The organism is Kitasatospora sp. NPDC038210, from assembly GCF_055600605.1.
The window spans coordinates 168,667-224,433 of record NZ_JBVJYK010000014.1 but is presented as its reverse complement, the minus strand read 5'-3'; the positions used below and the strand labels follow the sequence as shown (position 1 = coordinate 224,433).

At 73.1% G+C, this 55,767-nt stretch carries 54 protein-coding genes and 1 pseudogene (2 of these 55 cut by a window edge); 40 read left to right on the top strand and 15 right to left on the bottom strand.

What is annotated here, in order from left to right:
* Together ACZ7KX_RS27625 and ACZ7KX_RS27620 are read left to right on the top strand one after the other, a co-directional pair.
* Window positions 1-754: the 3' portion of a tRNA (adenine-N1)-methyltransferase gene (locus ACZ7KX_RS27625; RefSeq protein WP_470328809.1), read on the top strand. Its footprint begins 206 nt before the window's first position; 754 of the gene's 960 nt are visible here — the last part of the coding sequence; the start codon falls outside the window, past its left edge; its stop codon occupies window positions 752-754.
* Window positions 755-914: 160 nt separating this feature from the next.
* The gene (locus ACZ7KX_RS27620) at window positions 915-1,529 is read left to right on the top strand and encodes a hypothetical protein (protein WP_470328808.1); all 615 of its coding nucleotides are present in this window, start codon (window positions 915-917) and stop codon (window positions 1,527-1,529) included.
* A 13-nt stretch (window positions 1,530-1,542) separates the two neighbouring features.
* Here ACZ7KX_RS27620 and ACZ7KX_RS27615 read toward each other — a convergent pair whose 3' ends face one another.
* Window positions 1,543-1,848, bottom strand: coding sequence for a ferredoxin (locus ACZ7KX_RS27615; protein ID WP_350523849.1), 306 nt, complete (start codon window positions 1,846-1,848; stop codon window positions 1,543-1,545).
* Between the two features lie 285 nt (window positions 1,849-2,133).
* On the opposite strand from ACZ7KX_RS27615, the gene arc reads away from it, so the two are divergent.
* The 23 genes from arc (at window position 2,134) to ACZ7KX_RS27500 (ending at window position 25,410) form a co-directional block, all read left to right on the top strand.
* On the top strand, window positions 2,134-3,900 hold the full coding sequence (gene arc / locus ACZ7KX_RS27610) for a proteasome ATPase (protein WP_470328807.1): 1,767 nt from the start codon (window positions 2,134-2,136) through the stop codon (window positions 3,898-3,900).
* Window positions 3,901-4,132: 232 nt separating this feature from the next.
* Complete coding sequence (gene dop, locus ACZ7KX_RS27605) at window positions 4,133-5,644, top strand: depupylase/deamidase Dop (protein WP_470328806.1); 1,512 nt, start codon at window positions 4,133-4,135, stop codon at window positions 5,642-5,644.
* A 184-nt stretch (window positions 5,645-5,828) separates the two neighbouring features.
* Window positions 5,829-6,047: a ubiquitin-like protein Pup gene (locus ACZ7KX_RS27600; protein WP_031069167.1), complete on the top strand. Its 219-nt coding sequence runs from the start codon at window positions 5,829-5,831 to the stop codon at window positions 6,045-6,047.
* A gap of 161 nt (window positions 6,048-6,208) precedes the next feature.
* Window positions 6,209-7,051 (top strand): proteasome subunit beta, encoded by an 843-nt coding sequence (gene prcB / locus ACZ7KX_RS27595; RefSeq protein WP_350523846.1) that lies wholly within the window; start codon window positions 6,209-6,211, stop codon window positions 7,049-7,051.
* Between the two features lie 31 nt (window positions 7,052-7,082).
* The gene (prcA, locus tag ACZ7KX_RS27590) at window positions 7,083-7,838 is read left to right on the top strand and encodes a proteasome subunit alpha (RefSeq protein WP_470328805.1); all 756 of its coding nucleotides are present in this window, start codon (window positions 7,083-7,085) and stop codon (window positions 7,836-7,838) included.
* Between the two features lie 120 nt (window positions 7,839-7,958).
* Window positions 7,959-9,320: a Pup--protein ligase gene (gene pafA / locus ACZ7KX_RS27585; protein ID WP_380610481.1), complete on the top strand. Its 1,362-nt coding sequence runs from the start codon at window positions 7,959-7,961 to the stop codon at window positions 9,318-9,320.
* Window positions 9,321-9,456: 136 nt separating this feature from the next.
* Window positions 9,457-10,443, top strand: coding sequence for an FKBP-type peptidyl-prolyl cis-trans isomerase (locus ACZ7KX_RS27580; protein ID WP_350523843.1), 987 nt, complete (start codon window positions 9,457-9,459; stop codon window positions 10,441-10,443).
* Window positions 10,444-10,646: 203 nt separating this feature from the next.
* Window positions 10,647-11,960 carry an FKBP-type peptidyl-prolyl cis-trans isomerase gene (locus ACZ7KX_RS27575; RefSeq protein WP_470328804.1) on the top strand — a complete coding sequence of 438 codons (1,314 nt, stop codon included), beginning with the start codon at window positions 10,647-10,649 and terminating at the stop codon, window positions 11,958-11,960.
* Window positions 11,961-12,133: 173 nt separating this feature from the next.
* The gene (locus ACZ7KX_RS27570; protein ID WP_350523841.1) at window positions 12,134-12,517 is read left to right on the top strand and encodes an FKBP-type peptidyl-prolyl cis-trans isomerase; all 384 of its coding nucleotides are present in this window, start codon (window positions 12,134-12,136) and stop codon (window positions 12,515-12,517) included.
* A gap of 216 nt (window positions 12,518-12,733) precedes the next feature.
* The gene (locus tag ACZ7KX_RS27565) at window positions 12,734-13,714 is read left to right on the top strand and encodes a helix-turn-helix transcriptional regulator (protein ID WP_350523840.1); all 981 of its coding nucleotides are present in this window, start codon (window positions 12,734-12,736) and stop codon (window positions 13,712-13,714) included.
* Window positions 13,711-14,667 (top strand): helix-turn-helix transcriptional regulator, encoded by a 957-nt coding sequence (locus ACZ7KX_RS27560; protein WP_316520336.1) that lies wholly within the window; start codon window positions 13,711-13,713, stop codon window positions 14,665-14,667. The genes ACZ7KX_RS27565 and ACZ7KX_RS27560 overlap by 4 nt, the downstream gene beginning before the upstream one ends.
* Before the next feature lie 3 nt (window positions 14,668-14,670).
* Window positions 14,671-14,901, top strand: coding sequence for a hypothetical protein (locus ACZ7KX_RS27555; protein WP_196946782.1), 231 nt, complete (start codon window positions 14,671-14,673; stop codon window positions 14,899-14,901).
* 30 nt (window positions 14,902-14,931) lie between these two features.
* A complete protein-coding gene (locus ACZ7KX_RS27550; RefSeq protein ID WP_350523838.1) occupies window positions 14,932-15,108 on the top strand; it encodes a hypothetical protein in 177 nt (58 codons plus the stop codon).
* Window positions 15,109-15,300: 192 nt separating this feature from the next.
* Complete coding sequence (gene tatA, locus ACZ7KX_RS27545; RefSeq protein WP_470328803.1) at window positions 15,301-15,579, top strand: Sec-independent protein translocase subunit TatA; 279 nt, start codon at window positions 15,301-15,303, stop codon at window positions 15,577-15,579.
* A gap of 177 nt (window positions 15,580-15,756) precedes the next feature.
* Window positions 15,757-16,650, top strand: a complete 894-nt coding sequence (tatC, locus tag ACZ7KX_RS27540; protein ID WP_470328802.1) for a twin-arginine translocase subunit TatC — start codon at window positions 15,757-15,759, stop codon at window positions 16,648-16,650.
* A gap of 133 nt (window positions 16,651-16,783) precedes the next feature.
* Entirely contained in the window at window positions 16,784-17,944 is a 1,161-nt protein-coding gene (locus ACZ7KX_RS27535) for an NAD(P)/FAD-dependent oxidoreductase (RefSeq protein WP_470328801.1), read from the top strand.
* 112 nt (window positions 17,945-18,056) lie between these two features.
* Window positions 18,057-18,374, top strand: coding sequence for a (2Fe-2S)-binding protein (locus tag ACZ7KX_RS27530; protein WP_470328800.1), 318 nt, complete (start codon window positions 18,057-18,059; stop codon window positions 18,372-18,374).
* Entirely contained in the window at window positions 18,355-19,773 is a 1,419-nt protein-coding gene (locus ACZ7KX_RS27525; RefSeq protein ID WP_470328799.1) for an FAD/NAD(P)-dependent oxidoreductase, read from the top strand. The genes ACZ7KX_RS27530 and ACZ7KX_RS27525 overlap by 20 nt, the downstream gene beginning before the upstream one ends.
* Window positions 19,774-19,996: 223 nt before the next feature.
* On the top strand, window positions 19,997-20,860 hold the full coding sequence (locus ACZ7KX_RS27520; RefSeq protein WP_470328834.1) for a dihydrodipicolinate synthase family protein: 864 nt from the start codon (window positions 19,997-19,999) through the stop codon (window positions 20,858-20,860).
* A gap of 81 nt (window positions 20,861-20,941) precedes the next feature.
* Window positions 20,942-21,946: a proline racemase family protein gene (locus tag ACZ7KX_RS27515; protein ID WP_470328798.1), complete on the top strand. Its 1,005-nt coding sequence runs from the start codon at window positions 20,942-20,944 to the stop codon at window positions 21,944-21,946.
* A 130-nt stretch (window positions 21,947-22,076) separates the two neighbouring features.
* Entirely contained in the window at window positions 22,077-23,441 is a 1,365-nt protein-coding gene (locus tag ACZ7KX_RS27510) for an aldehyde dehydrogenase family protein (protein WP_470328797.1), read from the top strand.
* The gene (locus tag ACZ7KX_RS27505) at window positions 23,441-24,469 is read left to right on the top strand and encodes a proline racemase family protein (protein ID WP_470328796.1); all 1,029 of its coding nucleotides are present in this window, start codon (window positions 23,441-23,443) and stop codon (window positions 24,467-24,469) included. The genes ACZ7KX_RS27510 and ACZ7KX_RS27505 overlap by 1 nt, the downstream gene beginning before the upstream one ends.
* A 29-nt stretch (window positions 24,470-24,498) precedes the next feature.
* Window positions 24,499-25,410: an ornithine cyclodeaminase family protein gene (locus tag ACZ7KX_RS27500; RefSeq protein ID WP_470328795.1), complete on the top strand. Its 912-nt coding sequence runs from the start codon at window positions 24,499-24,501 to the stop codon at window positions 25,408-25,410.
* Window positions 25,411-25,414: 4 nt separating this feature from the next.
* Here the strand turns inward: ACZ7KX_RS27500 and ACZ7KX_RS27495 are convergent, their stop codons facing one another.
* On the bottom strand, window positions 25,415-25,741 hold the full coding sequence (locus ACZ7KX_RS27495) for a hypothetical protein (protein ID WP_470328794.1): 327 nt from the start codon (window positions 25,739-25,741) through the stop codon (window positions 25,415-25,417).
* A 101-nt stretch (window positions 25,742-25,842) separates the two neighbouring features.
* A complete protein-coding gene (locus ACZ7KX_RS27490) occupies window positions 25,843-26,466 on the bottom strand; it encodes a TetR/AcrR family transcriptional regulator (protein ID WP_470328793.1) in 624 nt (207 codons plus the stop codon).
* 108 nt (window positions 26,467-26,574) lie between these two features.
* Between ACZ7KX_RS27490 and ACZ7KX_RS27485 the strand changes: the two genes are divergently transcribed.
* The 3 genes from ACZ7KX_RS27485 to ACZ7KX_RS27475 all read left to right on the top strand — a co-directional run bounded on the left by ACZ7KX_RS27485 (window position 26,575) and on the right by ACZ7KX_RS27475 (window position 29,047).
* The gene (locus ACZ7KX_RS27485) at window positions 26,575-27,471 is read left to right on the top strand and encodes an NAD(P)-dependent oxidoreductase (protein WP_470328792.1); all 897 of its coding nucleotides are present in this window, start codon (window positions 26,575-26,577) and stop codon (window positions 27,469-27,471) included.
* A 168-nt stretch (window positions 27,472-27,639) separates the two neighbouring features.
* The gene (locus ACZ7KX_RS27480) at window positions 27,640-28,350 is read left to right on the top strand and encodes a GntR family transcriptional regulator (protein ID WP_396548312.1); all 711 of its coding nucleotides are present in this window, start codon (window positions 27,640-27,642) and stop codon (window positions 28,348-28,350) included.
* Between the two features lie 100 nt (window positions 28,351-28,450).
* Complete coding sequence (locus tag ACZ7KX_RS27475; protein ID WP_470328791.1) at window positions 28,451-29,047, top strand: Uma2 family endonuclease; 597 nt, start codon at window positions 28,451-28,453, stop codon at window positions 29,045-29,047.
* 93 nt (window positions 29,048-29,140) lie between these two features.
* Here the strand turns inward: ACZ7KX_RS27475 and ACZ7KX_RS27470 are convergent, their stop codons facing one another.
* Together ACZ7KX_RS27470 and ACZ7KX_RS27465 are read right to left on the bottom strand one after the other, a co-directional pair.
* On the bottom strand, window positions 29,141-29,824 hold the full coding sequence (locus tag ACZ7KX_RS27470; protein ID WP_470328790.1) for an ABC transporter ATP-binding protein: 684 nt from the start codon (window positions 29,822-29,824) through the stop codon (window positions 29,141-29,143).
* Window positions 29,821-30,897, bottom strand: coding sequence for an ABC transporter permease (locus ACZ7KX_RS27465; RefSeq protein WP_470328789.1), 1,077 nt, complete (start codon window positions 30,895-30,897; stop codon window positions 29,821-29,823). The genes ACZ7KX_RS27470 and ACZ7KX_RS27465 overlap by 4 nt, the downstream gene beginning before the upstream one ends.
* 165 nt (window positions 30,898-31,062) lie before the next feature.
* Here ACZ7KX_RS27465 and ACZ7KX_RS27460 point away from each other — a divergent pair, with 165 nt between their 5' ends.
* The 4 genes and pseudogenes from ACZ7KX_RS27460 to ACZ7KX_RS27445 all read left to right on the top strand — a co-directional run.
* Window positions 31,063-32,292, top strand: a complete 1,230-nt coding sequence (locus ACZ7KX_RS27460; RefSeq protein ID WP_470328788.1) for a sensor histidine kinase — start codon at window positions 31,063-31,065, stop codon at window positions 32,290-32,292.
* Window positions 32,289-32,915: a response regulator transcription factor gene (locus ACZ7KX_RS27455; protein WP_470328787.1), complete on the top strand. Its 627-nt coding sequence runs from the start codon at window positions 32,289-32,291 to the stop codon at window positions 32,913-32,915. The genes ACZ7KX_RS27460 and ACZ7KX_RS27455 overlap by 4 nt, the downstream gene beginning before the upstream one ends.
* A gap of 172 nt (window positions 32,916-33,087) precedes the next feature.
* Window positions 33,088-34,113 (top strand): nitronate monooxygenase, encoded by a 1,026-nt coding sequence (locus tag ACZ7KX_RS27450; protein WP_470328786.1) that lies wholly within the window; start codon window positions 33,088-33,090, stop codon window positions 34,111-34,113.
* 103 nt (window positions 34,114-34,216) lie between these two features.
* Window positions 34,217-34,462: pseudogene (locus ACZ7KX_RS27445) on the top strand (helix-turn-helix domain-containing protein); the annotation flags it as partial.
* 30 nt (window positions 34,463-34,492) lie between these two features.
* Here ACZ7KX_RS27445 and ACZ7KX_RS27440 read toward each other — a convergent pair.
* On the bottom strand, window positions 34,493-35,947 hold the full coding sequence (locus tag ACZ7KX_RS27440; protein WP_470328785.1) for an aminopeptidase P family protein: 1,455 nt from the start codon (window positions 35,945-35,947) through the stop codon (window positions 34,493-34,495).
* Between the two features lie 176 nt (window positions 35,948-36,123).
* On the opposite strand from ACZ7KX_RS27440, the gene ACZ7KX_RS27435 reads away from it, so the two are divergent.
* From ACZ7KX_RS27435 to ACZ7KX_RS27415, 5 genes are read left to right on the top strand one after another with little or no spacing between them, the layout of a single operon-like run.
* Window positions 36,124-37,875: an ABC transporter substrate-binding protein gene (locus tag ACZ7KX_RS27435; protein WP_470328784.1), complete on the top strand. Its 1,752-nt coding sequence runs from the start codon at window positions 36,124-36,126 to the stop codon at window positions 37,873-37,875.
* Window positions 37,876-37,888: 13 nt separating this feature from the next.
* Window positions 37,889-38,851 (top strand): ABC transporter permease, encoded by a 963-nt coding sequence (locus ACZ7KX_RS27430; protein ID WP_470328783.1) that lies wholly within the window; start codon window positions 37,889-37,891, stop codon window positions 38,849-38,851.
* Window positions 38,848-39,834, top strand: a complete 987-nt coding sequence (locus ACZ7KX_RS27425; protein ID WP_470328782.1) for an ABC transporter permease — start codon at window positions 38,848-38,850, stop codon at window positions 39,832-39,834. Before ACZ7KX_RS27430 ends, ACZ7KX_RS27425 begins: the two co-directional genes overlap by 4 nt.
* Window positions 39,834-40,832 (top strand): ABC transporter ATP-binding protein, encoded by a 999-nt coding sequence (locus ACZ7KX_RS27420; RefSeq protein WP_470328781.1) that lies wholly within the window; start codon window positions 39,834-39,836, stop codon window positions 40,830-40,832. Before ACZ7KX_RS27425 ends, ACZ7KX_RS27420 begins: the two co-directional genes overlap by 1 nt.
* 53 nt (window positions 40,833-40,885) lie before the next feature.
* Complete coding sequence (locus ACZ7KX_RS27415; protein ID WP_470328780.1) at window positions 40,886-41,881, top strand: ABC transporter ATP-binding protein; 996 nt, start codon at window positions 40,886-40,888, stop codon at window positions 41,879-41,881.
* A gap of 151 nt (window positions 41,882-42,032) precedes the next feature.
* Here ACZ7KX_RS27415 and soxR read toward each other — a convergent pair whose 3' ends face one another.
* A complete protein-coding gene (gene soxR, locus ACZ7KX_RS27410) occupies window positions 42,033-42,485 on the bottom strand; it encodes a redox-sensitive transcriptional activator SoxR (protein ID WP_470328779.1) in 453 nt (150 codons plus the stop codon).
* A 47-nt stretch (window positions 42,486-42,532) separates the two neighbouring features.
* On the opposite strand from soxR, the gene ACZ7KX_RS27405 reads away from it, so the two are divergent.
* Window positions 42,533-44,002 carry an MFS transporter gene (locus tag ACZ7KX_RS27405; RefSeq protein ID WP_470328778.1) on the top strand — a complete coding sequence of 490 codons (1,470 nt, stop codon included), beginning with the start codon at window positions 42,533-42,535 and terminating at the stop codon, window positions 44,000-44,002.
* 66 nt (window positions 44,003-44,068) lie between these two features.
* On the opposite strand, the gene ACZ7KX_RS27400 is transcribed toward ACZ7KX_RS27405, so the two are convergent.
* The 4 genes from ACZ7KX_RS27400 to ACZ7KX_RS27385 form a co-directional block, all read right to left on the bottom strand.
* Window positions 44,069-46,441, bottom strand: coding sequence for an immune inhibitor A domain-containing protein (locus ACZ7KX_RS27400; RefSeq protein WP_470328777.1), 2,373 nt, complete (start codon window positions 46,439-46,441; stop codon window positions 44,069-44,071).
* Window positions 46,442-46,606: 165 nt separating this feature from the next.
* A complete protein-coding gene (locus ACZ7KX_RS27395) occupies window positions 46,607-46,984 on the bottom strand; it encodes a YrdB family protein (protein ID WP_470328776.1) in 378 nt (125 codons plus the stop codon).
* A 259-nt stretch (window positions 46,985-47,243) separates the two neighbouring features.
* Window positions 47,244-47,621 carry a YrdB family protein gene (locus tag ACZ7KX_RS27390; protein WP_470328775.1) on the bottom strand — a complete coding sequence of 126 codons (378 nt, stop codon included), beginning with the start codon at window positions 47,619-47,621 and terminating at the stop codon, window positions 47,244-47,246.
* A gap of 105 nt (window positions 47,622-47,726) precedes the next feature.
* Window positions 47,727-49,793, bottom strand: coding sequence for a S9 family peptidase (locus ACZ7KX_RS27385; RefSeq protein WP_470328774.1), 2,067 nt, complete (start codon window positions 49,791-49,793; stop codon window positions 47,727-47,729).
* Between the two features lie 96 nt (window positions 49,794-49,889).
* Between ACZ7KX_RS27385 and ACZ7KX_RS27380 the strand changes: the two genes are divergently transcribed.
* Entirely contained in the window at window positions 49,890-51,062 is a 1,173-nt protein-coding gene (locus ACZ7KX_RS27380; RefSeq protein WP_350523802.1) for an aminotransferase class V-fold PLP-dependent enzyme, read from the top strand.
* A gap of 31 nt (window positions 51,063-51,093) precedes the next feature.
* On the opposite strand, the gene ACZ7KX_RS27375 is transcribed toward ACZ7KX_RS27380, so the two are convergent.
* Both ACZ7KX_RS27375 and ACZ7KX_RS27370 read right to left on the bottom strand, forming a co-directional pair.
* The gene (locus tag ACZ7KX_RS27375) at window positions 51,094-51,468 is read right to left on the bottom strand and encodes an ArsR/SmtB family transcription factor (protein WP_470328773.1); all 375 of its coding nucleotides are present in this window, start codon (window positions 51,466-51,468) and stop codon (window positions 51,094-51,096) included.
* 31 nt (window positions 51,469-51,499) lie between these two features.
* Window positions 51,500-51,874 carry a hypothetical protein gene (locus ACZ7KX_RS27370; protein WP_350523800.1) on the bottom strand — a complete coding sequence of 125 codons (375 nt, stop codon included), beginning with the start codon at window positions 51,872-51,874 and terminating at the stop codon, window positions 51,500-51,502.
* A gap of 311 nt (window positions 51,875-52,185) precedes the next feature.
* Here ACZ7KX_RS27370 and ACZ7KX_RS27365 point away from each other — a divergent pair, with 311 nt between their 5' ends.
* Window positions 52,186-55,041, top strand: a complete 2,856-nt coding sequence (locus ACZ7KX_RS27365) for a DEAD/DEAH box helicase (protein WP_470328833.1) — start codon at window positions 52,186-52,188, stop codon at window positions 55,039-55,041.
* A gap of 235 nt (window positions 55,042-55,276) precedes the next feature.
* On the opposite strand, the gene ACZ7KX_RS27360 is transcribed toward ACZ7KX_RS27365, so the two are convergent.
* Both ACZ7KX_RS27360 and ACZ7KX_RS27355 read right to left on the bottom strand, forming a co-directional pair.
* Window positions 55,277-55,627 (bottom strand): winged helix-turn-helix domain-containing protein, encoded by a 351-nt coding sequence (locus tag ACZ7KX_RS27360; RefSeq protein WP_350523799.1) that lies wholly within the window; start codon window positions 55,625-55,627, stop codon window positions 55,277-55,279.
* Window positions 55,624-55,767: the 3' end of a hypothetical protein gene (locus ACZ7KX_RS27355; RefSeq protein WP_470328772.1), read on the bottom strand. 648 nt of this gene lie beyond the right edge of the window; the window shows 144 of its 792 coding nt (coding positions 649-792); its start codon lies beyond the right edge, outside the window; the stop codon is at window positions 55,624-55,626. The genes ACZ7KX_RS27360 and ACZ7KX_RS27355 overlap by 4 nt, the downstream gene beginning before the upstream one ends.

Below are 55,767 nucleotides of genomic sequence, written 5' to 3'. Positions count from 1 at the left end.
CCTCGCGCTGCGCCCCCTGCTCCCCGACTACGTCCTGTCCATGCCGCGCGGCGCCGCCGTGATCTACCCCAAGGACGCGGGTCAGATCCTGGCGATGGCCGACATCTTCGCGGGTGCCCGCGTGGTCGAGGCCGGCGTCGGCTCGGGCGCGCTCAGCATGTACCTGCTGCGCGCCGTCGGCGAGCACGGCATGCTGGCCTCGTACGAGCGCCGGCAGGACTTCGCCGACATCGCCCAGGGCAACGTCGAGCGCTACTTCGGCGGGCCGCACCCGGCGTGGAAGCTCACCGTCGGCGACCTCCAGGACAACCTGGTCGAGTCCGACGTCGACCGCGTGATCCTCGACATGCTCGCCCCCTGGGAGTGCCTGGACGTCGCCTCCGAGGCGCTCGTCCCCGGCGGCCTCATCTGCTGCTACGTGGCCACCACCACGCAGATGTCCAAGACCGTAGAGGCGCTGCGCGAGCACGGCACGTTCACCGAGCCGCAGGCCTGGGAGACCATGGTCCGCACCTGGCACCTGGAGGGCCTGGCCGTCCGCCCGGACCACCGGATGATCGGCCACACCGGCTTCCTGCTCACCGCCCGCCGCCTGGCGGACGGCGTCGAGCCGCCGCTGCGCCGCCGCCGTCCGGCCAAGGGCGCGTACGGCGAGGACTACGACAACGGTTCGCCCGAGCCGACCCTGCAGGAGCGCGCCGCCGCCCGCAAGGCCGCCCGCACGACCGACGGCGACCAGCCCGACCTGGGCTGAGCCCGCACACCACGGAGGGGTGGCACGAGCGATCTCGTGCCACCCCTCCCGTCGTGCCGGCGCGCGCCCGGCTCCCCGCCCGCGGGTCCCAGGGCACCGTGTGGGACGATGCTCGCGCACGCAGACAGACCAGCTCCTGGAGCTCTGGAGGGGACGCCTGGTGGAGACCGCGGTCGGGACGACGACGGCGACGGCCGGACAGCAGACACCGCAGGGCCGCACCCGGCCCGGGCACGTGCGCACCGCCCCCTGGCACTGGGCCCTGGCCCTGGCCGGCTGCGGCGCGGTGGTGGGCGCCGCCCTCGCCGCGTCCCCGGCGACCGGCACCCCGGTGCCCGTCCACGGCACCCCCGAGGCCCTCGCCGCGAGTGCCGCCCCCGACCCGGCCAAGGCCCAACTCCCGATCGACTGCGGCCCGTTCCCGGTCGCGACGGTGCTCAGCGTGCCCGCCCGGCTGGCCGACGGCCGCCCCGGCACCGTGGTCGCCGCGCACTGCGCCGCCGAGAACGGCACCCCGCCGGACGCCGTCTTCCTGCTCGGCTACGGCCCCGGCGACCGCCCCGCGGTGCTGGCCACCCTGCTCACCGAGCGCGAGAACCTGACGGTGAGCCGGCTCGCGGTGCGCTCCGACGGCGCCATCACCGGCCACGCGCAGGGGTATTCGAGCGAGGACGTGCCGCGCTTCCGGCCCGACGTCTCACTGGACCTCACCTGGACGCCGAAGGGCGGCGGCTGGGAACGCTCCCAGGCCACCGCCCCGGTCGGCCGGGCCTGACGGGCCCGCACGGCTACTCCGCGTCCGGCCCGTACACCTCGACCCGGTCCGCGGCCCGGCGCACGTGGATGCACTCGCCGGGGCAGTCCTTCACCGAGTCCACCACGTCCTGAAGGAGCGTCAGCGGCACCGGGACGGTCTCCCCGGGCTGCTGGCGCAGCTCGTCGTCCGGTCCCTTCACGTAGGCGAGGCCGTCGATGTCGAGCTCGAAGACCTCCGGTGCGTACTGGACGCAGATCCCGTCGCCGGTGCACAGGTCCTGGTCGATCCACACCTCCAGTTCTCCGGTCGCCGCGGCCGTCTGCTCGGTCACCGACATGGTCCCCTGCCGTTTCTGTCCCGGGTCGCCCATTTCTGGGTGCAATCCCGCCATTCGTACAACGATCGGACCTCGGGTAGCGGTCGCGATCGGATATCACTTCGCTCGACGATACATCTGGCCCGCTTTGGGTGGTGCGCGGTGGGTATCCCCCTTAGCAGAGGGGAAGCACGCTGGGGCGAAGATCGGACACGCCCGTTCCATCTTTCTTGATCTAGGGGTTTACGGACCCCTGGTCCCAGGTAGGGTCTGGAAGCGTCCAGCTCCCCGGAGGAGGTGAGGACCGTGGCAGCCCACGATGACGACTACAACCGCAGCACCGGCAGGCCCGCTCGTGGTTCCGACGAGGCCGCTCAGGTCTCGTACCTTGAGCAGGAAATCGCCGTGCTGCGCCGCAAGCTCGCCGACTCGCCGCGCAATTCGAGAATCCTCGAAGAGCGGATCGTCGAGCTCCAGACCAACCTGGCCGGCGTGACCGCCCAGAACGAACGGCTCGCCTCCACCCTGCGTGAGGCCCGCGACCAGATCGTGGCCCTCAAGGAGGAAGTGGACCGGCTGGCACAGCCCCCGGCCGGCTTCGGCACCTTCCTCGAAGCCAACGAGGACGGGACCGCGGACATCTTCACCGGCGGGCGGAAGCTCCGTGTGAACGTCAGCCCCAACGTCGCCCTCGACGAGCTGCGGCGCGGCCAGGAAGTGATGCTCAACGAGGCCCTCAACGTCGTGGACGCGATGGCCTTCGAGCGCATCGGCGAGATCGTCACCCTCAAGGAGGTCCTGGAGGACGGCGAACGCGCCCTGGTTCTCGGCCACACCGACGAGGAGCGGGTGGTGCGCCTCGCCGAACCGCTGCGCGAGCTCACCATCCGGGCGGGGGACGCCCTGCTGCTGGAACCGCGTTCCGGCTACGTGTACGAGGTCGTGCCGAAGGCCGAGGTCGAGGAGCTGGTCCTCGAAGAGGTCCCGGACATCGACTACCGCCAGATCGGCGGCCTGAGCAACCAGATCGAGCTGATCCGCGACGCGGTCGAGCTGCCGTACCTGCACGCCGACCTCTTCAAGGAGTACGAGCTGCGCCCGCCCAAGGGCGTGCTGCTGTACGGCCCGCCCGGCTGCGGCAAGACGCTGATCGCCAAGGCCGTCGCCAACTCGCTGGCCAAGAAGGTCGCCGAGGTCACCGGCCGCCCGCAGGGGAAGAGCTACTTCCTCAACATCAAGGGCCCCGAGCTGCTCAACAAGTACGTGGGCGAGACCGAGCGGCAGATCCGCCTGGTCTTCCAGCGGGCCCGGGAGAAGGCGGGCGAGGGCACCCCGGTCATCGTCTTCTTCGACGAGATGGAGTCGCTGTTCCGCACCCGCGGCTCCGGCGTCAGCTCGGACGTGGAGAACACCATCGTCCCCCAGCTGCTCGCCGAGATCGACGGCGTGGAGGGCCTGGAGAACGTCATCGTCATCGGCGCCTCGAACCGCGAGGACATGATCGACCCGGCGATCCTGCGGCCCGGCCGCCTGGACGTCAAGATCAAGATCGAGCGCCCGGACGCCGAGGCCGCGAAGGACATCTTCTCCAAGTACCTCAAGGACTCGCTGCCGTTCCACCCGGACGACCTCAAGGAGCACGACGGCTCCGTCGAGGCCACGGTGGGCGCGATGATCCAGTCGGTGGTGGAGCGGATGTACTCCGAGACCGAGGAGAACCGCTTCCTGGAGGTCACCTACGCCAACGGTGACAAGGAGGTCCTGTACTTCAAGGACTTCAACTCCGGTGCGATGATCCAGAACATCGTCGACCGCGCGAAGAAGATGGCCATCAAGGACTTCCTCGACCACGGTCAGCGGGGCCTGCGCGTCTCCCACCTGCTCGCCGCCTGCGTGGACGAGTTCAAGGAGAACGAGGACCTCCCGAACACCACCAACCCGGACGACTGGGCCCGCATCTCCGGCAAGAAGGGCGAGCGGATCGTCTTCATCCGCACGCTGGTCACCGGCAAGCAGGGCGCCGAGTCCGGCCGCTCCATCGACACTGTCGCCAACACAGGGCAGTACCTGTAGGGAAGCACGCGGTTACCCGGGCCCGAAGCGGTCCCCGGAGCTGTACGCACACCGTCCGGCTGTGGCGCCTCGCGGCCCCGCAGCCGGACGGCGCGTCTCGGGGCCCGCCGGTCGGCGCCGGGTTCTAGGCTCGACCCACCGTCCGCGGGCAGACGTCCGGCGCCGGTGTTGTTCAGCGGTACGTCAGCGTGTTCCGCCCGCCGGGGGCGGCGCACCGGGCAAGGAGGGCCGCATGACCGTACGGCGCGTGATGGGCATCGAGACCGAGTACGGGATCTCCGTGCCCGGGCACCCCAACGCCAACGCCATGCTCACCTCGTCCCAGATCGTCAACGCCTACGCGGCGGCGATGCACCGGGCACGGCGGGCCCGCTGGGACTTCGAGGAGGAGAATCCGCTGCGCGACGCGCGGGGCTTCGACCTGGCGCGCGAGGTGGCGGACGCCAGCCAGCTGACCGACGAGGACATCGGCCTCGCCAACGTCATCCTCACCAACGGGGCCCGGTTCTACGTGGACCACGCGCACCCCGAGTACAGCTCGCCCGAGGTGACCAACCCGCGCGACGCCGTGCTGTGGGACAAGGCCGGCGAGCGGATCATGGCGGCCGCCGCGCAACGCGCGCTGGAGCTGCCCAACGGGCAGAACATCCACCTGTACAAGAACAACACCGACAACAAGGGCGCCTCCTACGGCACCCACGAGAACTACCTGATGAAGCGGGCGACGCCGTTCGCCGACATCGTGCGCCACCTCACCCCGTTCTTCGTCTCCCGCCAGGTGGTCACCGGCGCCGGCCGGGTCGGCATCGGCCAGGACGGCTCGGCGCACGGCTTCCAGATCAGCCAGCGCGCGGACTACTTCGAGGTCGAGGTCGGCCTGGAGACCACGCTCAAGCGGCCGATCATCAACACCCGGGACGAACCGCACGCCGACGCCGAGAAGTACCGCCGGCTGCACGTGATCATCGGGGACGCCAACCTCTCCGAGATCTCCACCTACCTCAAGCTGGGCACCACCTCGCTGGTCCTGTCGATGATCGAGGACTCCTTCATCGCCTCCGACCTCGCGGTCGACCAGCCGGTGCGCACCCTGCACCGGGTCTCCCACGACCCGACGCTCAAGCACCTGATCACCCTGCGCAACGGGCGCAAGCTCACCGCCGTCCAGCTGCAGCTGGAGTACTTCGAGCTGGCCCGCAAGTACGTCGAGGACCGCTTCGGGACGGACGCGGACGAGCAGACGGTGGACGTGCTGGCCCGCTGGGAGGACGTCCTGGGCCGGCTGGAACGCGACCCGATGTCGCTGTCCAGGCAGCTGGACTGGATCGCCAAGCGGGAGATCCTGGAGGGCTACCGCAGCCGGGACGCCCTGGAGTGGTCGAACCCGCGGCTTCAGCTGGTCGACCTCCAGTACAGCGACGTGCGGGCCGAGAAGGGCCTCTACAACCGCCTGGTGGCCCGCGGGCGCTTCGAGCGGCTGCTGACCGAGGACGAGGTCGTGCGGGCCGTCTCCAAGCCCCCGGAGGACACCAGGGCGTACTTCCGCGGGCGCTGCCTGGAGCAGTACGCGGACCACGTCGCCGCGGCCTCCTGGGACTCGGTGATCTTCGACCTGCCGGGCCGGGACTCGCTGCAGCGCGTGCCCACGCTGGAGCCGCTGCGGGGCACCCGCAACCACGTCAAGGAGCTGCTGGACCGCTGCCGCACGGCGGAGGACCTGCTCCGGGTGCTGTCCGGCGGGTAACTTTTCGATCACCACGGGTGAACGTCCGCCGAATGGGAATCATCCGGGGTGGCAGCGGGTGTTGGACAGGAAGCGCCACCGGCAAACCGGGAGCGGCAGTCGCACCTTGTGTATAGGGTCGGTGCCAACCGGCAACGACCCAACCGACCAAACCGTGCCAGACGAATCGAGCGGGGTGAGGGAAATGGCGAGCAAGGACACCGGCGGCGGCCAGCAGCGGGCAAACCGCTCCTCCGAGGAGGTCGAGGAGCAGGCCGCGGAAACGCAGAATTCCGACGACCTCAAGGAACGCCAGGAAAAGCTGAGCGACGACGTCGACGCGGTGCTGGACGAAATCGACGAGGTCCTGGAGTCGAACGCGGAGGATTTCGTGAGGGGCTTCGTCCAAAAGGGCGGGCAATAGCCCGTCCCCGGTATTCGGGAATTCACGGTCGCGACCGTCGAGGGCGGTCGGGCGGCGTCAGCCGCCCGGCCGCCCGGCACCTCCCCTCCTCGCTCCGCCGGTGATCGTCGGGCGGGTAGGGTGCGGGCAGCGCGCGCTTCAAGCTACCTGGAAGGAATCGTGTGGAAGCCAACACTCGTGGCACCGGGCGTCTACCGGCTGCCTTCCTGACCCCGGGATCGTCCTCGTTCCTCGACTTCCTGGCGGAGCACCAGCCGGAGCTGATCCCCGGTCGCCGCGGGCTCCCCGAGGGCGCCGTCGTCGAGGCCCCGCACGGGACGACGATCGTGGCCGCGGTCTTCGACGGCGGCGTGGTGATCGCCGGTGACCGCCGGGCGACGATGGGCAACGTGATCGCCCAGCGCGACATCGAGAAGGTGTTCCCGGCCGACGAGTACAGCGCGGTCGGCATCGCCGGAACCGCCGGCCTCGCGGTCGAGATGGTCCGGCTGTTCCAGCTGGAGCTGGAGCACTACGAGAAGATCGAGGGCACCACGCTCTCCCTGGAGGGCAAGGCGAACCGCCTCACCACCATGATCCGGGGCAACCTGGGCATGGCGATGCAGGGGCTGGCGGTCGTGCCGATCTTCGCCGGCTACGACCTGGACCGCGGCCGCGGCCGGATCTTCAACTACGACGTCACCGGCGGGCGTTCCGAGGAGCGCGGCTTCGCCGCCACCGGTTCGGGGTCGGTCTTCGCCCGCGGCTCGATGAAGAAGCTGTACCGCGAGGACCTGACGGCCGACCAGGCCGTCACCCTGGTCGTCCAGGCGCTCTACGACGCGGCGGACGACGACTCCGCCACCGGTGGCCCGGACCTCGCCCGCAAGATCTTCCCGATCGTCTCGCTGATCACCGAGGACGGCTTCCGCCGGCTCACCGAGGCGGAGGTCACGGAGGTCGCCGTCGCCATCACCGACGAGCGCCTGACCCGCCCCAACGGTCCGCAGGCCCCGCTGATCTAGCCATCACCTCACAGGAAAGGGACGACCGCCGGTGTCGACACCGTTCTACGTCTCGCCCCAGCAGGCCATGGCGGACCGCGCGGAGTACGCCCGCAAGGGCATCGCGCGCGGCCGCAGCGTGGTCGTGCTCACCTACGCCGACGGCATCGTCTTCGTCGCGGAGAACACCTCCAGAGCGCTGCACAAGGTCTCCGAGATCTACGACAAGATCGCCTTCGCGGCGGTCGGGCGCTACAACGAGTTCGAGAACCTGCGCATCGGCGGCGTCCGCTACGCCGACCTGCGCGGCTACTCCTACGACCGGGCCGACGTCACCGCCCGCGGCCTGGCCAACGTGTACGCCCAGACCCTGGGCACCATCTTCTCCTCGGTCGGGGAGAAGCCGTACGAGGTCGAGCTGATCGTGGCCGAGGTCGGCCGCACCAGCGACAACGACCAGATCTACCGGCTCACGCCGGACGGCTCGGTCGTCGACGAGAAGAACTACGTGGTGGTCGGTGGCAACGCCGACTCCATCGGCAACTACCTGGGCCAGCGCCACCGCGTCGGCCTGAGCCTGACCGAGGCGGTGAAGGTCGCGGTCGACTCGCTCGCCCGCGACCCCAACGGCGGCAGCCCGCGCAGCCTCACCCCGGAGCAGCTGGAGGTCGCGGTCCTCGACCGCCAGCGGTTCCAGCAGCGCAAGTTCAAGCGGATCCTGGGCAACCAGCTCGGCCGGCTGCTCGACGGGGACCAGTCCGCCGAGGCGGACGACGAGGACAACCCGGCGGACACCGCGCCGGAGTAGCAGTGCCTGCGGAGTCCCGTACGGCGGCCGGACCGCCGACGTGCGGGACTCCGGTGCCCCTGCGGCGGCCCAGTCGTCGTGGAGGCGGTTTCGGACAGCTCCGACCAGAATGGAGTGCTCATGGACCGCCGGATTTTCGGGCTGGAGAACGAGTACGGCGTGACCTGCACGTTCCGCGGGCAGCGACGGCTGTCGCCGGACGAGGTCGCGCGGTACCTGTTCCGCCGGGTCGTCTCCTGGGGCCGCAGCAGCAACGTCTTCCTGCGCAACGGCGCCCGGCTCTACCTCGACGTCGGATCCCACCCCGAGTACGCCACGCCCGAGTGCGACGACGTGGTCGAGCTGGTGACGCACGACAAGGCGGGCGAGCGCATCCTCGAAGGCCTCCTGGTGGACGCCGAGCGGCGGCTCCACGAGGAGGGCATCGCGGGGGACGTCTACCTCTTCAAGAACAACACCGACTCCGCCGGGAACTCCTACGGCTGCCACGAGAACTACCTGGTGGCCCGGCACGGCGAGTTCTCCCGGCTGGCCGACGTGCTGATCCCCTTCCTGGTGACCCGGCAGCTGATCTGCGGCGCGGGCAAGGTGCTGCAGACCCCGCGCGGCGCGGTGTACTGCGTCAGCCAGCGGGCCGAGCACATCTGGGAGGGCGTCAGCTCCGCCACCACCCGCTCGCGGCCGATCATCAACACCAGGGACGAGCCGCACGCGGACGCCGAGCGCTACCGCCGGCTGCACGTGATCGTCGGCGACTCCAACATGTCGGAGACGACGACGCTGCTCAAGGTCGGCGCCACCGACCTGGTGCTGCGGCTGATCGAGGCCGGCGTGGTGATGCGCGACCTCACCCTGGAGAACCCGATCCGGGCGATCCGCGAGGTGAGCCACGACCTCACCGGCACCCACCAGGTGCGGCTCGCCAACGGCCGCGAGGCCAGCGCGCTCGACATCCAGGAGGAGTACTACAGCAAGGCGCTGGAGTTCGCCGACCGCAAGGGCATCAACACCGGCACGATCGCGCGGGTCCTCGACCTGTGGGGCCGCACCCTGGAGGCCGTCCGCACCGAGCGGCTGGACGGGGTGGCCACCGAGATCGACTGGATCATGAAGTACAAGCTCATCGAGCGCTACCGCGAGAAGCACCAGATGAGCATGTCCAACCCGCGGGTGGCGCAGATCGACCTCGCGTACCACGACATCCACCGCCGCCGGGGCCTGTTCTACCTGCTCCAGGGCAAGGGCCAGGCGCAGCGGGTGACCACCGACCTCAAGACCTTCGAGGCCAAGTCGATCCCGCCGCAGACCACCCGGGCGCGGCTGCGCGGGGACTTCATCCGCCGGGCGCAGGAGCAGCGCCGGGACTTCACGGTGGACTGGGTGCACCTGAAGCTGAACGACCAGGCGCAGCGCACGGTGCTGTGCAAGGACCCGTTCCGGTCGGTGGACGAGCGGGTGGAGAAGCTCATCGCGGGCATGTAGTCCACGGTTCGTGAGCGAGGTGCCCTGATCACGGCACCGTCCGGCCCCGGTGGTGTCTACCGGGGCCGGACGCGTGCCGGGCATACGCTGTCCGTCGAGTCAGGAGAGCCGACTTCGACCGACAGTTAGGACCACCGTGCGCCGCACCGCCGGTTTGCTTCTCACCCTGCCGCTGCTGCTGGCCGTCGCCTGCAGCAGTTCCACCAAGGCGGCAGGACCGGCGACGCCGTCCGCGGCGAGCGCTGCCCCGACCGTGCCGGCGCCGGTCAGCGAGGCGCCGCCGATGCCCACACTTTCGGGTGGCGGATTCGGCAGCAAGGCGACCATCACCATCCCCGAGGGCCAGCCCAGCGGTCAGTTCGTGGTGAACACGGTCACCGAGGGCGAGCGCCAGACCGTCAACAAGGGCGACTGGGTGACGGTCAACTACACCGCGAAGGACTGGACCACCGGCAAGGACCTGCCCAGCTCGTACGACCCGAACGGCAAGCCGCAGCTCTACCAGGCGGGCAGCGGGCAGCTGGTGCCGGCGCTGGACCAGAGCGTGATCGGCAAGAAGGTGGGAAGCCGGCTGCTTGTGGTGGCCCCGCCGGCGGCGGCCTTCGGCGAGCAGGGCTCCACCCAGCTGGGCGTCGAGAAGAACGACACCGTGGTGTTCGTGCTGGACATCATGGAGAGCCTGGCGCCGGACTCCACGCTGACCGGGACCATGACGCAGCCGCCCCCGACGCTGCCGCAGGTCAAGGACAACGGCAAGGCGCCGGTGACGATCACGATCCCGGCCGGGCAGCCCGCGCCCACCGACCTGCAGCAGGCGGTGCTGATCAAGGGCGAGGGCAAGCAGGTCAAGAGCGGGCAGACCCTGGTGGTGCAGTACACCGGGGTGCTGTGGAGCAACGGCCAGCAGTTCGACTCCTCGTGGTCGCACGGCGGGGCGCAGGCGGTGCAGATCGGCACCGGCAGCGTGATCGAGGGGTGGGACAAGGGCCTGGTGGGGCAGAACGTGGGCAGCCGGGTGATGCTTGTGGTGCCGCCCGCGCTCGGCTACCAGGACAAGGCGCAGGGCGCGGTCCCCGCGAACTCCACGCTGGTCTTCGTGATCGACATTCTGGAAGCGGTCTAGGAAGTCACCCGGGGGATTCCGTACGCTTGGGCGGACGCTCGTACAACGAAGCGTCCGCCCTCATCCTGAGCTGTCATACTGCCCTCGCGCTGTGGCAGGTGCCGTCCGGCGCCGAGGTCCGGGGCGGGCGGTGCGACGGCAGGCCGGCGTTCAGCACGCCGGGCGCAGACCTGGAAGACCTGTGGCGAGATGGATGGGGAGTCATGACTGAGAAGACGCCGAGCCCGGGCGGGGCCGGCACCGCGGCGAACGACAGCCCTGCGGGTGACCCGGCCGCCTCCCGTCCCGGCGGCCCGCTTCCGGGGGACGGCGAGTCGATCGTCGTCCCGCCGTCGATCCTGAAGCAGCAGGCCGGCTGGGCGCAGCCCGGCGAGGCGCCGCGTGCCCCGAGCGGGACGACGACCGACGACACGCCGCAGATCTTCGCCTCCACCGTCCGCCGGGCCGACACCTCCGAGGCCGGGTACGACGAGAACCCGCCGAGCGTCGGCCGGCTCGGTGTGATCCTCGGCACGGTGCTGGCCGTGCTGCTGGCGGGCAGCGCCGTGACGCTGTACCTGGTCAACAAGGACGGTGGCGGCAAGGACGCGAGCGCCGCGAAGCCGGACGCCGCGACCGCGCCGCCCAAGCCGACCGCCGACCCGGTGCCGCCGATCAAGGACAGCGCCAAGGTGCTGCCGACCGTCACCGGCGACTTCGGCAAGAAGGCCGACATCCAGGTGCCGGGCGAGGCGTCGGACGGCTCCTTCGTGGTCAAGGTGCTCTCCGAGGGCTCCGGCGCCAAGGTGGACAAGAACTCCTGGACCTCGGTGGACTACACCGCCAAGGACTGGAACACCGGCAAGGACATCCCGAGCTCGTACGACGCCAACGGCAAGCCGCAGATCTTCCAGGCCGGCACGGACTCACTGATCCCGGCGCTGGACCAGGCCGTGATCGGGAAGAAGGCCGGCAGCCGGATCCTGGTGGTGGCCCCGCCGGCCGCCGCGTTCGGCTCCCAGGGCAAGGCCGACATGTCGATCGGGCCCAAGGACGACCTGATCTTCGTGATCGACGTCCGCAACGCCAACGCGCCGGACGCGGTGGTCAGCGGCACGGTCACCCCGCCGCCGGCGGACTTCCCGCAGGTCAAGGACAACGGCAAGAAGCCGGCCGAGATCACCCCGGTGGCCGGCGCCAAGGACCCGACCGAGCTGAAGTCCCACGTCCTGATCAAGGGCAACGGGCCGAAGGTGGAGAAGGGCGAGAAGGTCGTCGTCCAGTACACCGGCGCGCTGTTCAAGGACGGCAAGGTGTTCGACTCCTCGCTCAGCAAGGGCCAGGCGTTCACCTTCCCGGTCGGCGGCGGCCAGGTCATCCAGGGCTGGGACCAGGGCCTGGAGGGCCAGACCGTGGGCAGCCGGGTCGAGCTGGTGATCCCGGCGGCGCTGGGCTACGGCGACAAGGGCCAGGGCGACATCCCGCCCGGCGCGACGCTGGTCTTCGTGGTGGACATCCTGGACGCCGGTCAGGGCTGATCCACTTTCGGGTGACAATAGTGTCTGTGTGACCTTCGGGCCCGGCCGCGTGGCCGGACCCGTACGGGCGGCGGGCGCGCGTACCGTGGTCCGTCCCCGCTGTCGGGGCGGACCGGGTGCGGGCGCCCGCCGCTTGGTCGTGTACGGAACCGCCAAATGTGAGAAGAGGGACTGTGAGCGTCAACCTCAACGAGAAGCCCGAGATCGACTTCCCGATCGGCGACGCCCCGACGGAGCTGCAGATCCGCGACATCGTCGTCGGTGACGGCGCGGAGGCCAAGAAGGGCCAGAACGTCAGCGTCCGCTACGTCGGCGTGACCTTCGAGACGGGCGAGGAGTTCGACGCCAGCTGGAACCGGAGCCCGAACGAGTTCCGTTTCCCGCTGGGCGGCGGCCGCGTCATCAAGGGCTGGGACCAGGGCGTCGTCGGCATGAAGGTCGGCGGCCGTCGCGAGCTGACCATCCCGTCGCACCTGGCCTACGGCAACCAGTCGCCGACCCCGGCCATCCCGGCGGGCTCGACCCTGATCTTCGTGGTCGACCTGCTGGCCGTCTGAGCCTGCTGGCCGTCTGAGCCTGCTCGCACCGTGGGCCGGACCCCTCCGGGGCCCGGCCCACGGGCTTGTCCGGGTGCGGAGGACACCGCGCGGGAACCGGGTGCGGGAGGCCGCTTTTGCAGTGCGTACCGCTACCGGTACGGTCGGTCCCGCCGGGTGGTGATCGCCCGGTTGGCGCACCCCGCGCGCGGCGCGGCAACACCGGAAGGGTCAGCGATGGCGATCGCCAAGGCAGAGCGGCTGATGAATCTCGCCCTGTGCCTGATGAACACCAGACGTCCGCTCTCCAAGAAGGAGCTGCGGGAATCCATCGAGGCGTACCGCGAGGCCTGGCAGGGCAGCAGCGAGGACGCCTTCAACCGGATGTTCGAGCGGGACAAGGACGACCTGCGCGAGCTCGGCCTGGTGATCGACGTCGACGAGAGCGCCCTGGACGGCGAGCTGGGCTACCTGGCCCGCGCCGACCGCAACCGGCTGCCCGAGATCGCGCTGGACGCGGAGGAGGCCGCCGCGCTGACGCTGGCGGCCCGGGTGTGGCAGCAGGCCAAGATGTCCGGCGCGGCCAGCGGCGCGCTGCAGAAGCTGCGCGCGGCCGGGGTGCCGTTCGCCGAGGCCGAGGGCCGTTCCGCCCTGGAGCCGCGCATCCCCGCCCGGGAGGCCGCGTTCGAGCCGCTGCTCACCGCCGCCCGGGACCGCCGCCCGGTCACCTTCGAGTACCGCAAGGCCGGCGCCGCCGCCGTCGAGCAGCGCAGCGTGGAGCCGTGGGCTCTGGAGTGCTGGCGCGGCCACTGGTACCTGGCCGGCTACGACCGCGACCGCGGGGACGCCCGGGTGTTCCGGCTCAGCCGGATCACCGGCAGGGTGAAGGCGCGGAGCGGGGCGTTCCTGGGCACCGTGCCCGAGCACGTGGACGTCCGGGCCACCGTGGCGAAGTTCGCGGGGGAGGGGGCCACCGCCACCGCGACCGTCCGGGTCCGCCGAGGCGCCGGCTTCCCGCTGCGCACCAAGGCGCTGAACAGCACCCGGGTGGACGAGGCCTGGGACGAGCTGGAGATCCCGTACGGCAACGGGCTGGGCGCCGATCTGGCCGAGTTCGGGCCGGACGTGGTGGTGCTCGGGCCGGAGGAGCTGCGGGCGGATGTGGTCGACCGGCTGCGGGCGGTCGCGGGGCTGGACTCGGAGGACGTACGGGCATGAGCAACGCCATTGACCAGACCAGGCGGATGCTGTCGCTGGTCACCTACCTGCGCGAGCGGCCGGGGGCCGAGGTCGCCGAGGTGGCCCGCGCCTTCGGGATCAGCGAGCGCGAGCTGATCGGGGACCTCAACGTGCTGCCGATGTGCGGCACCAGCTTCCGCGGCGGCGACCTGCTCGACATCGACACCGACGGCGAGCGGATCTGGTGGCACAACGTCGACGACGTGGCCCAGCCGCTGCGGCTGGCCGCGGACGAGGCGACCGCGCTGCTGGTGGCCGCCCGCGCGGTGGCCGGCCTGCCCGGACTGCGGGCCGGGGACCGGGAGGCGCTCACCCGGGCCGTCGCCAAGATCGAGAACGCGGCGGGCGAGAGCGCCGAGGGCAGCGCCCGGGTCGGCGTGACCTTCGAGGCGGAGAGCCACGTCTTCGCGGACATCGACCGCGCGCTCAGCGAGGGCCGCCGGCTCTGGCTGCGCTACTACTCGCACGGGCGCGGCGGGATGACCGAGCGCGAGGTCGACCCGATCCGGCTGCTCACCGAGGGCCACACCTACCTCGAAGCCTGGTGCCGCACCTCCGAGGACCACCGGATGTTCCGGCTGGACCGGGTCGCCGAGATCCGCGTGCTGGACGTCCCGGCCGACCCGCCCCGGCGCGAGCCGCGCGACCTGAGCGGCGGGTTGGTCAACCCGGCGGCGGACGACCCGGAGGTGGTGGTCGAGGTCTCCTCCGGCGGCCGCTGGGTGGCCGAGTACTACACCCACGACCGGGCCGAGGAACTGCCCGACGGCGGGCTGCGGATCACCCTGCGCAGCGCCGACCCCTCCCAGCTGCGCCCGCTGGCGCTGCGGCTGGGCCGGGACGGCCGGATCGTCTCGCCGCCCGAACTGGCCGAGCAGGCGCGCTCGGCCGCGCGGGAAGCGCTGGCCGCCTACGGGGAGGGGCAGGTCTGAGCGGTGGAACCCGGGACCAGATTCAAGGTGTACTGCTCGGAGTGCCGGGAGAAGGTCGAGCTCCCGGCCGAGGAGTTCCGCCTGACCCTCGGTCGCACCCCGGCCCAGGCGCACTACAGCTTCGGTTGCCCGCTGTGCGGGGCCGCGGTGCGCAAGCCGGCCGGGGAGAAGATCGTCGAGGCGCTCACCGGGGCGGGGGTCCGCACCATGCGGCTCGTCCCGGTCGAGGGGTAGTGCCCGGGGCGCCCGTATAGGGTGGGGCGCATGTCCTGGATGCTCGTCGCCGCCGTCCTGCTCGCCACCGCGGGCCTGCTGGTCCTGGGGGTCCTCGCGATCCGGCTCTGGCTGGACGTGCGGGCGCTGGCCAAGGGCGTGGACACGGCCTCGCGGGCGCTGGCCACGGCGGCCGAGGAGCTGGCCGCGGCGGTGCCGGGCCGGTAGCACACCGCGGCCGTGGACGGTACGGGGGCTGCTGCGCGGACGTAGGGCCGGGTTACGCTCTCAGATGGCTCCCGAATCCGTGTGCCGGGGGCCGCTGTCCTGTTCGGGCGGCCGTCGTCGTGGCGTCACCCGCAGCGGTTACCATCCGCAGCGGGCGGCCCGGCGGGCCGCCATGACTGAAGGTGGTCGCGCATGCGCATCTCGATGACCGCGATCGTGGTGATCGTGGTACTCGCCATCGTGCTGTTCGGAGCCAAGCGGCTGCCGGAGGTCGCGCGGTCGCTGGGGAAGTCGCTGCGGATCCTGAAGAGCGAGGCCAGGGCGATGCGGACGGACGGCGAGTCCGAGCAGTCCGCGCGGCCCGCTCCGACGCCGCTGGACGGCGCCGCGGGTCGGGCCGTCCCGGGAGCTCCGGGCGCGTCGGGCACGGCCCGTCCGGTGGCGGAGCCGGACGGCGAACGCCCGCACTGAGCGCGACGCACGCGACACGCGATGCAAGCGACGCACGCGACACGCGATGCAAGCGACGCACGCGACGCACGCGACCAAGGAGGCCCGTCGACCGGCGGGCCTCGACGCACGAGTTGAGGACCGGGGTTGAGCAAGCTCTCCAAGGCGCCGAAGGCGTCAAAGGATCCTGAAGGGCGGATGGCCCTCGCCGACCACCTGCGGGAACTGCGCAACCGCGTGGTCAAGTCGGTCCTGGCGATCGTGCTGATCACCATCGTGGCCCTGATCTACCACAAGCAGCTCGAAAGCCTCCTCCTCAAACCGCTCCCGCAGTGCACCGAGGAGACCGCCGGCCAGTACCACGGCAAGTGCGCTCAGGTCTCCACCATCGGTCTGACCTCGGGTTTCACCTGGATGCTCAAGGTCGCGCTGACGGCCGGCGTGGTCGGTTCGGTGCCGATCTGGCTGTGGCAGGTCTGGGCGTTCGTGGCGCCCGGCCTGCACCGGCACGAGAAGAAGTACACCGTCATCTTCATGGTGTGCGGGGCGCCGCTGTTCCTGGCCGGTGTGGGTGTCGCGTTCCTGGTGCTGCCCGCCACGGTCGAGGTGTTGATCTCGTTCACGCCGGACAAGACCACGCCGATCCTGCCGCCGGACGACTACTTCGACATCGCCACCCGGATGGTGCTGGTCTTCGGCCTCGCCTTCGAGTTCCCGCTGCTGCTCGTGATGCTGAACCTGGTCGGCATGGTCAGCGGCAAGCGGCTGCTCGGCTGGTGGCGCGGCATGGTCATGGGCATCACGGTGTTCGCGGCCTTCGCCACGCCGAGCGCCGACCCGCTGACCATGCTCGCGCTGGCCGCGCCGATCTGGGGCCTGTACTTCATCGCGGTGATCATCGCGCTGGCCTTCGACAAGCGCAAGGCGCGCCGCAACCCGGACGCCCTGCTGGACGACGAGGAGGCCTCGCACGTGGACCTGTCCGTGCAGCCGGTGGCCGGTGCGGAGAGCGTCCACGCCTCCGCGGCCCCGGCGGCGAGCAGCGCTCCGGTGCCGGCCGCGCGGCACGAGCAGATGGACGACATCACCTGAGCCGGTGGGTCCTGAGGGAGCCCCGGCCCGTCGCCAGCGAGCGGCGGGCCGGGGCTTTCCGCTGGTCGGGGGCTTTTCCGGGTTTCGGCCGGGCGGTCTTGGCAGGGTGGATGGCATGTGACATATTACTGACGTGCTGAAGACCGAGAGACCTCCCCTGGACGTCGTCGTGGTCGGCGCCGGTGTGGTCGGCGCCGCCTGCGCCTACTACGCCGCCCGCGCCGGGCTCGCCGTCGCCGTCGTGGACCGCGGGCCGGTGGCCGGCGGCACCACCGGCGCGGGCGAGGGCAACCTGCTGGTCTCCGACAAGGAGCCCGGGCCCGAGCTCGACCTCGCGCTGCTCAGCACCCGGCTCTGGCGCGAACTCGCCGAGGACCTCGGCGCCGCCGTCGAGTACGAGCCCAAGGGCGGCGTGGTGGTCGCCTCCACCGGCGCCGGCCAGGAGGCACTGCGGGCCTTCGCCGCCGGTCAGCGCGCCGTCGGGGTGGTCGCCGAGGAGGTGCCCGGCGAGCGGCTGCGGGAGCTGGAGCCGCACCTCGCCCCCGGCCTGGCCGGCGGCTTCCACTACCCGCAGGACGCCCAGGTCCAGCCCGCCCTGGCCGCCGCCCACCTGCTGCGCGCGGCCCGCCGGATGGGTACCGAGCTGATCACCGGGGAGACCGTGACCGCCGTCGACCGGGGGCCGGACGGCGCCGTGCGCGGCGTGCGGACCGACCGCCGGCGACTGGCCGCACCCGCCGTGGTGAACGCGGCCGGCACCTGGGGCGGCGAGCTCGCCGTCCTGGCCGGGGTGCACCTGCCGGTGATGCCCCGGCGCGGCTTCGTCCTGGTCACCGAACCGCTGCCGCGGGTCGTCCGGCACAAGGTCTACGCCGCCGACTACGTGGCCAACGTGGCCAGCGGCTCGGCCGGGCTGGAGACCTCCGCCGTGATCGAGGGCACCCCCGGCGGGCCGGTGCTGATCGGCGCCAGCCGGGAGCGGGTCGGCTTCGACCGCACGCTCTCCCAGGAGGTGCTGCGTCGACTGGCCGGCCAGGCCGCGGAGCTCTTCCCGGTGCTCGCGGACGTCACCGTGCTGCGCGCCTACCGGGGCTTCCGCCCGTACCTGCCGGACCACCTGCCGGCCGTCGGGGCCGACCCGCGGGTCCCCGGGCTGTACCACGCCTGCGGGCACGAGGGGGCCGGGATCGGGCTCGCTCCGGCAACCGGGCTGCTGATCAGCGAACAGCTCACCGGGAAGCAGCCGGAGCAGGACCTCGCGCCGTTCCGCCCGGACCGGTTCCCGGCGCCGTGAGGCCCGGCCACCGGGCAGCCGTGAGACCCGGTGGGGTGGGACCCACCACCGCGCGGGGTCGCGCCCGCGATCGTTCCGCATGAGATTCCGTCCTGGATTGGAGACGCCGCCGATGCGCCGCCGCACCCCCGCCGGGCTGGTCGAGGCCGAGCCCGGGCCCGCCCACCACATCGAGTTCGACGGGCGGCCCGTCCCCGCGCTGCCCGGGCAGTCGATCGCCGCCGCCCTCTGGGCCGACGGCGTGCTCGCCTGGCGCACCACCCGGGTCGGCGGCAAGCCGCGCGGGGCGTTCTGCGGGATCGGCAGCTGCTTCGACTGCCTGGCCACCGTGGACGGCCGGCCCAACCAGCGCACCTGCCTGCTCCCCGCCGAGCCCGGCACCACCGTCACCACCCAGGAGGGCCACGGCCGTGCCGACCTCGCCGTCTGACCCCTCGCCCTTCGACCTCGCGGTGATCGGGGCCGGCCCGGCCGGGCTCGCCGCCGCCGTCACCGCCGCCGACCTCGGGCTGCGCTGCGTCCTGCTGGACGGCGGACAGCACACCGGCGGGCAGTACTACCGCCACCCGGCGCCCGGCCTCGGCGCGGCCCGGCCGGACCGGCTGCACCACCACTGGTCCGCCTACACCGGCCTGGCCGACCGCCTCGACGCCCACGAACGGGCCGGGCGGGCCGCCTTCCGGGCCGGGCACCAGGTCTGGGCGCTGGAGCGCGCCGAGGACGGCTTCGCGGTGCACGCCACCCGCGGGCCCGAAAGCACCGACCGGGCCACCGTCCGGGCCCGGTCGGTCCTGCTCGCCACCGGCGCGTACGAGCGGCAGCTGCCGTTCCCCGGGTGGACCCTGCCCGGGGTGGTCACCGCGGGCGGCGCTCAGGCGATGCTCAAGGCCGGGCTGGTCCTGCCCGGACGCCGGATCGTCGTCGCCGGGAGCGGGCCGCTGCTGCTCGCCGCGGCGTCCTCGCTGGTCACCGCGGGCGCCGAGGTGCCCGCCGTGGTCGAGGCCACCGCCTACCTCGGGTACGCGCGGCGTCCGGGCGTGCTGGCGGGCGTCCCCGGCAAGCTGGTCGAGGGCGCCGGGCACGGCGGTGCGCTGCTGCGGCACGGCGTCCGGCTGCGCCCGCGCAGCGCGGTGGTCGAGGCGCACGGCACGGACCGGGTCACCGGTGTCACGGTGGCCCGCCTGGACGCCGACTGGCGGCCGGTGCCCGGCAGCGGGCGGCGGATCGACTGTGACGCCCTCGCGGTGGGCCACGGCCTGCTACCGCAGATCGACCTGGCCACCGAGCTGGGCGCGCGGACCACGGCCGGACCGGACGGCGCGGTCGCGCTGGCGGTCGACGCCCGGTTGCGCACCAGCGTCCCCGGCCTCTGGTCGGCGGGGGAGACCAACGGCGTCGGCGGCGCCGACCTCGCGCTCGCCGAGGGCGAGCTGGCCGCGCACGCGGTGGCCGGGGCGCTGCCGACGGCCGCGCTGCTGCGCCGGCGCTCCCGGCTGCGGGCCTTCGCCGAGCTGATGGCCGCCGCCCACCGGCCGGGCCCGGGCTGGACCGGCTGGCTGCGCCCGGACACCGACGTCTGCCGGTGCGAGGAGGTGCCGGTCTCGGCGATCCGGGAGGCCGTGGACGAGCTGGGCGCGGGCGATCCGCGCACCGTCAAGCTGCTCACCCGGGCCGGGATGGGCTGGTGCCAGGGGCGGATGTGCGGTCCGGCCGTGGCGTGTCTGGCCGGCCCGGCTGCGGAACCGGGCGGTCCGGGGCCCGACCGGCGGCCGCTGGGCTGTCCGGTGCCGCTCTCGCAGCTGGCGGCGGGGCCCACCCCGGAGTCGTGACGGGCGCGCCGGCGAACCGGCGTCCGCCGGCGAACCGGCGTCCGCCGGCGAAGCGGCGTCCGCCGACGAACCGACGCCCGCCGTGGAGCCGATGCCCGCCGTCGAACGGACGGGCCGGGGACCTTGTCTCCGGCCCGCCCCTGCTTATAAAATGTCACACCTCACCAAGGAGTTCATCGTGTCCATCACCCCCCACGACACCGCCCGTCCCTGGCGCGGCATCATGGTCGCCACCACGATCCCGCTGCGCCCGGACCACTCCGTCGACTACGACGCCTACGCCGAGCACGTCCGCTGGCTGATCGACTCCGGCTGCGAGGGCGTCGTCCCCAACGGCTCGCTGGGCGAGTACCAGACGCTCACCGCCGAGGAGCGCGCCCGGGTCGTCGAGGTGGCCGTCGAGGCCGCCGGCGACGGCGCCCGGGTCATGCCCGGCGTGGCCGCGTACGGCAGCGCCGAGTCCCGCCGCTGGGCCGACCAGGCCGCCGAGGCCGGCGCCGGCTCCGTGCTGCTGCTGCCGCCGAACGCCTACCGGGCGGACCACGCCTCGGTGCGCGCGCACTACGCCGAGGTCGCCAAGGCGGGCCTGCCGATCGTCGCGTACAACAACCCGATCGACACCAAGGTGGACCTCGTCCCCGCGCTGCTCGCCCAGCTGCACGGCGAGGGCTCGATCGTCGCCGTCAAGGAGTTCAGCGGGGACGTCCGCCGGGCGTACGAGATCGCCGAGCTGGCCCCCGGGCTGGACCTGCTGATCGGCGCCGACGACGTGCTGCTGGAGCTGGCGCTGGCCGGTGCGGTCGGCTGGATCGCCGGCTACCCGAACGCGCTGCCGGAGGCCTCGGTGGCGCTCTACGACGCCGCGGTCAAGCACGACCTGGAGACGGCGCTGCCGCTCTACAAGTCGCTGCACTCGCTGCTGCGCTGGGACTCCAAGACCGAGTTCGTCCAGGCCATCAAGCTCTCCATGGACCTCGCCGGGCGCCCCGGCGGCCCGGTCCGGGCCCCGCGCCAGGCGCTCACCCCGGAGATCGAGGCGGCCGTGCGGGCCGCCACCGAGAAGGCGCTGGCCGAAGGCCTCGCCTAGTCGTGCCGCCTCCCGGCCGGCTGCCCGCGCAGCCGGCCAGGCCCCCATCAAACACCAGAACCTGTACGGGAGTTGTGACCCATGCGCAGCCGTCACGTGTTCCACGCCGTCGACTCGCACACCGAGGGCATGCCGACCCGGGTGATCACCGGCGGCTTCGGCGTCATCCCCGGCGCCACCATGGCCGAGCGCCGGGTGCACTTCCAGCAGCACCTGGACCACTTCCGCACCCTGCTGATGTACGAGCCGCGCGGCCACGCGGCGATGAGCGGCGCCATCCTGCAGCCGCCCACCCGGCCGGACGCCGACTTCGGCGTGCTCTACATCGAGGTCTCCGGACTGCTGCCGATGTGCGGGCACGGCACCATCGGGGTCGCCACCGTGCTGGTGGAGACCGGGATGGTGCCGGTGGTCGAGCCGGTCACCACCGTACGGCTGGACACCCCGGCCGGGCTGGTGGTCGCCGAGGTGCACGTCGAGGACGGCGCCGCCAAGGCGGTGACCATCCGCAACGTGCCCTCCTACTCCGTCGCCCTGGACAGCAAGATCGAGGTGCCCGGCTACGGCACGGTCACCTACGACCTCGCCTACGGCGGCAACTTCTACGCCATCCTGCCGCTCGCCGAGTTCGGGCTGCCCTTCGAGCGCGAGCGCAAGCAGGAGATCCTGGACGCGGGCCTCGCGATGATGGACGCGATCAACGCGAGCCCCGACCGGCCGGTCCACCCCGAGGACCCGTCCATCCACAGCTGCCACCACGTCCAGCTGCTCGCCCCCGGCTCCACCGCCGAGCACTCCCGGCACGCGATGGCCATCCACCCCGGCTGGTTCGACCGCTCGCCCTGCGGGACGGGCACCTCGGCGCGGATGGCCCAGCTGCACGCGCGCGGGGAACTGCCGCTCGGGCAGGACTTCCGCAACGACTCCTTCATCGGCACGACCTTCACCGGGCGGCTGGTCGAGGGGACCGAGGTGGCCGGGCGGCCCGCCGTGGTGCCCACCGTCACCGGGCGCGCCTGGGTCACCGGCACCGCCCAGTACTTCCTCGACCCCAGTGACCCGTTCCCGGCGGGCTTCCTGCTCTGAACCGGCGGGCCTCCTGTTCCGGCCGGGGCTCCTGCTGCGGCCGGGCGGGCCCGTTGTTCCGGTCGGGCGGGCTCCCGGCTCCGACCCCGGCGGTCTCCTGCTCCGCACCTCCCCTGAAGGGCTGCAAGTCGTGACCATCACCTCGTACAACCCCGCCGACCCGGACGACCTCGTGGTCGCCGTCGAGGAACCCGGCGCCGAGGCCGTCCGGGCCGCCGTCGGGCGGGCGCGCACCGCGCAGGCCGGCTGGCTCGCGGCCGGCGCGGGCGCCCGGTCGGCGGCGCTCGGCCGGATCGCCGACGCGGTCGAGGCGCACGCGGAGGAGCTGACCGCGCTGATCGTGCGCGAGGTCGGCAAGCCGCTCGCCGAGGCGCGCGGCGAGGTCGCCCGGACCGCGGCGATCTGGCGCTACTACGCGCAGGCGCCGTACGCGGCCTCCGGGGCGGTGCACGAGACCGCCGCCGGGCCCGGACTGCTGCTCACCCGGCGCCGCCCGTACGGGGTGGCCGGGCTGATCGCGCCGTGGAACTTCCCGCTGGCGATCCCGACGTGGAAGGCCGCGCCGGCCCTGGCGGTGGGCAACACGGCGGTCCTCAAGCCCGCGCCCGAGGCGACGGCGTGCGCGCTGCGGCTGGCGGAGCTGGCCCTCGGGGCCGGCCTGCCCGAGGACGTGCTCACCGTGCTGCCCGGTGGCGCGCAGGAGGGCGCGGCGCTGGTCGAGGCGGCGGACGTGGTCTCCTTCACCGGCTCGACCGGCGTCGGCCGGGCCGTGGTGCGCGCCGCGACCGAGCGCGGGGTGCCGGTGCAGGCCGAACTCGGCGGGCTGAACGCCGCGTTGGTGCTGCCGGATGCCGACATCGCGCAGGCCGCCGGTCACATCGCGGCCGCCGTCGCCGGGTACGCCGGCCAGAAGTGCACCGCCACCAGCCGGGTGATCGCGGTCGGCGCCGCGTACGAGCCGCTGCGCGAGGCGCTGGTCAAGGCGCTGGCGGCGATGGACGACTCGGTGTGCGGGCCGGTGGTCAACTCCGCCGCCCGGGAGCGGCTGACCCTCGCCGTCGGCTCGGCCGTGGCGGCCGGCGCCGAGGTGCTCACCGGCGGCGGGGTTCCCGAACGGGCCGGCTGGTACGTCGAGCCGACCCTGCTCGCCGGCGTACCGGCCGAACACCCGCTGGCCCGCGAGGAGTTCTTCGGCCCGGTCGCCGTGCTGCACGCGGCCGCCGACCTGGACGAGGCGATCGCGCTCGCCAACGACACCCCGCACAGCCTCTCCACCTCGGTGCACACCCGCAGCCTGGACGTGGCGCTGGCCGCCGCCGACCGGCTGGACGCGGGCATGATCCGGGTCAACGCGCCGTCCAGCGGCGTCGACTTCCACCTGCCCTTCGGCGGGGCCAAGGGCGCGAGCCACGGCGAGCGCGAACAGGGCCAGGCCGCACTGGACTTCTACACCGTCAGCCGGACCGTCAGCGTGCTGCCGGGCGGAGGCGCCTGATGTACGTCCGCACCGTCGACTACCACACCGCCGGCGAGCCGTTCCGGATCGTGCTGGACGGCGCACCGGCGATCCCCGGCGAGACCGTCGCCGAACGGCGGGCCATCGCGCTCGGCGCGGGCGGCAGCGCCACCGCGCCCCGGCCCAGCGCGCTGGACGACGTCCGGCAGCTGCTCACCCGGGAGCCGCGCGGCCACGCCGGGATGTACGGCGGGTTCCTGGTGCCGCCGGACGACGACGGGGCGCACCTCGGCGTGCTGTTCTGGCACAAGGACGGCTACTCGACGGCCTGCGGGCACGGCACCATCGCGCTCGGCGCCTGGGCGGTGGACTCCGGACTGGTCGCGTCCCCCGAGGACGGCGTGGTGCCGGTGCGGATCGACGTGCCCTCGGGCCGGGTCACCGCGCTGGTCCACCGGGCCGGCGGGCGCACCACCGGGGTCACCTTCCGCAACGTGCCCACCCGGGTGAGCGCGCTGAAGCTGCCGGTGCGGACCTCGCGCGGTACGGTCGAGGTCGCCGTCGCGCACTCCGGCGCCTGCTACGCCTCCGTGCCGGCCGCCGCGCTGGGGTTGGCCGTGGAGCCGGCGCAGCTGGCCGAACTCACCGCCGCGGGGCGGGAGATCAGGGCGGCCCTGGCGGACTCCGAGGCGGTGTCGCACCCGACCGACCCCCGGCTGTCCGGGGTGTACGGCGTGATCCTCCATGACGAACTCCTCTCGGAAGACGGGGTGTTGAACCAGCGGAACGTCACCGTCTTCGCGGACGGGCAGATCGACCGCTCGCCCTGCGGCTCCGGAACCTCCGCCCGGCTCGCGGTGCTCGCCGCCGAGGGCCGGCTGGCCCCGGGCGAGCCGCTGCGGCACGAGTCGGTCATCGGCACGGTGTTCACCGGCCGGGTGCTCCCGGGCGGCGACCCCCTGGGCGAGGGCGTCGTCACCGAGGTCGGCGGGACGGCCTGCCGCACCGGCGAGCACGGCTTCGTGCTGGCGCCGGACGACGAACTGGGGACGGGGTTCCTCCTGTGAAGCCGACTGCCCGGCCCGGTACGGCGATTGTGCCGCTCCAGTACGCCGTGAAGGGCACCGGTGGCGTCGGGCCCGCCGGGGCAGTGGGGGCGATCGAGCGGGTGCTGCTGGACGGGTTCGACCCGGAAGCGGCACCCGCCCGGTCGGCCGTGCCGGTACCGGCCGGCGAGCTGCTGATGATGCCGGCCGCCGCCGGGCCGTACGCGGGCGTGAAGATCGCCGGGGTGGCGCCGGACAACCCGCGGCACGGGCTGCCCCGGATCACCGGAAGCTACCTGCTGCTGGACGGGCCCACCCTGCAGGCGATCGCCCTGCTGGACGGTGCCGCGCTCACCGCGCTGCGCACGCCGGCCGTCACCGCCGCCGCACTGCGCCGGCTGGCGGTGCCGGAGGCCGCGCACCTGGTGCTGTTCGGCTCCGGGCCGCAGGCGTACGGGCACCTCGACGCGCTGCTGGCCGTCCGGCCGCTGACCCGGCTCACGGTGGTCGCGCGCGACGCCGGGCGGGCCGGGGCGCTGGTGGCGTACGGGCAGCGGCTCGGGCTGGCGGCCGCCGTCGGCGGGCCGGAGGCGGTCGCGGAGGCGGACCTGGTGGTCTGCTGCACCACCGCGCGCACACCGCTGTTCGACGGAGTGCTGGTGCCCGCGCACGCGGCGGTGGCGGCGGTCGGCTCGCACGAGCCGGACGCGCGGGAGGTGGACGCGGCGCTGGTCGAGCGGGCCGAACTCTACGTGGAGGCGCGCTCGGTCGCGGCCCGGGAGGCCGGGGACCTGCTGATGGCGGGCGTGGCCGGGCGGCAGCTGTGGAACCTGGCCGAGCTGGTGCGCGGCGACGCGCCGGTGCCGACCGGGCGGCCGCGGTTCTTCAAGAGCGTCGGGATGGCCTGGGAGGACCTGGCGGTCGCGGCCGAGGTGCACAGGGCGGGTGCCGCGTTGTCGTAGCGGCTCAGTCGCCGATGAAGCAGATCCAACTGCCCGGTATCGCGGCGCAGTTGGCGAACAGGTTGCGCAGGTCGCGGACGGCCGCCCGCTGCGCCTCGGTGGTGCAGCGGGCGAGCAGCGCGGTGGCTTCCTCGAAGGCGGCCGCCGCGTCCTGCTCGTTGAGGTGGGTGTCGCGGTACGGGTCGATCCGGCCGAGCCGGTGGTCGGCCGGGCCGGTGTGCGCGGCCGGGGCTTCGGCGAGCGCGCCGCCGTGGTCGACCGACAGGTGCAGCAGGCCGGTGGTCCGGCCGCTGTTCGGGCGGGCGTCGTACAGGGCGATCTCGATGCCCAAGTCCGTTGCTCCTGGCGGTGGTCGGGAGTCGTGGGGCCGGAGCCGGCCCGGTGGGAAGGGATCTCCCGCCGGGCCGGCTCCTTTTGCGTGCCGCGGTGCGGTCAGCAGTAGGTCGCGAGCAGCCGGGCCAGGTGCTTGCCGCTGACCAGCAGGGGCTCCTCGCTGCGGGCGATCTGGGCGGCGAGCTCGGCGCCCTCCAGGGTGCTGATGACCGTGCCGGCGAGTTCGCCGGCGTCCTGCCCGTCGATGCCCGCCGCGACCAGGTGTTCCACCACGACGGCCCGCCAGTTGGCGAAGGCCTCGGCCACGGCCTGCTCGATCCCCGGCGCGCGGCCGACCGTTTCCAGGGCGGTGCTGCTGATCGGGCAGCCGTCCTGCCAGTCGGAGGCGCGCAGCTCCCGCGCGAGCATCGTGGTGCAGGCGACGATCGCCTCGCCGAGGTCCGCCGAGGAGCCGAGCCCGGCGCGCAGCAGGACGGCGAACTCCTCGTCCCCGTGCCGGATCGCCTCGGCGGCCAACTCCTGCTTCCCGCCGGGGAAGAAGTGGTAGACGGAGCCGAGGGTGGCCCCGGCCTCGCGGGAGATCTGCTTGATCCCGGTGCCCTCGTACCCCTGGCGCTGCAGCAGCCGGGAGGTGGCCCGGACGATCCGCTCGCGGGTGCCGACGGGGGCGGCGGTGGTCTTCGCGGGGGTCTCGGGCGCATCGGGCGCATCGGGCGTCTTCACGGCGTGATCCTAGCCGATGAAATGAATAGAGCGTTCGTTCCAGGGCTGTGTTAGCGTCGGCTCCGGCGTTCTGGATAGAGCGTTCGTTCTAGCGGAGGGGGTAGGCGCATGTCCGTCGAGCGGCAGCAGAAGTCGAACCGGTCGGAGCGGTCGGTGACGGTGATCGGGCTCGGCCCGATGGGGCGGGCCATGGCCGGGGCGTACCTGGACGCCGGGTACGCCGTCACGGTGTGGAACCGTACGGCCGGGCGGGACGGTGAACTCGTGGCCCGGGGGGCGGAGTCGGCGCCGAGCGCGGAGGCGGCGGTGGCGGCGAACGAACTGGTCGTGCTCAGCCTCACCGACTACGGCGCGGTGTTCGCGGTCCTGGACGCCGTGGCACCGGTCCTCAAGGGCAGGGCCGTCGTGAACCTCAGCTCGGACACCCCCGAGCGGGCCCGCGAGGCCGCCCGCCGGCTCGCCGGGCTCGGCGCCGGGCACCTGACCGGCGGTGTGCAGGTGCCGCCCTCGGGCATCGGCAGCCCCGGGTCGTCCACCTTCTACAGCGGGCCGGTCGAGCTGTTCCAGCGGCACCGGGTCGCCCTGGAGGTGCTCACCGGCGCCGACTACCGGGGCGACGACCCCGGACTGGCGCAGCTGTACTACCAGATCCAGATGGACCTGTTCTGGACCTCCCTGGTCGGCTACCTGCACGCCACGGCGATCGCCGAGGCCAACGGGATCACGGCCGAGCAGTTCCTGCCGCACCTGAGCTCGACGGCCGCCTCGCTGCCCGGCTTCCAGGCGTTCTACGCGCCGCGGATCGCCGCCGGCGACCACCGCGGGGACGTCGACCGGGTGACGATGGCGCTCGCGAGCATCGAGCACGTCCGGCACACCGCGGAGGCCTCCGGGGTGGACGGCGCGCTGCCCGCCCTCCTGGCGGAGGCGTTCCGGCGGGGTGCGGAGTCCGGGAACGGCGCGGCGAGCCTGACCACGCTGGTCGGGCAGTTCCGTCGGGCGTAGCCCCGGCCGCAGTGGCAGATCGTGTGCCGTCGGCCGTTGTCACGGCCGACGGCCGCTGCCACCATGAGCCTCGACGGGCTTGACGGACCGTTCGAACCACGGACAGTTGCGCACGCAACGTAACGTGACATTGTACGCTGGTGTTCTGCACCCATCCGGAGGAACACCATGGCCGACCTCAAATCCCGCACCCTGATCTCCGTCCAGGAGCGGCTTCGCGACCAGGTCGCCCACGCACTCCGGGCGGCCCTGATCTCCGGCGAACTGCGCCCCGGCGTCGTCTACTCGGCGCCCGCCCTCGCCGCCGACTTCGGCGTCTCCGCGACCCCGGTCCGCGAGGCCATGCTCGACCTCGCCCGCGAAGGCCTGGTCGAGGCCGTCCGCAACAAGGGCTTCCGGGTCACCGAACTCACCGAGCGCGACCTGGACGACTACACCGAGATCCGCGCCCTGATCGAGGTCCCGACGGTCGGCCGGGTGACGCGCTCCGCCACCAAGGACCAGCTGGAGCAGCTGCGCCCGCAGGCCGAGGCGATCGTCGCGGCGGCGCGCAAGCACGACCTGATCGGCTACCTGGAGGCCGACCGGCAGTTCCACCTCGACCTGCTCGGCCTGGCCGGCAACGCACGGCTGGTCGACGTCGTCGGCGACCTGCGCAAGCGCTCGCGCCTGTACGGCCTCAACCGCCTCGACGAGCGCGGCGAGCTGGTGTCCTCGGCGGAGGAGCACCTGGAGCTGCTGGACCTGATGATCTCCGGCGACGCGGAGGCGGCCGAGGCCTGCATGACGCGGCACCTCAGCCACGTCCGCTCGCTGTGGGCGGGCCAGGACGAGGCGGCCGAGCCGGAGCGCCCCGCGCTGCGCCTGCGCGCTCGGTAGGCAGTCAAACCACTCGTCCGGGTGAAGGCTGACGATCGGGCGTGGGAGGGCGCCGGGTTCTACGATGATGTTTTCGACATCGGCAGTCAGGAGGAATTCCATGTCCGCCGCAGCTGTGGAAGAGCCCATGGAGCAGCCGACGCTGCTGCAGGCCGCTGAGCTGATCTCTCAGCAGCTGGTGGGCCACAGGGTCGAGATCATCGGAGGCCAGATCACCGTGACACCGCCTCCCGACGGGCCGCACGCGGAAACGCTCACCGACCTCATGATCCCGCTGTGGGCTGCCGGACTTCACGGTGAGGCGTCCCGAGTGATTCAGGGAATGGGAATGTGGCTCCCCGGGGGCCCGTCCGATTATGCGATTCCTGATCTGTCTCTTGTCGATGCCGATTACCAGGACCACCTGATCGAGCACAACTGTTATGACCCGGTGATCTTTCGGCTGGTTGCTGAGGTCACGTCGTCCAATCACCTGTCCGACGTCAAGGTCAAGCCCGGGATCTATGCCGAAGCGGGAGTGCCCGTTTACGTCATCATCGACCGCAAGAACCAGAAGGTCATGGTCCTGACTGATCCACGGGACGGCGAATACCGGGTGCACGCCGTCCATCACCCCGGGCAGTCGTTCACGCTGCCGGAATCGATTGGCGCTGCTGTGACGCTCTCGGTGGACGATGTGCTCGTCGTCAAGAAGTAGCGGTAGCAGCCGGGAGCGGGTCGTTCACCGTCCCGGGCAGCGGGTGACGCTGCCCGGGACGACCGTGGACCTGGACGTGGCCGACCCGTTGTCCTAGCCGACGGCGGCCGGCAGGGTCAGCTTTCCGTCGTGGACCTCGGCGATCTGGTCGACGGCCGTCAGGTGGGTCCGGTCGTGGGTGACCAGGACGGTGGCCGTCGCCCGGCGGTGGGTGAGCTCGGTGATCAGGTCCAGGACGGCGGCGCCCCGTTCGTGGTCGAGGGCGCTGGTGGGCTCGTCCACCAGCAGCACCGTGGGGTCGTTCATCAGGGCGCGGGCGATGTTGACGCGCTGGCGCTGGCCGCCGGAGAGCTGGTGCGGGCGGCGCCCCGCCTGGTCGCGCAGGCCCACGGCGTCCAGCAGTTCCAGGGCGCGGGGGAGGGCTTCCCGGGGGGCGCGGCCGTCGAGGTGGGCCATCACCTGGAGCTGTTCGACGGCGGTGAGCGAGGGCAGCAGGTTGGCCTGCTGGAACACGATGCCGATCTTCGTACGACGCAGTGCGGTGAGGTCCGCCCGGCTGAGGCCCGCGGTGTCGGTGCCGTCGATGACGACCCGCCCCGAGTCCGGGGTGATCAGGGTGGCGGCCACCGCCAGCAGACTGGACTTGCCGGAGCCGGACGGGCCGACGACGGCGGTGATCGAGCCCTCGGGGACGGTCAGCGAGACGTCGTCCAGGGCGGTGAGGCGGCCGTCGCCGTCCGGGTAGGTGAGGGTGATGCGGTCGAGGGCCAGGGTCATCGGGCGCTCCCCAGGGCGGTCAGCGGGTCGACGGAGGTGATCCGGCGGATGGACAGGGCCGCGCCGATCGCACCGAGGGCGATCATGACGGCGGCGGGCAGCAGGACGGTCGGGGCGTCCAGGACGAAGGGGACGGCGGAGCCGATCAGCGCGCCGAAACCCGCCGCGACCGCGGTGCCCAGCAGGGTGCCGAGCACCAGCAGCAGGACGGCCTGGCCGAGCGCGTCGCGCAGCAGGTAGCGGGTGGAGGCGCCGAGGGCCTTGAGGACGGCGACGTCGCCGCTGCGCTGGATCGTCCAGACGGTGAAGAACGCGCCGATCACCAGCGCCGAGATGGCGAACAGGAAGCCGCGCATCAGCTGCAGGGAGCCGTTCTCCGAGGTGTAGGCGCCGATCGCGGCGAGGGCGTCGTCGCGGGTACGGGTTTCGGTGCCGTGGCGGGCGTCGGCGGCGGCGAGGTCGGCGCCCTTCGCGGTGGTGAGCGCGATGACGGTGGCGTGGCCGGTGCCGCCGGGGGCGAACTGCTGCCAGTCGGTGAGGCCGGTCCAGATGACCGGGGTGTGGCTGTACGCGGCGTCGCCCTCGACCGCGACGACCCGCAGCGGGTGCCCGGCCATCGTGAAGTCGGCGCCGGGGGTCAGGCCGCCCAGGTTCTCGGCGGCGGTCTTCGACAGCACCGCCTGGCCGGGGGCGATCCGCGAGCCCTGCGGGGCGAGCCCGGAGCCGTCCGGGACGCCGAAGGCGGAGAGCGCGGCGGTGCGCTGCCCGGCGGCGGCCTTGGTGGTGGTGATGCCGAGCGGCTGGGCGGAGGTGACGCCGGGCTCGCGGGCCCAGGCCTGCCACTGCTCGGGGGTGACCTGGGAGTCCGTGAAGGACAGCTCCTGCCCGTCGGCCGGCTTGGAGAACACCAGGTGGTCGGCGGGCAGGCCGGTGATCGCGGAGATGTTCTGGCGGCCGAGGCCGGCGGTCAGACCGGACAACAGGCCGACCAGGACGGTGATCAGGACGATGACGGTTCCCATCAGGGCGAACCGCCCCTTGGCGAACCTCAGGTCCCTCCAGGCGACGAACACGGTGAGCCTTCCTCTGCACGGGTGTTTTGCGACGCTTCCACCGTCGTGGACCAGGGGGCCCGGAGGCATCGAGCCGGGGAATGCATCCTGGGCATCAAAGGGCAGAAGCGGAGCTCAACCTTTTGATTGATGCCGGGCCCGGCGGGTGGAACTTAGGCTGGAGGGATGGCGACCGAACGAACCAGAACCACCCCCGTCGCCCGCGTCCTCCAGGTCTGTCTGCACCTGCTCGTGGCGGGCCTCCTCGCACTCGCCGTCGCCCGGGCCGTCTTCGCCGACCGCGGCGGCGACCCGGCGGCGGTCGCCGCCGCGGCCACCGCGATGGCCGCCGTCTACGCCGTCGGGCCGCAGCTGGCCGCCGTCCGCCGCTCGCGCCGGGCCGCCGCGCTCTGGCTGGTCCTGCTCGGCGTCACCTGGGCGGGCGTCCTGGTCGCCACCCAGGACGGCGTCTGGCTGGCCTTCCCGCTGTACTTCCTGGAACTGCACCTGCTCGGGCGGCGCGGCGGGTTGGTGGCAGTCGCCCTGACCGCCGCCGCGGCCATCGCCGCGTGGTCCTGGCACCAGCACAGCTTCAGCCTCGCCGCCTCGATCGGGCCCGCCCTCGGCGCGGCCGTCGCCACCGCCACCGTGCTCGGCTACCAGGCGCTCTACCGGGAGAGCGAGGAACGGCGCCGGCTGATCGACGAACTCACCGCCGCCCGCGCCGACCTCGCCGCCGCCCACCACGCCGCCGGAGTGACGGCCGAACGCGAGCGCCTCGCCCGGGAGATCCACGACACCCTCGCGCAGAGCCTCAGCTCCATCCAGCTGCTGCTGCGGGCGGCCCAGCGGGCCCTGCCCGAGCGCACCGAGGCCGCCGCCGGCTACGTCGAACAGGCGCGGCAGGCCGCCCAGGACAACCTCGACGAGGCCCGGCGCTTCGTCCGCGCGCTCACCCCGCCCGCGCTGGACGGCGATCCGCTGCCGGTCGCACTGGAGCGGCTGTGCGCGACGACGACGGCGCAGACCGGCCTGGCGGTGAAACTGCACGTCTCCGGCGACCCGGTCCGGCTGCCGGCCGCCCACGAGGTCGCGCTGCTGCGGATCGCGCAGTCGGCGCTCGGCAACACCGTCCGGCACGCGAAGGCCTCGTGCGCCGAGGTGACACTCAGCTACATGGAGGGCGAGGTGGCGTTGGACGTGTTCGACGACGGGGCCGGGTTCGAACCGGCGGCGGTCGCCGGCCGCACCGGCGGGGACGGCGGGTTCGGACTGCCCTCGATGCGGGCCCGGGCCCGGGCCCTCGGCGGCACCTTCACGGTGGAGTCCGCGCCGGGGGAGGGCACGGCGGTGGCCGTGCAGCTGCCCGCCGGGCCGGTCGGACCGGCCGTGCCGGGGCCGGAGGCGGCGTCGTGATCCGGCTGCTGATCGCGGACGACCACCCGGTGGTGCGCGCCGGACTGCGGGCCGTGCTGGAGAGCGAACCGGACTTCGCGATCGTGGCGGAGGCGGCGACCGCCGAACGGGCCGTCGAGCTGGCCGCGGAGGAGGGCGTCGACGTGGTGCTGATGGACCTGCAGTTCGGACCCGGCTCGGCCATGAACGGCGCACAGGCCACGGCGGCCATCACCGCCCGGGCGGGCGCGCCGCGGGTCCTGGTCGTCACCACGTACGACACCGACGCGGACACCCTGCCCGCCCTGGAGGCGGGCGCCACCGGGTACCTGCTGAAGGACGCGCCGCCGGAGCAACTGGCCCAGGCCGTACGGGCGGCCGCGGCCGGGCGCTCGGCGCTGGCGCCCAGCGTCGCGGACCGGCTGCTGGAACGCATGCGGACGCCGGCAGCGGCACTCAGCGCCCGGGAGACCGAGGTGCTCGGGCTGGTCGCCGACGGGCTCACCAACCAGCAGGTCAGCCAGCGGCTGCACCTGAGCCAGGCCACGGTGAAGTCGCACCTGGTGCACATCTACACCAAGTTGGGCGTCGACTCGCGCACGGCTGCGGTGCGGGAGGCGCGGGGGCGGGGACTGATCCGGTAGGGGCGCGGCAGGTGCTTCCGGGGGCAGGCTGCTTCCGCGGGCGGCCCGCTTCCGGGGTGCGGCGCAGGCCGGCCTCGGCGGGTCGGCGGATCCGTTGGCGGGGGCCGGAGTTGAACGGGCGGGCGTAGGGTGGGAGGTCGGTCCGTACCCGCAGCAGTGTGAGGAGCCCCTGATGGCCGTGCGTCTCGACGAGCTTGCCGTGCCGGTGATCGCCGCGCCGATGGCGGGCGGGGCCTCGACCCCCGAGCTGGTGGCCGCGGTGAACCGGGCCGGCGGACTGGGCTTCCTCGCGGCGGGGTACCGGAGCGCCGCGGCGATGGCCGAACAGATCGCGCTGGTACGGAAGTCGAGCGACCGGCCGTACGGGGTGAACCTCTTCGTCCCCGCGTCTCCGGGGGACCGGGCGGCCGTCGCCGCCTACCGGGAGCGGCTGCAGCCCGAGGCCGAGCGGTGGGGGGTGACGCTGCCGGAGGAGAGCGGACAGCCGGACCGGGACGACTGGGAGGCCAAGCTCGCCGTGCTGCTCGCGGACCCGGTGCCGGTGGTGTCGTACACCTTCGGCCTGCCGACGGCGGAGGAGGCCTCGGCGCTCCGGGCCGCCGGGACGCTGCAGGTCGGCACGGTCACCACACCGGAGGAGGCACGGGCGGCGGAGGCCGTCGGGATGGACGCGCTGTGCGTGCAGGGCCCGGAGGCGGGCGGGCACCGGGGCACCCACCGGGTCGCGGACGTGCCGGGGGAGGTGCCGCTGCTCCGCCTGCTGCCCGCGGTGCGGGAGGTGACGGGGCTGCCGCTGGTCGCCGCCGGCGGGCTCGGCGACGGCGCGGCGGTGGCGGCGGCGCTGCGGGCCGGGGCGGTCGCGGTGCAGCTGGGGACGGCCCTGCTGCGGTCCGACGAGTCGGGCGCCTCGGCCGCACACCGGGCGGCGCTCACCGAACTCCCGGAGACGACCGTCACCCGCGCCTTCACCGGCCGCCCGGCCCGGGGCCTGCGCAACGCCTTCATCGACCGCCACGGCCCGTACGCCCCGCCCGCCTACCCCGAGGTCCACCACCTCACCGCCCCGCTGCGCGCCGCCGCCACCCGCCGCGAGGACGCGGAAGCCATGCACCTCTGGGCCGGCACGGCCCACCACCTGGCCCGCTCCGGCCCGGCGGAGGCGATCGTCACCGACCTCTGGCGCTCCGCACAGGGGTAGTGCGCCCGGCGCACGCCGGACAGGGAGTGTCGTCCCTCGCAGGAGTGGATCGAGCCGGAAAGCACGCGGTGAGCACAAGAGAAGACTCGAAGCGGAGGCCGATCGGGTGCGGATCCGGCAGGAGACGCTGGCGCGGATTCGCGGCCACGAGCCGGCTGAGCTGCGGAAGGCGGCTGGACTGCCCCAGAAGCAGGTAGCAGGACTGACGGGGGTGAGCCGGGCGCGGGTGTCGCAGATCGAACACGGCCAGGTGGACAGCCTGGACAACCTGCGCGCGTCCGCCGCCGCGATCGGCGGTGAGGTCGAGGTGGCGGTTCGGCAGGGCGAGCGGACGATCAGGGCGGCCTGATCGTCCGCTCCGGCCCCGGGGCGGGCGGGTTCAGGCCAGCAGGGTGGCCATCCAGGCCTCGATGTCCCTGACCGTCCTCGGGAGGGCGCCCGACATCAGGTGGGCGCCGTCCTCCGTGATCACGAGGTCGTCCTCGATGCGGATGCCGAGGCCGCGGAGCTCGACGGGCAGGGTCTCGTCGTCGGGTTGGAGGTAGAGGCCGGGTTCGACGGTGAGGACCATGCCCGCCTCCAGGACGCCGTCGAGGTAGCGGTCGGCGCGGGACGCGGCGCAGTCGTGGTAGTCGAGGCCGAGCATGTGGCCGCTGCCGCAGAGGGTGTAGCGGCGGTACAGGCCGTTGTCCTCGGCGAGGGCCTGGTCGGCGGGGACGCGCAGGACGCCCCAGTCGGCGAGGCCCTCGGCGATGACCCGCATCGCGGCGCGGTGGAAGTCGCGGAAGCGGGCGCCGGGGTGCAGGGCGGCGATGCCGGCGCTCTGGGCGGCGAGGACGAGCTCGTAGGCCTGGCGCTGGACGGGGGTGAAGGTGCCGCCGAGCGGGAGGGTGCGGGTGATGTCGGCGGCGTAGAGGGTGTCGGTCTCGACGCCGGCGTCCAGCAGGAGCAGGGAGTTCGGGTCGAGGGCGCCGTCGTTGCGGATCCAGTGCAGGACGCAGGCGTGGGCGCCGGAGGCGGCGATGGTGGTGTAGGCGGTGCCGTTGCCCTCGGCGCGGGCGCGCAGGTCGAAGACGCCTTCGATCCAGCGTTCGCCGCGGTGGTGGCGCAGCGCGGTGGGCAGGGCGCGGACGACGTCCTCGAAGCCGGTGACGGTGTGGTCGACGGCGAGCTGTAGCTGGCCGACCTCCCACTCGTCCTTGACCAGGCGCAACTCGGAGAGCACGGCGGCCAGTTCGCCGTCGGGGTAGGCGAAGGGGCCGGGACGCCCGGTGGCCTCGTCGACCAGGGCGTCGGTGCCGGCCAGGACCCGGGTGGGCGGCTGGGGGCCGGTGAGCAGGGTGCCCAGGTCGTCGAGGTGTCGGGTGCGCACCCCGGTGAGCCGGGCGGCTTCGCCGAGGTCGGGCCGGGGGCCGACCCAGAACTCGCCGTAGCGGCGGTCGCGGTAGAACTCGCCGCCGTCGCGGGGGGAGCGGGGGCGCAGGTAGAGGACCGGCTCGTGGCCCTCGGGGCCGGCCGGTTCGAGGACGAGGACGTGGTCGGCCTGGTCCTCTCCGGTGAGTCCGGTGAGCCAGACGTAGGCGCTGTGCGGGCGGAAGCGGTGGTCGAGGTCGTTGCAGCGGACCTTGAGCCGGCCGGCCGGGACGATCAGCCGTTCGCCGGGGAAGGCGGCGGAGAGGCGGGCTCGGCGGCCGGGGAAGCGGTCGTGTCCGGGGACGCGGCGGTCGGCGGGGAGCGGGGTGGCGGCCCATCGGGTGCCCATGAAGGCGGCGAGGGCGGGGGTGACCGGGAGGTCGTGGCTCCCGGTGGTGAGGCTGGTCTGGCGGAGGGTCACCGGTGAACTCCTAGTCGGGGCTGGGGAGATGCGTGGCGCGGGCACGGGCGGGGTGCGAGCACGGACACAGCTCGGTAACGGGCGGCGTCACCTCTTGTGCAGTGCAATTTCACATTACTATGTTACGGGTCACACAGCGGAGCGGCCGGATCAGGCCCCCCACAGCGGAGTTGCACATGACCAGGCGCACCCACGCCGCCCTCGCGGCGGCCCTCGCGGCGACCATCACCCTCGGCCTCGGGGCCTGCACGAACGACAAGAGCGACAGCGGCGGTGACGCGGCCCCGTCGAGCACCAAGGGCCCGGGCGCGGAGAGCGGCTCGATCATCGGCGGGACGCCGGCCAAGGGCGGCACCCTCACCGTCCTGACCAACCAGGACTTCGCCCACCTCGACCCGGCCCGCAACTGGACCGTCCCGCACATGGACTTCGGGACCAGGCTGCTCTACCGCACCCTGACCACCTTCAAGTCCGAACCGGGTGCCGCCGGCAGCGAGATCGTCCCGGACCTCGCCACCGACCTGGGCAAGTCCTCCGAGGGCGGCAAGGTGTGGACCTTCACCCTCAAGGAGGGCCTCAAGTACGAGGACGGCAGCCCGATCAAGTCCGCCGACATCAAGTACAACGTCGAGCGGTCCTTCTCCCCGGACCTCACCGGCGGCCCCGACTACGCGATCCAGTACCTGGCGGGCGGCGAGAACTACAAGGGCCCGCTGACGGGCGAGCACCTGGCGAGCATCGAGACGCCGGACGACAGGACCATCGTCTTCCACCTGAAGCGCCCGGTCGCCGAGTTCTCGGACACCGTCACCCTGCCGACCTTCTCCCCGGTGCCGCAGTCCCAGGAGAAGGGCACCCAGTACGACTCCCGGCCGTTCTCCTCCGGCCCGTACAAGATCGAGAGCTACGACCGCGGCAAGCAGCTGGTGCTGGTCCGCAACACCAACTGGGACCAGGCCACCGACACCGTCCGCAAGGCCTACCCGGACAAGGTCGTGGTCACCCAGGGCATCAAGGGCGGCCAGGCCGACGACCGGATCATCGCCAGCGACGGCGCCGACGCCAACGCCATCAACATGCCCTGGATGCAGCACGAGACCGTCGCCAAGGTGATGCCCAAGGCGGACGTCAGGGCCCGCATGGCGGCCGAGCGCACCGGCTGCACCGACATGCTGTTCATGAACACCGCCAAGGCGCCCTTCGACGACCCGAAGGTGCGCGAGGCGATGATGTGGGCGGTCGACCGCGAGGCGCAGGTGACGGCCTTCGGCGGCCCGGCGGTGACCGACGTGGCGACCTCCTACCTGCCGCCGTCGCTGACCGGCGGCGTCAAGGCCGACCCGCTGAAGATCCCGGCGGCCGGCGACCCGGAGAAGGCCAAGGCGTTGCTCAAGGAGGCGGGCAAGACCGACCTGAAGGTCACGCTCACCGTCTCGCTCGGCGACAAGACCCGCGCCGAGGCGATCCAGCAGTCGCTGGCCAAGGTCGGCGTGCAGGTCACCGTCAACACCACGGACCCGTCGGCCTTCACCGACACCGTCGGCGACATCAAGAACGCCCCCGATCTGATCATCCAGGGCTGGTGTCCGGACTACCCGTCCGCCGCCACCTTCTTCCCGTTCCTGTTCGACGGACGGACCATCAAGGAGAAGGGCAACCAGGGCAACTGGAGCCAGTTCCGCGACCAGGCCACGATGGACCGGATGGACCAGATCGCGGCCATGACGGACGTCAACGAGGCCAACAAGGCCTGGCAGCAGCTGGACGAGGACCTGATGAAGAAGGCCCCGGCCGTCCCGCTGATGTGGCAGCGCCGCCCCCTGCTGGTGGGCACCAACGTGGCCGGTGCGTTCGGCAACTCCGGCTACGCCGGCATGATCGACCTCGCCGTGGTCGGCCTCAAGGACCCCGCCAAGGGCAAGGGCTGAGGGGCCGGCAGCGATGAGTACCACCACTGAGCCCGTCGCCGTGGCCGACGCCACGGCGGCGGGCGCCGCGAAGACCGCCGGGCGCGGGCCGTGGCGGCAGGTCGGGGACCAGCTGTGGGCCAGGGGCTCGGCCCGGTTCGGGCTGATCACGGTCGGCGTGCTGGTCCTGGCCGCCGCCCTGGCCGGGCCGCTGGGCTCGCTCGGCGGCTGGTCCCCCGAGGAGTTCGACAAACGCGCCGTGGACCCGTACCTGGGCGGCCTGCCCCGGGGCGACTTCGGCGGCATCAGCACCCGGCACTGGCTGGGCGTCGAGCCGATCACCGGGCGCGACCTGTTCGCCCGGGTGCTGCACGGCGGTCAGGTGTCCCTGCTGATCGCCTTCACCGCGACCGCGGTCGTCGTGGTCGCCGGCACCCTGGCCGGGATCGCGGCCGGCTACTTCGGCGGCCGCACCGACGCGCTGCTGTCCCGGCTGATGGACCTCACGATGTCCTTCCCCTCGCTGATCTTCATGATCGCGATGATGTCGGTGGCCAAGGACGTCAACCGGATCCTGCTGATCACCCTGGTGATCGGCCTGTTCACCTGGCCCGGCATCGCCCGCGTGGTCCGCGGCCAGACGCTGTCGCTCAAGCACCGCGAGTACGTCGAGGCCGCCAAGGTCGGCGGCGCCCGGTCCTGGCGGATCCTCACCCGGGAGATCCTGCCGAACGTCTCCGGCCCGATCATCGCCTACACCACGCTGCTCGTCCCCGGCATGATCGCCACCGAGGCCGCGCTCAGCTACCTCGGCGTGGGCGTCCGCCCGCCGACCCCGTCCTGGGGCCAGATGATCGCCGAGAGCATCGTGCACTACGAGACCGACCCGACGTACTTCCTGATCCCGACCGCCTTCCTGTTCCTCGCCGTGCTCGCCTTCACCCTGCTCGGGGACGCGCTGCGCGACATCCTCGACCCCCGGGGAGGCCGGTCGTGATCCTCTACCTCGGCCGCCGGCTGCTCGGCGTGGCGGGCATCCTGCTCGCCATCTGCGCCATCACCTTCACCATCTTCTACCTGCTGCCCAACGACCCGGCCGCGGCGGCCTGCGGCAAGACCTGCAGCCCCGAGCGGCTGGCCGACGTCAAGGCCGCGATGGGCCTGGACAAGCCGGTCTGGGACCAGTTCCTCGCCTACCTCGGCGGCATCTTCGCCGGCCGCGACTACGGCTCCGGGCCCAGCGCCGTGCACTGCGGCTTCCCCTGCCTCGGCTACTCCTACGAGTACGGGCTCCCGGTGTGGGACCTGCTGACCGACCGTCTGCCGGTCTCCGTCTCGCTGGCCCTCGGCGCGGCCGTGCTCTGGCTGGTCCTCGGCCTCGGCGCGGGCGTCACCTCGGCGCTGCGCAAGGGCCGGCCGGTCGACCGGACGCTGATGGTGCTCTCCGTCGGCACCGCCTCGCTGCCGGTCTACTTCACCTCGATCATGCTGATCTGGGGCGTCGTCAGGACGGCCGGGCTGCTGCCCTACCCCTCCTACCACCAGTTCACCGAGAACCCCTTCGCCTGGGCCTCCAACCTGCTGCTGCCGTGGACCGCCCTGGCCCTGCTGTACGCGGCGATGTACGCCCGGCAGAGCCGCAACTCGATGATCGAGGCGATGGCCGAGCCGTACATCCGCACCGCCCGGGCCAAGGGCCTGCCGGCGCGGACGGTCACCGTCAAGCACGGGCTGCGCGCCGGGATGACGCCGATCCTCACCCTCTTCGGCATGGACCTCGGCGGTCTGCTGGCCGGTGCCGTCATCACGGAGTCCATCTTCGGCCTGCCGGGCGTCGGCCGGCTGTTCTACGACGGCCTGGGCCGTTCCGACCAGCCCGTCATCCTCGGCGTCACCCTGCTCGCGGCCTTCTTCATCGTCGCGGCGAACCTGCTGGTCGACCTGCTCTACGCGTTCGTCGACCCGAGAGTGAGGTACTGATGACCGCATTGCTGGAGGTCGAGGACCTCAAGGTCGCCTTCGACACGCCCCGGGGGACGGTCCGGGCCGTGGACGGCATCTCCTTCGCCGTCGAGGCCGGGCGCACCCTCGGCCTGGTCGGCGAGTCGGGCAGCGGGAAGTCCGTCACCTCGCTCGCCGTCATGGGCCTGCACCGCGGCGCGGCCGTCACCGGCTCGATCCGGCTGCACGGGCAGGAGCTGAACGGCCTCGGGGAGAAGGCGCTCGGCGCCGTCCGGGGCCGTCGGATCGCGATGATCTTCCAGGATCCGCTGTCCAGCCTGCACCCCTTCTACACCGTCGGCGAGCAGATCGCCGAGCACTACCGGGTGCACTTCAGGGCCAACCGCAAGGCGGGCCGGGCCCGCGCGGTGGAGATGCTGGCCGAGGTCGGCATCCCCGAGCCGGCCCGCCGGGTCGACGAGTACCCGCACCAGTTCTCCGGCGGCATGCGCCAGCGCGTCATGATCGCCATGGCGCTGGCCTGCGAACCCGACCTGCTGATCGCCGACGAGCCCACCACGGCGCTCGACGTCACCGTCCAGGCGCAGATCCTCGACCTGATCGCCCGGATCCAGCAGGAGCGCGGCCTCGGGGTCGTGATGATCACCCACGACCTTGGCGTGGTCGCCCGGGTCGCCCACGAGGTGCTGGTCATGTACGGCGGCCGGGCGGCCGAACAGGCCCCGGTGGACCGGCTGTTCGCGCAGCCCGCGCACCCGTACACCCGCGGTCTGCTGGACTCGCTGCCGCGCCTGGACGACACCGACGACGCCCCGCTGCGGGCCATCCCCGGCAGCCCGCCGTCGCTGATCGCCCCCGCCCCCGGCTGCTCCTTCGCCCCGCGCTGCGCCCGCACCACCGCCGCGTCCGCCGAGGAGCACGCCCGCTGCCTGGCCCAGCGCCCCGCGCTCGGCCCGCTCGCCCCCGGCCACCAGGCCGCCTGCCACCTGCCGCTGGTGCCGGAAGGGGTGCTGTGATGACCGGATCCGCCGGGACGACCGGAACCGGAGGGACGACCGGAGCGAGGGGGATGACCGGACCCGCCGGGACGACGGAACCGCTGCTGTCCGTACGGGACTTGGTGAAGACCTTCCCAGGCCGGCGCAGCCGCACCGGGCGGCCCGGAGCGCCGGTCCGGGCCGTGGACGGCGTCAGCTTCGACGTCGGCGCGGGGGAGACGCTCGGCCTGGTCGGCGAGTCCGGCTGCGGCAAGTCCACCACCGGCCGGATGATCGTCCGGCTGCTCGACCCGACCTCGGGCACCGTCACCTTCGACGGCACCGAGATCGGCGGGCTCTCCCAGGCCCGGCTGCGCCCGCACCGGCGAGACCTGCAGATGGTCTTCCAGGACCCGTACTCCTCGCTCAACCCCCGGCAGACGGTGTCCCGGATCATCTCCGAGCCGCTGCTCGTCCAGGGCGAGAGCGCGGCGGCCGCGCGCAAGCGGGCCGCCGAGCTGATGGAACTGGTCGGGTTGATCCCCGAGCACCTGGACCGCTACCCGCACGAGTTCTCCGGCGGTCAGGCGCAGCGCATCGGGATCGCCCGCTCGCTGGCCACCTCGCCGCGGCTGGTGATCGCCGACGAGCCGGTCTCCGCACTGGACGTGTCCATCCAGGCCCAGGTGGTCAACCTGATGGAGCGGCTCCAGCAGGAGCTCGGCCTGGCGTACGTGTTCATCGCGCACGACCTCTCGGTGGTCAAGCGGGTCTGCGACCGGGTCGCGGTGATGTACCTGGGCCGGATCGTGGAGATCGGCGACAAGGCCGACGTCTACGGCAGCCCCGCGCACCCGTACACCAGGGCGCTGCTCTCCGCGGTGCCGCTGCCGGACCCGGAGGCGGAGCGGACCAGGGAGCGGATCGTGCTGCTCGGCGACCCGCCGAGCCCGGCCGCCCCGCCGCCCGGGTGCACCTTCCACCCGCGTTGTCCCAAGGCGCAGGAGCTGTGCCGGACGGAGCGGCCGCTGCTGCGGATCGCCGGCCCGGGCACCCGGGAGGCGGCCTGCCACTTCCCGGAGGTGTGAGCCGGGGCCGCCCGGCGGTGTGAGCCGGGCACCGAGACCCCCGGTCGGGCGCGGCGGGGAACCCTACGAGGGCCGCGTCCGACCGGGTTCCAACCGGTCCCGCCCGCTTGCCCGCTCGCCCGCTCACGCACGTGCTCACCAGCCCGGTCCCTCACTCCTCCGGCAGCAGGAGGCGCGGGCCGGGCCCCTCGGCGGCCAGTTCGTCGCCGGGGTTGAGCACCCGGCAGCGGCGCAGCGACACGCAGCCGCAGCCGATGCAGCCGGTCAGCTCGCCCTCCAGCCGCTCCAGCTCCAGTCGGCGGGCGCGCAGCTGCTCGGCCCAGCGGCGCGAGATGCGCTCCCAGTCGTGCTTGCCGGGCATCCGGTCCTCGGGGAGGCCGGTGAAGACCTCGGCGACCTCGCTGAGCGGGATGCCGAGCCGCTTGGCGACCAGGATGAGCGAGATCCGGCGCAGCACGTGCCGCCGGTAGCGGCGCTGGTTGCCGGCCGACCGCTCGGAGGAGATCAGTCCCTGGTCCTCGTAGAAGCGCACCGCCGAGGTGGCGATCCCGGCCCGCCGGGCCACCTCCCCGACGCTCAGCAGATCGACCGGCGCGGTGGTCATGGCGACTCCTTGACTTCAAGTTCTCTTGAAGTTCTACGGTACCGGACATGACCCGATCATCTGCCGTGAAGACTGATACGACCGTTGCTCAGCTGGACAGTTACCCAGCGGAGTCGCCGTCCGAGGGGACCTCCGGCGGATGGCGCGAACTGTTCTCCCGACGATACGCAGCCCCCGCCTCGATCCTCGCGGGCGGTGTCGCGCTGTACGCGATGAACCTCTACTTCACCGCGGCGCTGATGCCCTCGATCGTGGCCGACATCGGCGGCGGCCGTTACTACGCGTGGGTGGCGACCGGCTTCCTGATGGCCGCCGTCATCGCCTCGATGCTGGTCAGCCGGCTGCTGGACCGGCTGGGCGCCGCCCGGGCGTACGTCCTGGGCTTCCTGGTGTTCGGCGCCGGCGCGGTGCTCAACGCGCTCAGCCCCTCGATGCCGGCGCTGATCCTCGGCCGTGTGGTGCAGGGCCTCGGCGGTGGTCTGGTCGCCGGGCTCGGCTACGCCGTGATCCGCAGCGCCCTGCCGGAGCGGCTGTGGACCAGGGCCGCCGGGCTGGTCTCCGCGATGTGGGGCGTCGGCACCCTGGTCGGGCCGTCGCTGGGCGGGCTGTTCGCCCAGCTCGGGGCCTGGCGCGGGGCGTACGTCCTGCTGCTGGTCGCCGCGCTGGTGCTGGCCGTGCTGGCCCGCCGGGTGCTGCCCGGCCGCTCCGAGCGGTCCGGGGAGGGGGCGGGGAGCGGCCCGGTGCCGCTGCCCTCGCTGCTGCTGCTCACCCTGGCGGCGGCCGCGTTCAGCGTCAGCTCGACCGTCCCGAGCGGCGGCCCGACGGCGGTCTGCATCCTCACCGGTCTGGTGCTGCTGGTGGGCTTCGTGGCGGTCGAGCGGCGCGGCGGCGCGGCGACGGTCCTGCCCGGGCAGACCTACCGGGCCGGGAACCCCCTGAAGTGGCTCTACCTGACCGTCGCGGTGCTGTGCGCCGGCGTGGTGGCGGAGAACTTCATCCCGCTGTTCGGCCAGGAGCTGGGCGGTCTCGGCCCGCTGGTGGCCGGTTTCCTCGGCGCCGCGGTGTCGGCGGGCTGGACGACGGCCCAGCTGTTCAGCGTCGGCATCGAGTCGGTGCACGGCCGGGCCCGGGCGATCCGCACCGCCCCGCTGGTGCTGGTCGCCGGTCTGCTGGCCTACGGGCTGCTGCAGACCGGGCACGCCTCCGGCCTGCGGGTGGTGCTGTGGGCGGTGGCGCTGTTCGTCGCCGGCACCGGGATCGGGCTGGCCTTCCCGCACCTGAGCGTGGCCGCGATGCGCAGCAGCAGCGACCCGGCCGAGGGCGGAAAGGCCGCCGCGGCGGTCAACACCACCCAGCTGATCGCCTTCTCGGTGACGTCCGCGCTGGCGGGCACCCTGGTCAACCTGGGCGCGGACAGCCCGGTCGATTCGGCCCGGTACATGACCTTCGGGATCGCCGCCATCACCGTGTTCGGCGTGGCCACGGCCGCGCTCACCGCCCGCCGCCCCGGGCGGTGAGCGGACGAGGACCGGCCCCGGATCCCTTTCGTCGGGGGATCCGGGGCCGACTCGCGCCCGTCCGTCTCAGGAGGCCGGGCCCACCCGGACGGTGGTGATCCGTCCGCCCTGGGACTCCCGGACGACCTCGATCCGCGTGTTGGTGTCCGGGACCTTCACCGTCAGCTGCGGCGTGGCCGGGTCGGCGTACACCCCGCTGTGGTCGTCGAACGCCGGGACGGCCGGCTCGGCCGGGATCCGCACCGCGACCCCGCCCTTGTGCAGGGTGAACGGCGTGGTCGGCTTGAGCGAGAAGGTGGCGTCGAAGGTCTGCGCCCGCCCGTTGACCAGTGTCCCGTCGGCGAAGCGGATCGGCGCCGGGTGGGCGTCGATCGGCAGGATGAGCCCGCCGCCGGGGTGGTCCTTGGTGTTGTTGTCACCGTAGGAGGTGTCCCAGAGCCACAGCAGGACGCCCTCCTGGTACGGGTAGTTGTCGACCACGTTGGCCTTGCCGGTGACGCCGGTGTAGCCGAAGTTGTACGGGCCGGTCTTCAGGAACGCCCCGTAGCCGGTGTAGCGGCGGTTCTCGGCGAGGTAGGCCCGCGGGTGCTGCTTGACGGCGGTGCGGCCGGTGATGACGGTGAAGCCGCTGACCGTCCAGCCGCCGGTGCCGTTCTCGGCGCCGTCGGAGAACAGCTCGCTGCCGCCGGCGGTGAGCTTCACGGCGTCGACGAGCACGCCGCGGCCGTGGGTGTTGCCGTCCGAGGTGGCGTGGACGCGCAGCCGGACCTGCCGGCCGAGGTAGCCGTCCAGCGGGATATGCAGTTTCCGGTAGCTGCCCGAACTGCCGCTGAGCCCCGGGGTGTTGGCGCTGGTGTTGCCGATCGGCGCGCCGTCCACGGTGCCGCCGAGGGCGGTCCAGTGCTTGCCCTGGTCGGTGGAGGCCTCGACGGTGAGGAAGTCGTAGTCCTGCTCGGTGTCGTACCAGACCGCCGCGTCGAGGGCGGCCGGTCCGGCGGCGGTGCGCAGGTCGACGTCCCGGGCGAGGGAGTTGTCGAGGTTGTCGCCGGTGTCGCTCCACCACTGCTTGCCGCCCTCGTACGGGTCGGCGAGGTCGGTGCTGGTGGTGCCGTCGGGCAGGTGGACGAGGACGGCCTGCGCCTGGTCGGTGTTGTAGCTGCTCACCCCGAGGGCGTGGCTGGAGCGGGTGGCGGCCTGCGCCTCGTCGTAGTTGAGCCAGCCGAACTGCAGCTTGCTCCAGGCGTCGAGGTCGCCCGGGTAGCCGCCGGTGGTGTTGGGGCCCTTGCCGAGGTAGGAGCCGGAGGACATCAGCGACCAGAAGTTGACGCTGTTGTCGCCGCCCGTGGTGCCGTACAGGTCGGGCAGGCCCAGGTTGTGGCCGTACTCGTGGGCGAACAGGCCGACGCCGCTGTTCTCGCCGCCCTGGACGTAGTCGTAGACGTACAGGCCGGTGTCGCCGACGGGAGCGCCGCCGATCCTGTCGCCCTCCGGACCGGTCTGCCCGGTCGCGTCGGGGAAGGCCCAACTGCGGTGCGCCCACAGCGCGTCGGCGCCCTGGGCGCCGCCGCCCCAGGTCTCGTCCACGCCGGCGTGCACCACGATGACGTTGTCGAGGTAGCCGTCGGGCTGGTCGAACTCGCCGTCCTTGTCGTGGTCGTAGCGGTCGTAGACGTCGTACTGGGCGAGCTGGGCCTTGATGTCCGCCACGCTGCGGCCCTTGGCGACCTCGCCGTCGTACCAGGCCTTGACGGCGTCCCGGACGAACTCCTGGGCCTGGGTCCAGGCGCCGGAGCCCTGCGGGCCCTTGTTGCTGCCGTAGCGGGCCTCGTTGTACGGGACGGTGACCCAGTCGCTGACGGTGCCCTCGACGTCGTACCGGCCCGAGGACTGGGTGCGGTAGTAGTTGCGCATCGACACGGAGCCGGGCGTGTCGTCGAAGAACATCTTCTGGTAGTACGCGCGGTCGAAGTCCGGTGACCACAGGGTGTGGTTGTCGTCCTTGCCCGGCTTCGGGATCTGGTCGTGGCGCGGGCCGGGGGTGCCGCCGTAGCGCGGCTGGCCGTTCCACTGGGTCGTGTCGTCGACCTGGTCGCCGAACTGGGCGAGGATCACGAAGACCTTGTCGGTGCGCTGGTGCGCCAGTTGGACGTAGTCGTTGCCGATCCTCACCTTGGCCGGGGCCCGCTTGTCGGCGCTCTTGGCGACGGTGCCCTTGTTGAGCTGCTCAAGGGCCTTGGTGCGGAGCGCCTGGCGCTCGCGTTCCTGCGGGACGAGGGGCGCGGGCGGGGCCTCGGCGCCCTGCGGGGCGGCGTCGGCGGCCGCGGCGGCGGTGACGGTGAGGGGCGGCGGGGGAGCGGCCTGGGCGGGGGCGCCCAGGAGGGTGGCCGCTATCGCGCTCGTGGTGAGCGCGACTGCGAGGGCCGCGGACAGTCTGCGCAACTGACCGGTCCTTTCCGGGGGATGGGGGTGTTCCGGGTGTCGGTCGGTGAAGCGCAGGTAATATTTCACATGTCACGGGTCACGTGGAAGGGGTCCGGGGCAAGCGGAAGGGGCGCCGCACCCGCAGGTGCGACGCCCCTTCTCCGTACGGCCCGTGCCGCCGGGTCAGCCGTTGCCGAAGTCCAGGGCCAGGCTGAAGACCACCAGTGCGGCGAACACCGCCGCCAGGGTGGTCAGTCCGGTGGCGTGCAGCGCGACGGCCGCCGCGCCCAGCAGCACCAGCTTGAGTACCAGCCGTGCGGCGAGCGGCAGTTCGACCTTCGCCCGGCGCTCTGCCAGGAACACGTCCCAGACCGCGCGGGCCGCGGCCGGAACGCCGAGGCCCAGTAGCAGCCGGGCGCCCAGGCCGTCGCCGGTCCGGAAGCCCCAGTAGCAGAGCGCAGCCAGGCTCGCGAGCTGCACCCCGAAGCCGAGTTCGGTGCCGGCCGTGGCCAGCGACCTGCGCAGCCGGCGCTCCGCCGGGCCGGGTCCGTCGATCGTCATCCGCGCGCTCTCCCCGCCGTGGTGCCCCGGCGCGTGCCGCCGAGACCCCTCGACTCCTGCGCCGTCCGGGGGCCGGACGGCCGTCAAGCGGAGTGTTCCAGCCCGGTCGGCCGAACTCAACGGATCACCCCGCGGCTGCCGGTCCACTGCCTCCCACCTGCCGGTCCGTCAGCCGTCTTGCCGTCGTGGGCCCTTCTCGTCACGGCCCTTCCCGTCGGAGCCGCTGCCGCGGGGGCCGCTCCCGGCAACGTCCCCGTCGTCAGCGGACGGTGTACTCGACGGCCACGCTGACCACCACCAGTACGCCGTACACCAGCGCCAGGGTGGTCCGCCCGGTGGCGTGCAGGGCGGCAGCCGCCGTGCCCAGCGTCACCACCTTGAGCACGATCTCCGCGCCGACGGGCAGCGGGAACTTCGGCCCGCCCGCGGCGAGGAACAGGCCCCAGACGGTGGCCGCCAGCGCCGGCGCGCCGAGCCCCAGCAGCAGCCGGGTGCCGAGCGTGGAGCCGGTCCTGAACCCCCAGTAGCAGAGCGCCGCCAGCATGGCGAGCTCCAGCCCGAAGGCGATGCCGGCGTTGCCCGCGGTCAGCGGCGTCCACTGCCGCCGTCCGACCGGGCCGGGTCTGTCGATCCTCATCCGTGCACTCTCCCCGTTCGCTGCGCCGCCCGGGCGGGGCGGCGGTCACGCGGAGTGTGACAGTCCGGCCCGGGCGGCGCAACGGATCGGCCAGGGAGCGCCCGGTCAGCCCAGGGACGCCCGGAGGAAGGCGAGTTCGGCCAGGGTCAGCTGCTCGTTCGTCCCGTCCGGCGTCATGTGGGTGACGCCCGGCAGCGGCAGCACCGCGTGTGCGCGACCGGCCCTGGTCAGCGCCTGGGAGAGCAGCAGGGTGTGCGAGGGGTGGACGTTGTCGTCGGCCAGGCCGTGGATCAGCAGCAGCGGCCTGGTCAGCCCCGGCGCGTCGGTGAGCAGGCAGTCGCCGGCGTAGCCCTCGGGGTTGTCCTGCGGCAGGCCGAGGTAGCGCTCGGTGTACGCGGTGTCGTACTGCCGGAAGTCGGTGGGCGGGGCGCCCGCGCAGGCGGCGTGGAAGACGTCCGGGCGGCGCAGCACGGCGAGCGCGGCGAAGTAGCCGCCGTAGGACCAGCCGCGCACGCCGACCCGGCCGAGGTCGAGGTCCGGGTGGTGCGCGGCGAGTGCGCGCAGGGCGTCGACCTGGTCGTCCAGGGCCGCCTGGGAGAAGCGGCGGAAGATCGCCCGGGTGAAGTCCGGGGAGACGAACGGGGTGCCGCGGTTGTCGGTGGTGACCACGGCGAAGCCCTGGTCGGCCCACCACTGGCGGAGCTGCCAGCGGCGCGGCTCGTTGGCCACCGCCTGGTAGCCGGGGCCGCCGTAGACGTCCAGCAGGACGGGCAGCCGGCGGCCGGGCACGTGGTCGCGCGGGTGGACGACGGCGGTCGGCAGGCCGCGTTCGGTGACCCGGGCGAGCCGGGGGCGGACCGGGTACGGCAGCGTGGCGCTCAGGTCGGTGAGCGGCAGCTCGCGGCCGTCGAGCAGGACGCGGCGGCGGATCCCGTCGGCGGAGGCCGAGGTGAGCAGCAGGGTGTCGGCGGCGGCGAGCGCGGAGTGCACGCCGGGGCCGGCGGTGAGGAGCTCGGGCGCGCCGCCGTCCGGGTCGATCAGGTGGACGTACTGGTCGGCGGGGTCGCCCTGGCCGGTCTCGCAGAGCAGTCGGCCGCGCAGCCGTCCGACCACCCGGCGGATCTGCAGCCCGGTGGTGTCCAGCGGCTTTCCGTCCAGGGCGAGGCCGCGGGCCTGCGGGGTGTCGTGGACGGTGAGCAGCCGGCCGTCGGGCAGCCGGTCGGGGGTGCCGGGGAGGTCGTCCACCCAGAACTCGTCGGTGGTGCGGGAGAGTTCGCGGGTCTCGCCGGTGACGGGGTCGGCGCCGAGCAGCAGCACGTTCTGCTGCAGGCGGTCGGCGACGGTGAGCAGCACCTCGTGGTCGGAGGCCCAGGAGGCGGCGCAGAGGTAGGGGTGGGTGTCGGCGTCCCAGTGCAGCCGGACCCGCCCGCCGTCGAGGCCGAGGACCCAGAGCTGGACGTCCGCGTTGGGGCCGCCGGCCTGCGGGTAGGCGAAGTCCTCGGGCGCCTCGGCGGGGCGGGCCGGGTCGGCGAAGTGCCGCCGGGGGAGGGCGGATTCGTCCACCCGGGCGGCCAGCAGCGCGCCGCCGTCCGGGCGCCACCAGTGGCCCCGGGCGCGGCCGAGTTCCTCGGCGGCGGCGAACTCGGCGACGCCCCAGCGGGCGCCGTCGGCGGGGGAGAGCGGTTCGAGGCCGGGGGTGACGTACAGCGCGTCGTCGGCGACGTAGGCGACGCGCTGGCCGGTGGCGTCCGGCCGGGGGTCGAACGCGGGCCCGGCGACCGGGAGTTCGTCGCTGGTGCCGTCGGCGGTGTCGGTGCGGAAGAGCCGGCCGTCGAGGGTGAAGACGGCGACCGAGAGGTCGGCGGTGGCCGCGTACGTGCCGATCCCGGCGGCGACCAGCCGGGTGCGCTCGCGCAGCCGGCGCTCGACGACGGGCAGGTCGTCGCGGCGGCCGGTGCGGCCGGGCAGCAGCGCGGCAGGGTCGGCGACCGTGCGCTCCGCGCCGGTGGCGGTGTCCAGCAGGTGGAGGCGGTCGACCGGGTCCTCGGGACCGCTGGAGCGGAGCAGCAGCAGCCGGGTACCGTCCTCGGCGAGCGTGTACGCGCGCGGCGCGCCGAAGGTGAACCGGCCGGTACGGGCACTGAGGGCAAGGAAGGCGTCGGTGATGGTCACGGCCCGATCGTGGTCGCGCGGTGCGTGCCCCGACCAGTAGTCTGTCATGTGAAATGTCACACATCAGTCGCCGGTGGGCGACCAGGGAGGGACGCCGTGATCGAGGACCTGTGGACCGCCGAACCCCCCGCCCCGCTGCCCGCCGCCGACGGCCTGTTCAGCGTGTCGGCGGGCACGGCGCACCTCAACCACGGCTCGTACGGCGCGGTCCCGGTGCCGGTGCAGCGGGCCCAGGAGGAACTGCGCACGGAGCACGAGCTGGACCCGGACGGCTTCTTCGCCGACCTGCCCGCCCGGATCGGCCGGGCCCGGACGGCGCTCGCGGCCGACCTCGCCACCGACCCGCGGCGCCTCGCCCTGGTCACCAACGTCACCGAGGCCGTGGCGATCGCCCTGGACAGCATCCCCTTCGCCCCCGGCGACCGGATCCTGGTCACCGACCACGGTTACGGCGCCGTCACCGAGGCCGTGGCCCGCAAGGCCGCCGAGACCGGCGCCGAACTCCACGTCGCGGAGCTGCCCCTGGACGCCCCGGACGAGGCGGCCGTCCGCGACGCGGTGCTGGCCGCCGTCGACGGCCGCACCACCGTCGCCGTCCTCGACCAGCTCACCTCGCCCAGCGCCCGCCTGGTGGCCGGCCCGGCGCTGCTCGCCGAACTCCGCGCGCTCGGCGTGGTCACGGTCGTGGACGGAGCCCACGCGCCCGGCATGCTGCCCGCCCCGGCCGACCCGAACGCCGACTTCTGGTTCGGAAACCTGCACAAGTGGGCCTTCGCCCCGCGCGCCACCGGCGTGCTCGCCGTCCGCCCCGAGTGGACGGCGCGGGTGCGCCCGCTGGCCCTCTCCTGGGAGCACGACAAGGGCTTCCCGGGCAGCGTCGAGTGGCGCGGCACCTGCGACTACACGCCCTGGCTCGCCGCCCCGGCCGGCTTCGAGCTGCTGCGCGCGCTCGGCCCGGAGGCGGTGGCCGGCCACAACACCGCACTCGCCGCGTACGGGCAGCGGGTGCTGGTCGAGCGGGCCGGACTGCGCCCGCTGCCGGCCACCCCCGGGGTGTGGATGCGCACCGTCCGGCTGCCGGTCGGGCGGTGCGAGAGCGAGGCGGCGGCGAAGGCGCTGATGGCCGAGGTGTGGCGGCGGCTCGGCACCCGGATCGCCGTCCGCCCGTGGGACGGCGGCGGGCTGCTGCGGATCAGCGCGCAGCTGTACAACCGGCCGCAGGAGTACGAGCGGCTGGCGGACGGGCTCGCCGCGCTGCTCAAGGGGTAGCGGGCCGGCTCCCGGTCGGCTCCGGGCCGGCTCAGTGCCCGGCGGACCGGCTCAGGGGCCGGTCCGCGCCCTCGCCCCCGTCGTCCCCCCGCAACTCCGCGAGCAGCAGGTTCCGGTCGGCGAGCATCCCGGTGAGGATCCGCCGGGCGGTCCGCAGCAGCTCGGCGACCTCCCCGCCGGCCAGCGCGTAGACCACCGTGCTGCCCTCCCGGGTGGCCGTGACGATGCCGGACCGGCGCAGCACCGCGAGCTGTTGGGAGAGGCTGGAGGGTTCGACGTCCAGCTCGGCGAGCAGGTCGCGGACGGGCGTCGGTCCGGCCTGCAGCAGTTCCAGCACCCGGATCCGGACGGGATGGCCGAGCATCCGGAAGAACTCGGCCTTCGCCTGGTAGAGCGCCACCGTCACGAGGCCCCCCTTCCTGGTGTCGGTCCGGGTGTCAGATCTCCAGCGAGACCTCGATCCGCTTGAGCTTGTGGCGGGCCATCGCCAGGTTGGAGCGGCTGCGGTTGAGCGCGAGGAACAGGAACAGGCCGCGGCCGCTCGGCGTCGTGATCGGCCGGACCATGTGGTACTGGTTGGTCAGGCTGATCAGGATGTCCTCGATCTCGTTGTCGTGCAGGTTGAGCATCTCCATCGCCCGCATCTTGGCGCGGACCACGTCGGTGTTCCCGGCCGCGGCGACGTTGAGGTCCAGCTCCCCGCCGTCGCCGAGGCTGCCGAGCGCCATGCCGCTGCCGTAGTCGACCAGGGCGACGCCGATCGCGCCGTCGATCGACATGGCCTCCTTGAGGGACGTCTCCAGGTTCGCCATCGTCGTTGTCCTCCCGCGTGTTGGTGGCTGTGACGACGAAGGTACGGAGTGTGGACGGCGTTTCACCGCCGATGATCGAAGACGACCGAAGACGGCCGATCCGTGATCACTTGAAGACATTTGCAACTATGGATCTGAGAGAGAACTGATCCCGTGATGATCCCGCGGGCACTCCGGGCGTGCTCCCGGAGCCCGTCCCGTCGTGATCCCGCGGGCGATCGCACCGCGAAAAAAACGGTGCTATCGATGTCGGTCCTCCCGGGTAACCTCTCGCTGAGATGCGAGATCACACCAACCACACCCGGACGGCGATGAACACCCCCGATCCAGAGCTCCAGGACGACCGGGAGCTCAGCCCCGCCGAGGCGTACGCGGCCAGCCGTCGCCGGGCCCAGGAGCAGGCCACCGCCCTGCACGGCTTCCGGCAGCTGTACGACTTCCCGCTGGACGACTTCCAGCTGGAGGCCTGCGAGACGCTGGAGGCCGGCTCGGGCGTCCTGGTCGCCGCCCCGACCGGCTCCGGGAAGACCATCGTCGGCGAGTTCGCCGTGCACCTGGCCCTGGCCGCCGGGCGCAAGTGCTTCTACACCACGCCGATCAAGGCGCTGTCGAACCAGAAGTACGGGGACCTGGTCAAGCGCTACGGCGCCGCCAAGGTCGGCCTGCTCACCGGCGACAACACCGTCAACGGCGACGCCCCCGTGGTGGTCATGACCACCGAGGTGCTGCGCAACATGCTCTACGCGGGCTCCAGCACCCTCGACGGCCTCGGCTACGTCGTGATGGACGAGGTCCACTACCTCGCCGACCGCTTCCGCGGCGCCGTCTGGGAGGAGGTCATCATCCACCTCCCCGAGTCGGTCACCCTCGTCTCGCTCTCCGCGACCGTCTCCAACGCCGAGGAGTTCGGCGACTGGCTGGACACCGTGCGCGGCGGCACCAAGGTGATCGTCTCCGAGACCCGCCCGGTGCCGCTGTGGCAGCACGTGATGGCAGGCAACCGGATGTACGACCTGTTCGCCGACCCCGACCGCGACGGCCGGCCCAAGCACAACCTGAAGAACCCCGGCAAGGCCGTCAACCCCGAGCTGGTCCGGCTGGCCCGCTCCGAGCTCGACCGCAACCCCCGCGACCGCTTCGGGCGCGGCCGCGGCCGCTCGATGCCCAACGGCCGCCCCGGCCGGGTCTGGACGCCGGGCCGGGTGGACGTCATCGACCGGCTCGACGCCGAGGGCCTGCTGCCCGCGATCACCTTCATCTTCAGCCGGGCCGGCTGCGAGGCCGCCGTCCAGCAGTGCCTCAGCTCCGGGCTGCGGCTCAACAAGGACGCCGACCGCGCCCGGGTCCGCGCGATCGTCGAGGAGCGTTGCGCCGACATCCCCGACGAGGACCTGCACGTCCTCGGCTACTTCGAGTGGCTGGACGGGCTGGAGCGAGGCATCGCCGCCCACCACGCCGGGATGCTGCCCCGGTTCAAGGAGGTCGTCGAGGAGCTCTTCGTGAAGGGCCTGGTCAAGGCCGTCTTCGCGACCGAGACCCTGGCGCTCGGCATCAACATGCCCGCCCGCTCGGTGGTCATGGAGAAGCTGGTCAAGTGGAACGGCGAGACCCACGCCGACATCACCCCCGGCGAGTACACCCAGCTCACCGGCCGGGCCGGGCGGCGCGGCATCGACGTCGAGGGCCACGCCGTGGTGCTCTGGCAGCGCGGCCTGGACCCCGAGGCGCTGGCCGGCCTGGCCGGCACCCGCACCTACCCGCTGAAGTCCTCGTTCCGGCCCTCCTACAACATGGCCGTCAACCTGGTCTCCCAGTTCGGCCGGCACCGCTCGCGCGAGCTGCTGGAGACCTCTTTCGCCCAGTTCCAGGCGGACCGCTCGGTGGTCGGCATCGCCCGCCAGGTGCAGCGCAACGAGGAGGGGCTGGAGGGCTACCGCGAGTCCATGACCTGCCACCTCGGCGACTTCGACGAGTACATGGACCTGCGCCGCCGGCTCAAGGACCGTGAGAACGAGCTGGCCCGCGAGGGCAGCAGCCAGCGCCGTGCGGCCGCCGTCGAGTCCATCGAGCAGCTCAAGCCGGGCGACGTCATCCACGTCCCCACCGGCAAGTTCGCCGGCCTCGCCCTGGTCCTCGACCCGGGCCTGCCGCCGGTCAACCGCTCCGGCCGGGGCAGCCAGCGCCACCCCGACTTCCAGGACGGCCCGCGCCCGGTGGTGCTCACCGCGGAGCGCCAGGTCAAGCGGCTCGCAATGATCGACTTCCCGCACCCGGTCGCCGCGATCGAGCGCGTCCGCATCCCCAAGTCCTTCAACCCGCGCAGCCCGCAGTCCCGCCGCGACCTCGCCTCGGCCCTGCGCACCAAGGCCGGCCACCTGGAGCCCGAGCGGTTCCGCCGCGGCCGCGCGGCCGCCGCCGACGACCCGGAGATCACCCGGCTGCGGACCGAACTGCGTCAGCACCCCTGCCACGGCTGCTCCGACCGCGAGGACCACGCCCGCTGGGCCGAGCGCTACCACCGGCTGCACCGCGACACCGAGTTGCTGGAACGCCGGATGCGCTCGCGCACCCACACCATCGCCCGCACCTTCGACCGGGTCTGCGCCCTGCTCGCCGACCTCGGCTACCTGAGCGGCGACACCGTCACCGACGACGGCAAGCGGCTCGGCCGCCTCTACGGCGAACTCGACCTGCTCGCCTCCGAATGCATCCGCGAGGGCGTCTGGAGCGGCCTGGCCGCCGCCGAACTCGCCGCCTGCGCCTCGGCGTTGGTGTACGAGGCCCGCCAGTCCGACGACGCCGGCGCCCCCCGGGTGCCGGAGGGCGCGGCCAAGGAGGCGCTCGGCCAGATGGTCCGGATCTGGGGCCACCTGGACGCCCTGGAGGAGCAGCACCGGATCAACACCGCCGAGGGCGTCGGCCAGCGCGAACCCGACCTGGGCTTCGCCTGGGCCGCCTACCGCTGGGCGCTCGGCCACAGCCTGGACCAGGTGCTGCGCGACGCCGACATGCCGGCCGGCGACTTCGTCCGCTGGACGAAGCAGCTGATCGACGTCCTCGGTCAGATCCAGGACGCCGCCGGCGCGGACGCCGAGCTGCGCAAGACCGCCCGCAAGGCCGTCGACGGCCTGCGCCGCGGCATCATCGCCTACTCCTCGGTGAGTTAGCCGACCGGCCCGAGGGGCCCCGCCCGTTCGTCTCCACGAACGAGCGGGGCCCTTCGCGTGCCCGGCCCCCGCGTGCCCGGCCCTTCGCGCGTTCGGCGGTTCTTCGCGTACTCGGCCCGCGCGTCAGGCCCGGCGCGCGGGCTCCTGCGCCTGCCCGGTGCCATCCCGCCATGCCGGGCTCCCGCCGTCGCCGGCGGGAGCGAGTGGGAAGTCGGCCGGGCCGACTTCCCGCTCCCTACTCCTGCCGCCCGCTCGCCGCAGCCGCGTCGAGGCGGCGGACGAGTTCGCGCAGGGCCCGGAGTTCGCGGTCGAGCGCCTCGGCGCCGCGCGGGGTCATGGCGACCCAGGTCCGGGGGCGGCGGCCGGCGTAGCCCTTGGTGACGGTGACGAGGCCGGAGTCCTCCAGGACCTTCAGATGGCGGGACAGGTTGCCGTCGGTGGCGCCGAGTTGCTCCTTGAGGAAACCGAAGTCCACCTGGTCGGCCTCACGGGCGATGGTGAGGATCCCGAGCCGGACCCGTTGGTGGACGGTGTCGTCCAGCGACAGGGTCGGGTGCTGTTCCTCGGTTTCGTCGGCAACGCTCATGGGGTGACCGTACGGGATGCCGCAGTTCGTCGGCGCCCGGCGGTCCACTGGGCCAGGCCTGCGGCCAGCGGGATCGCCGCGAGCAGGAGGGCCTTCAGCTCCGGGCGGTCGGTCCAGCCGTCGGACCGGTCGAGCCACGG

Excerpts from the sequence above, each read along its gene's own strand:
- tatC (WP_470328802.1), top strand. The coding sequence starts at position 15,757 with ATGGCCCTCGCCGACCACCTGCGGGAACTGCGCAACCGCGTGGTCAAG.
- ACZ7KX_RS27480 (WP_396548312.1), top strand. The coding sequence starts at position 27,640 with ATGGCCGACCTCAAATCCCGCACCCTGATCTCCGTCCAGGAGCGGCTT.
- ACZ7KX_RS27450 (WP_470328786.1), top strand. The coding sequence starts at position 33,088 with ATGGCCGTGCGTCTCGACGAGCTTGCCGTGCCGGTGATCGCCGCGCCG.
- ACZ7KX_RS27485 (WP_470328792.1), top strand. The coding sequence starts at position 26,575 with ATGTCCGTCGAGCGGCAGCAGAAGTCGAACCGGTCGGAGCGGTCGGTG.
- ACZ7KX_RS27565 (WP_350523840.1), top strand. The coding sequence starts at position 12,734 with ATGGCGATCGCCAAGGCAGAGCGGCTGATGAATCTCGCCCTGTGCCTG.
- ACZ7KX_RS27520 (WP_470328834.1), top strand. The coding sequence starts at position 19,997 with ATGGTCGCCACCACGATCCCGCTGCGCCCGGACCACTCCGTCGACTAC.
- ACZ7KX_RS27470 (WP_470328790.1), bottom strand. The coding sequence starts at position 29,824 with ATGACCCTGGCCCTCGACCGCATCACCCTCACCTACCCGGACGGCGAC.
- ACZ7KX_RS27420 (WP_470328781.1), top strand. The coding sequence starts at position 39,834 with ATGACCGCATTGCTGGAGGTCGAGGACCTCAAGGTCGCCTTCGACACG.
- soxR (WP_470328779.1), bottom strand. The coding sequence starts at position 42,485 with ATGACCACCGCGCCGGTCGATCTGCTGAGCGTCGGGGAGGTGGCCCGG.
- ACZ7KX_RS27575 (WP_470328804.1), top strand. The coding sequence starts at position 10,647 with ATGACTGAGAAGACGCCGAGCCCGGGCGGGGCCGGCACCGCGGCGAAC.
- ACZ7KX_RS27430 (WP_470328783.1), top strand. The coding sequence starts at position 37,889 with ATGAGTACCACCACTGAGCCCGTCGCCGTGGCCGACGCCACGGCGGCG.
- ACZ7KX_RS27365 (WP_470328833.1), top strand. The coding sequence starts at position 52,186 with ATGAACACCCCCGATCCAGAGCTCCAGGACGACCGGGAGCTCAGCCCC.
- ACZ7KX_RS27370 (WP_350523800.1), bottom strand. The coding sequence starts at position 51,874 with ATGGCGAACCTGGAGACGTCCCTCAAGGAGGCCATGTCGATCGACGGC.
- ACZ7KX_RS27530 (WP_470328800.1), top strand. The coding sequence starts at position 18,057 with ATGCGCCGCCGCACCCCCGCCGGGCTGGTCGAGGCCGAGCCCGGGCCC.
- pafA (WP_380610481.1), top strand. The coding sequence starts at position 7,959 with ATGGACCGCCGGATTTTCGGGCTGGAGAACGAGTACGGCGTGACCTGC.
- ACZ7KX_RS27560 (WP_316520336.1), top strand. The coding sequence starts at position 13,711 with ATGAGCAACGCCATTGACCAGACCAGGCGGATGCTGTCGCTGGTCACC.
- tatA (WP_470328803.1), top strand. The coding sequence starts at position 15,301 with ATGCGCATCTCGATGACCGCGATCGTGGTGATCGTGGTACTCGCCATC.
- ACZ7KX_RS27390 (WP_470328775.1), bottom strand. The coding sequence starts at position 47,621 with ATGAGGATCGACAGACCCGGCCCGGTCGGACGGCGGCAGTGGACGCCG.
- ACZ7KX_RS27515 (WP_470328798.1), top strand. The coding sequence starts at position 20,942 with ATGCGCAGCCGTCACGTGTTCCACGCCGTCGACTCGCACACCGAGGGC.
- ACZ7KX_RS27405 (WP_470328778.1), top strand. The coding sequence starts at position 42,533 with ATGACCCGATCATCTGCCGTGAAGACTGATACGACCGTTGCTCAGCTG.
- ACZ7KX_RS27360 (WP_350523799.1), bottom strand. The coding sequence starts at position 55,627 with ATGAGCGTTGCCGACGAAACCGAGGAACAGCACCCGACCCTGTCGCTG.
- ACZ7KX_RS27600 (WP_031069167.1), top strand. The coding sequence starts at position 5,829 with ATGGCGAGCAAGGACACCGGCGGCGGCCAGCAGCGGGCAAACCGCTCC.
- ACZ7KX_RS27415 (WP_470328780.1), top strand. The coding sequence starts at position 40,886 with ATGACCGGACCCGCCGGGACGACGGAACCGCTGCTGTCCGTACGGGAC.
- ACZ7KX_RS27615 (WP_350523849.1), bottom strand. The coding sequence starts at position 1,848 with ATGTCGGTGACCGAGCAGACGGCCGCGGCGACCGGAGAACTGGAGGTG.
- ACZ7KX_RS27505 (WP_470328796.1), top strand. The coding sequence starts at position 23,441 with ATGTACGTCCGCACCGTCGACTACCACACCGCCGGCGAGCCGTTCCGG.
- ACZ7KX_RS27550 (WP_350523838.1), top strand. The coding sequence starts at position 14,932 with ATGTCCTGGATGCTCGTCGCCGCCGTCCTGCTCGCCACCGCGGGCCTG.
- ACZ7KX_RS27435 (WP_470328784.1), top strand. The coding sequence starts at position 36,124 with ATGACCAGGCGCACCCACGCCGCCCTCGCGGCGGCCCTCGCGGCGACC.
- ACZ7KX_RS27395 (WP_470328776.1), bottom strand. The coding sequence starts at position 46,984 with ATGACGATCGACGGACCCGGCCCGGCGGAGCGCCGGCTGCGCAGGTCG.
- ACZ7KX_RS27460 (WP_470328788.1), top strand. The coding sequence starts at position 31,063 with ATGGCGACCGAACGAACCAGAACCACCCCCGTCGCCCGCGTCCTCCAG.
- ACZ7KX_RS27475 (WP_470328791.1), top strand. The coding sequence starts at position 28,451 with ATGTCCGCCGCAGCTGTGGAAGAGCCCATGGAGCAGCCGACGCTGCTG.
- dop (WP_470328806.1), top strand. The coding sequence starts at position 4,133 with ATGACCGTACGGCGCGTGATGGGCATCGAGACCGAGTACGGGATCTCC.